Annotated in this window: 62 protein-coding genes and 4 pseudogenes (2 of these 66 only partly in view); 40 read left to right on the top strand and 26 right to left on the bottom strand. The window is 73.3% G+C overall.

What is annotated here, in order from left to right; translation table 11 throughout:
* Together ACIQBJ_RS14395 and ACIQBJ_RS14390 are read left to right on the top strand one after the other, a co-directional pair.
* Positions 1-72 carry the 3' portion of a hypothetical protein gene (locus ACIQBJ_RS14395; protein WP_400708680.1) on the top strand. The gene continues 255 nt to the left of window position 1, outside the view, so the window shows 72 of its 327 coding nt (coding positions 256-327); its start codon lies beyond the left edge, outside the window; it ends in the stop codon at positions 70-72.
* Positions 35-565 (top strand): hypothetical protein, encoded by a 531-nt coding sequence (locus ACIQBJ_RS14390; RefSeq protein WP_400708678.1) that lies wholly within the window; start codon positions 35-37, stop codon positions 563-565. The genes ACIQBJ_RS14395 and ACIQBJ_RS14390 overlap by 38 nt, the downstream gene beginning before the upstream one ends.
* Positions 566-571: 6 nt before the next feature.
* Here the strand turns inward: ACIQBJ_RS14390 and ACIQBJ_RS14385 are convergent, their stop codons facing one another.
* Positions 572-1,036, bottom strand: a complete 465-nt coding sequence (locus tag ACIQBJ_RS14385; RefSeq protein ID WP_400708676.1) for a hypothetical protein — start codon at positions 1,034-1,036, stop codon at positions 572-574.
* Positions 1,037-1,164: 128 nt separating this feature from the next.
* Positions 1,165-1,770, bottom strand: coding sequence for a TetR/AcrR family transcriptional regulator (locus ACIQBJ_RS14380; RefSeq protein WP_400708674.1), 606 nt, complete (start codon positions 1,768-1,770; stop codon positions 1,165-1,167).
* 368 nt (positions 1,771-2,138) lie between these two features.
* Between ACIQBJ_RS14380 and ACIQBJ_RS14375 the strand changes: the two genes are divergently transcribed.
* Together ACIQBJ_RS14375 and ACIQBJ_RS14370 are read left to right on the top strand one after the other, a co-directional pair.
* Positions 2,139-2,573 (top strand): hypothetical protein, encoded by a 435-nt coding sequence (locus ACIQBJ_RS14375; RefSeq protein WP_400708672.1) that lies wholly within the window; start codon positions 2,139-2,141, stop codon positions 2,571-2,573.
* A gap of 167 nt (positions 2,574-2,740) precedes the next feature.
* Positions 2,741-3,691: a beta-ketoacyl-ACP synthase III gene (locus ACIQBJ_RS14370; RefSeq protein WP_400708670.1), complete on the top strand. Its 951-nt coding sequence runs from the start codon at positions 2,741-2,743 to the stop codon at positions 3,689-3,691.
* A 54-nt stretch (positions 3,692-3,745) separates the two neighbouring features.
* Here ACIQBJ_RS14370 and ACIQBJ_RS14365 read toward each other — a convergent pair whose 3' ends face one another.
* Positions 3,746-4,099 (bottom strand): hypothetical protein, encoded by a 354-nt coding sequence (locus ACIQBJ_RS14365; RefSeq protein ID WP_400708668.1) that lies wholly within the window; start codon positions 4,097-4,099, stop codon positions 3,746-3,748.
* Between the two features lie 238 nt (positions 4,100-4,337).
* On the opposite strand from ACIQBJ_RS14365, the gene ACIQBJ_RS14360 reads away from it, so the two are divergent.
* Positions 4,338-6,830, top strand: coding sequence for a DEAD/DEAH box helicase (locus ACIQBJ_RS14360; protein ID WP_400709758.1), 2,493 nt, complete (start codon positions 4,338-4,340; stop codon positions 6,828-6,830).
* Between the two features lie 7 nt (positions 6,831-6,837).
* Here the strand turns inward: ACIQBJ_RS14360 and cpt are convergent, their stop codons facing one another.
* From cpt to ACIQBJ_RS14340, 4 genes and pseudogenes are all read right to left on the bottom strand, one after another.
* Positions 6,838-7,377, bottom strand: a complete 540-nt coding sequence (gene cpt, locus ACIQBJ_RS14355; protein WP_400708666.1) for a chloramphenicol phosphotransferase CPT — start codon at positions 7,375-7,377, stop codon at positions 6,838-6,840.
* Positions 7,378-7,424: 47 nt separating this feature from the next.
* Positions 7,425-8,593: pseudogene (locus ACIQBJ_RS14350) on the bottom strand (UDP-N-acetylglucosamine--N-acetylmuramyl-(pentapeptide) pyrophosphoryl-undecaprenol N-acetylglucosamine transferase).
* A gap of 49 nt (positions 8,594-8,642) precedes the next feature.
* The gene (locus ACIQBJ_RS14345) at positions 8,643-9,317 is read right to left on the bottom strand and encodes a hypothetical protein (RefSeq protein ID WP_400708664.1); all 675 of its coding nucleotides are present in this window, start codon (positions 9,315-9,317) and stop codon (positions 8,643-8,645) included.
* Between the two features lie 35 nt (positions 9,318-9,352).
* On the bottom strand, positions 9,353-10,018 hold the full coding sequence (locus ACIQBJ_RS14340; RefSeq protein ID WP_400708662.1) for a TetR-like C-terminal domain-containing protein: 666 nt from the start codon (positions 10,016-10,018) through the stop codon (positions 9,353-9,355).
* A gap of 307 nt (positions 10,019-10,325) precedes the next feature.
* Here ACIQBJ_RS14340 and ACIQBJ_RS14335 point away from each other — a divergent pair.
* The 10 genes and pseudogenes from ACIQBJ_RS14335 (at position 10,326) to ACIQBJ_RS14290 (ending at position 20,461) form a co-directional block, all read left to right on the top strand.
* Positions 10,326-11,328, top strand: a pseudogene (locus ACIQBJ_RS14335) (zinc-binding dehydrogenase).
* Positions 11,329-11,453: 125 nt separating this feature from the next.
* The gene (locus ACIQBJ_RS14330; RefSeq protein WP_400708660.1) at positions 11,454-11,894 is read left to right on the top strand and encodes a carboxymuconolactone decarboxylase family protein; all 441 of its coding nucleotides are present in this window, start codon (positions 11,454-11,456) and stop codon (positions 11,892-11,894) included.
* Between the two features lie 3 nt (positions 11,895-11,897).
* On the top strand, positions 11,898-12,677 hold the full coding sequence (locus tag ACIQBJ_RS14325; protein WP_400708658.1) for a helix-turn-helix domain-containing protein: 780 nt from the start codon (positions 11,898-11,900) through the stop codon (positions 12,675-12,677).
* A 109-nt stretch (positions 12,678-12,786) separates the two neighbouring features.
* On the top strand, positions 12,787-13,080 hold the full coding sequence (locus ACIQBJ_RS14320) for a putative quinol monooxygenase (protein WP_400708656.1): 294 nt from the start codon (positions 12,787-12,789) through the stop codon (positions 13,078-13,080).
* Between the two features lie 312 nt (positions 13,081-13,392).
* Entirely contained in the window at positions 13,393-13,617 is a 225-nt protein-coding gene (locus ACIQBJ_RS14315; protein ID WP_400708654.1) for a hypothetical protein, read from the top strand.
* 82 nt (positions 13,618-13,699) lie between these two features.
* On the top strand, positions 13,700-14,221 hold the full coding sequence (locus ACIQBJ_RS14310) for a GNAT family N-acetyltransferase (protein WP_400708652.1): 522 nt from the start codon (positions 13,700-13,702) through the stop codon (positions 14,219-14,221).
* A 296-nt stretch (positions 14,222-14,517) separates the two neighbouring features.
* Positions 14,518-15,345: a hypothetical protein gene (locus ACIQBJ_RS14305; RefSeq protein WP_400708650.1), complete on the top strand. Its 828-nt coding sequence runs from the start codon at positions 14,518-14,520 to the stop codon at positions 15,343-15,345.
* 62 nt (positions 15,346-15,407) lie between these two features.
* A complete protein-coding gene (locus ACIQBJ_RS14300; RefSeq protein ID WP_400708648.1) occupies positions 15,408-16,376 on the top strand; it encodes a phosphotransferase in 969 nt (322 codons plus the stop codon).
* Between the two features lie 164 nt (positions 16,377-16,540).
* Positions 16,541-19,465, top strand: coding sequence for a discoidin domain-containing protein (locus tag ACIQBJ_RS14295; RefSeq protein ID WP_400708646.1), 2,925 nt, complete (start codon positions 16,541-16,543; stop codon positions 19,463-19,465).
* 192 nt (positions 19,466-19,657) lie between these two features.
* Positions 19,658-20,461, top strand: a complete 804-nt coding sequence (locus ACIQBJ_RS14290) for a maleylpyruvate isomerase family mycothiol-dependent enzyme (RefSeq protein ID WP_400708644.1) — start codon at positions 19,658-19,660, stop codon at positions 20,459-20,461.
* Between the two features lie 82 nt (positions 20,462-20,543).
* Here the strand turns inward: ACIQBJ_RS14290 and ACIQBJ_RS14285 are convergent, their stop codons facing one another.
* Complete coding sequence (locus ACIQBJ_RS14285) at positions 20,544-21,104, bottom strand: hypothetical protein (RefSeq protein ID WP_400708642.1); 561 nt, start codon at positions 21,102-21,104, stop codon at positions 20,544-20,546.
* 100 nt (positions 21,105-21,204) lie between these two features.
* Between ACIQBJ_RS14285 and ACIQBJ_RS14280 the strand changes: the two genes are divergently transcribed.
* Together ACIQBJ_RS14280 and ACIQBJ_RS14275 are read left to right on the top strand one after the other, a co-directional pair.
* A complete protein-coding gene (locus ACIQBJ_RS14280; RefSeq protein WP_400708640.1) occupies positions 21,205-21,588 on the top strand; it encodes a VOC family protein in 384 nt (127 codons plus the stop codon).
* A gap of 127 nt (positions 21,589-21,715) precedes the next feature.
* Positions 21,716-23,593 (top strand): acyl-CoA dehydrogenase, encoded by a 1,878-nt coding sequence (locus ACIQBJ_RS14275; RefSeq protein WP_400708638.1) that lies wholly within the window; start codon positions 21,716-21,718, stop codon positions 23,591-23,593.
* Positions 23,594-23,605: 12 nt separating this feature from the next.
* On the opposite strand, the gene ACIQBJ_RS14270 is transcribed toward ACIQBJ_RS14275, so the two are convergent.
* A complete protein-coding gene (locus ACIQBJ_RS14270; protein ID WP_400708636.1) occupies positions 23,606-23,995 on the bottom strand; it encodes an ArsR/SmtB family transcription factor in 390 nt (129 codons plus the stop codon).
* Between the two features lie 105 nt (positions 23,996-24,100).
* Between ACIQBJ_RS14270 and ACIQBJ_RS14265 the strand changes: the two genes are divergently transcribed.
* The 4 genes from ACIQBJ_RS14265 (at position 24,101) to ACIQBJ_RS14250 (ending at position 28,722) form a co-directional block, all read left to right on the top strand.
* A complete protein-coding gene (locus ACIQBJ_RS14265; RefSeq protein WP_400708634.1) occupies positions 24,101-26,176 on the top strand; it encodes a heavy metal translocating P-type ATPase in 2,076 nt (691 codons plus the stop codon).
* A gap of 169 nt (positions 26,177-26,345) precedes the next feature.
* On the top strand, positions 26,346-26,762 hold the full coding sequence (locus tag ACIQBJ_RS14260) for a (2Fe-2S) ferredoxin domain-containing protein (protein WP_400708632.1): 417 nt from the start codon (positions 26,346-26,348) through the stop codon (positions 26,760-26,762).
* A gap of 113 nt (positions 26,763-26,875) precedes the next feature.
* Positions 26,876-27,364: an RrF2 family transcriptional regulator gene (locus tag ACIQBJ_RS14255; protein WP_400708630.1), complete on the top strand. Its 489-nt coding sequence runs from the start codon at positions 26,876-26,878 to the stop codon at positions 27,362-27,364.
* Between the two features lie 104 nt (positions 27,365-27,468).
* Positions 27,469-28,722 carry an MFS transporter gene (locus tag ACIQBJ_RS14250; protein ID WP_400708628.1) on the top strand — a complete coding sequence of 418 codons (1,254 nt, stop codon included), beginning with the start codon at positions 27,469-27,471 and terminating at the stop codon, positions 28,720-28,722.
* Here the strand turns inward: ACIQBJ_RS14250 and ACIQBJ_RS14245 are convergent.
* From ACIQBJ_RS14245 to ACIQBJ_RS14235, 3 genes are all read right to left on the bottom strand, one after another.
* Complete coding sequence (locus tag ACIQBJ_RS14245) at positions 28,709-29,437, bottom strand: hypothetical protein (protein WP_400708626.1); 729 nt, start codon at positions 29,435-29,437, stop codon at positions 28,709-28,711. The two genes, ACIQBJ_RS14250 and ACIQBJ_RS14245, sit on opposite strands and share 14 nt — an antisense overlap.
* A 325-nt stretch (positions 29,438-29,762) precedes the next feature.
* Positions 29,763-29,960, bottom strand: coding sequence for a hypothetical protein (locus tag ACIQBJ_RS14240; protein WP_400708624.1), 198 nt, complete (start codon positions 29,958-29,960; stop codon positions 29,763-29,765).
* Entirely contained in the window at positions 29,932-30,243 is a 312-nt protein-coding gene (locus tag ACIQBJ_RS14235; RefSeq protein ID WP_400708622.1) for a hypothetical protein, read from the bottom strand. The genes ACIQBJ_RS14240 and ACIQBJ_RS14235 overlap by 29 nt, the downstream gene beginning before the upstream one ends.
* A gap of 196 nt (positions 30,244-30,439) precedes the next feature.
* Here ACIQBJ_RS14235 and ACIQBJ_RS14230 point away from each other — a divergent pair, with 196 nt between their 5' ends.
* Positions 30,440-30,694, top strand: coding sequence for a hypothetical protein (locus ACIQBJ_RS14230; RefSeq protein WP_400708620.1), 255 nt, complete (start codon positions 30,440-30,442; stop codon positions 30,692-30,694).
* Positions 30,695-30,701: 7 nt separating this feature from the next.
* On the opposite strand, the gene ACIQBJ_RS14225 is transcribed toward ACIQBJ_RS14230, so the two are convergent.
* Together ACIQBJ_RS14225 and ACIQBJ_RS14220 are read right to left on the bottom strand one after the other, a co-directional pair.
* Positions 30,702-30,881, bottom strand: a complete 180-nt coding sequence (locus ACIQBJ_RS14225; RefSeq protein WP_400708618.1) for a hypothetical protein — start codon at positions 30,879-30,881, stop codon at positions 30,702-30,704.
* Positions 30,878-31,189 (bottom strand): hypothetical protein, encoded by a 312-nt coding sequence (locus ACIQBJ_RS14220; RefSeq protein ID WP_400708616.1) that lies wholly within the window; start codon positions 31,187-31,189, stop codon positions 30,878-30,880. Before ACIQBJ_RS14220 ends, ACIQBJ_RS14225 begins: the two co-directional genes overlap by 4 nt.
* A gap of 142 nt (positions 31,190-31,331) precedes the next feature.
* Here ACIQBJ_RS14220 and ACIQBJ_RS14215 point away from each other — a divergent pair, with 142 nt between their 5' ends.
* The 6 genes from ACIQBJ_RS14215 to ACIQBJ_RS14190 all read left to right on the top strand — a co-directional run bounded on the left by ACIQBJ_RS14215 (position 31,332) and on the right by ACIQBJ_RS14190 (position 35,245).
* Complete coding sequence (locus tag ACIQBJ_RS14215) at positions 31,332-31,559, top strand: hypothetical protein (RefSeq protein WP_400708614.1); 228 nt, start codon at positions 31,332-31,334, stop codon at positions 31,557-31,559.
* A complete protein-coding gene (locus tag ACIQBJ_RS14210; protein WP_400708612.1) occupies positions 31,537-32,055 on the top strand; it encodes a DUF6879 family protein in 519 nt (172 codons plus the stop codon). The genes ACIQBJ_RS14215 and ACIQBJ_RS14210 overlap by 23 nt, the downstream gene beginning before the upstream one ends.
* Before the next feature lie 4 nt (positions 32,056-32,059).
* Complete coding sequence (locus ACIQBJ_RS14205; protein WP_400708610.1) at positions 32,060-32,914, top strand: helix-turn-helix domain-containing protein; 855 nt, start codon at positions 32,060-32,062, stop codon at positions 32,912-32,914.
* 100 nt (positions 32,915-33,014) lie between these two features.
* Positions 33,015-33,236: a hypothetical protein gene (locus ACIQBJ_RS14200; RefSeq protein ID WP_400708608.1), complete on the top strand. Its 222-nt coding sequence runs from the start codon at positions 33,015-33,017 to the stop codon at positions 33,234-33,236.
* Between the two features lie 250 nt (positions 33,237-33,486).
* A complete protein-coding gene (locus ACIQBJ_RS14195; protein WP_400708606.1) occupies positions 33,487-34,461 on the top strand; it encodes a TauD/TfdA family dioxygenase in 975 nt (324 codons plus the stop codon).
* Positions 34,462-34,519: 58 nt separating this feature from the next.
* Complete coding sequence (locus tag ACIQBJ_RS14190) at positions 34,520-35,245, top strand: alpha/beta hydrolase (protein WP_400708604.1); 726 nt, start codon at positions 34,520-34,522, stop codon at positions 35,243-35,245.
* Between the two features lie 26 nt (positions 35,246-35,271).
* Here ACIQBJ_RS14190 and ACIQBJ_RS14185 read toward each other — a convergent pair whose 3' ends face one another.
* From ACIQBJ_RS14185 to ACIQBJ_RS14175, 3 genes are all read right to left on the bottom strand, one after another.
* A complete protein-coding gene (locus tag ACIQBJ_RS14185; RefSeq protein WP_400708602.1) occupies positions 35,272-35,412 on the bottom strand; it encodes a hypothetical protein in 141 nt (46 codons plus the stop codon).
* Entirely contained in the window at positions 35,412-35,801 is a 390-nt protein-coding gene (locus ACIQBJ_RS14180) for an AAA family ATPase (protein WP_400708600.1), read from the bottom strand. Before ACIQBJ_RS14180 ends, ACIQBJ_RS14185 begins: the two co-directional genes overlap by 1 nt.
* A gap of 196 nt (positions 35,802-35,997) precedes the next feature.
* A complete protein-coding gene (locus ACIQBJ_RS14175) occupies positions 35,998-36,378 on the bottom strand; it encodes a hypothetical protein (RefSeq protein WP_400708598.1) in 381 nt (126 codons plus the stop codon).
* A gap of 48 nt (positions 36,379-36,426) precedes the next feature.
* On the opposite strand from ACIQBJ_RS14175, the gene ACIQBJ_RS14170 reads away from it, so the two are divergent.
* Together ACIQBJ_RS14170 and ACIQBJ_RS14165 are read left to right on the top strand one after the other, a co-directional pair.
* The gene (locus ACIQBJ_RS14170; RefSeq protein WP_400708596.1) at positions 36,427-36,579 is read left to right on the top strand and encodes a hypothetical protein; all 153 of its coding nucleotides are present in this window, start codon (positions 36,427-36,429) and stop codon (positions 36,577-36,579) included.
* A gap of 147 nt (positions 36,580-36,726) precedes the next feature.
* Positions 36,727-37,326, top strand: a pseudogene (locus tag ACIQBJ_RS14165) (transposase family protein); the annotation flags it as partial.
* A 70-nt stretch (positions 37,327-37,396) separates the two neighbouring features.
* Here the strand turns inward: ACIQBJ_RS14165 and ACIQBJ_RS14160 are convergent.
* The 3 genes from ACIQBJ_RS14160 to ACIQBJ_RS14150 all read right to left on the bottom strand — a co-directional run bounded on the left by ACIQBJ_RS14160 (position 37,397) and on the right by ACIQBJ_RS14150 (position 39,765).
* A complete protein-coding gene (locus ACIQBJ_RS14160; protein ID WP_400708594.1) occupies positions 37,397-38,320 on the bottom strand; it encodes a hypothetical protein in 924 nt (307 codons plus the stop codon).
* Positions 38,321-38,410: 90 nt separating this feature from the next.
* Positions 38,411-39,007 (bottom strand): GNAT family N-acetyltransferase, encoded by a 597-nt coding sequence (locus tag ACIQBJ_RS14155; RefSeq protein ID WP_400708592.1) that lies wholly within the window; start codon positions 39,005-39,007, stop codon positions 38,411-38,413.
* A complete protein-coding gene (locus ACIQBJ_RS14150; protein WP_400708590.1) occupies positions 39,004-39,765 on the bottom strand; it encodes a GntR family transcriptional regulator in 762 nt (253 codons plus the stop codon). Before ACIQBJ_RS14150 ends, ACIQBJ_RS14155 begins: the two co-directional genes overlap by 4 nt.
* Here ACIQBJ_RS14150 and ACIQBJ_RS14145 point away from each other — a divergent pair.
* Positions 39,749-39,919: pseudogene (locus tag ACIQBJ_RS14145) on the top strand (transposase); the annotation flags it as partial. The gene ACIQBJ_RS14150 and the pseudogene ACIQBJ_RS14145 sit on opposite strands and share 17 nt — an antisense overlap.
* Positions 39,920-40,530: 611 nt before the next feature.
* Here ACIQBJ_RS14145 and ACIQBJ_RS14140 read toward each other — a convergent pair.
* The 4 genes from ACIQBJ_RS14140 to ACIQBJ_RS14125 all read right to left on the bottom strand — a co-directional run bounded on the left by ACIQBJ_RS14140 (position 40,531) and on the right by ACIQBJ_RS14125 (position 43,378).
* Entirely contained in the window at positions 40,531-40,824 is a 294-nt protein-coding gene (locus ACIQBJ_RS14140) for an HNH endonuclease (protein ID WP_400709755.1), read from the bottom strand.
* Positions 40,825-41,258: 434 nt separating this feature from the next.
* The gene (locus tag ACIQBJ_RS14135) at positions 41,259-41,753 is read right to left on the bottom strand and encodes a hypothetical protein (RefSeq protein WP_400708588.1); all 495 of its coding nucleotides are present in this window, start codon (positions 41,751-41,753) and stop codon (positions 41,259-41,261) included.
* A 10-nt stretch (positions 41,754-41,763) separates the two neighbouring features.
* Positions 41,764-42,186 carry a hypothetical protein gene (locus tag ACIQBJ_RS14130; RefSeq protein ID WP_400708586.1) on the bottom strand — a complete coding sequence of 141 codons (423 nt, stop codon included), beginning with the start codon at positions 42,184-42,186 and terminating at the stop codon, positions 41,764-41,766.
* 301 nt (positions 42,187-42,487) lie between these two features.
* Positions 42,488-43,378, bottom strand: coding sequence for a hypothetical protein (locus ACIQBJ_RS14125; RefSeq protein ID WP_400708584.1), 891 nt, complete (start codon positions 43,376-43,378; stop codon positions 42,488-42,490).
* Between the two features lie 409 nt (positions 43,379-43,787).
* Between ACIQBJ_RS14125 and bioB the strand changes: the two genes are divergently transcribed.
* Genes bioB through bioD form a run of 3 tightly spaced genes read left to right on the top strand, consistent with a single transcriptional unit; the run spans position 43,788 to position 47,196 of the window.
* Positions 43,788-45,062 (top strand): biotin synthase BioB, encoded by a 1,275-nt coding sequence (bioB, locus tag ACIQBJ_RS14120; RefSeq protein ID WP_400708582.1) that lies wholly within the window; start codon positions 43,788-43,790, stop codon positions 45,060-45,062.
* A gap of 8 nt (positions 45,063-45,070) precedes the next feature.
* Positions 45,071-46,405, top strand: coding sequence for an adenosylmethionine--8-amino-7-oxononanoate transaminase (locus ACIQBJ_RS14115; RefSeq protein ID WP_400708580.1), 1,335 nt, complete (start codon positions 45,071-45,073; stop codon positions 46,403-46,405).
* Between the two features lie 56 nt (positions 46,406-46,461).
* Positions 46,462-47,196 carry a dethiobiotin synthase gene (gene bioD / locus ACIQBJ_RS14110; RefSeq protein ID WP_400708578.1) on the top strand — a complete coding sequence of 245 codons (735 nt, stop codon included), beginning with the start codon at positions 46,462-46,464 and terminating at the stop codon, positions 47,194-47,196.
* A 38-nt stretch (positions 47,197-47,234) separates the two neighbouring features.
* Here bioD and ACIQBJ_RS14105 read toward each other — a convergent pair whose 3' ends face one another.
* Entirely contained in the window at positions 47,235-47,684 is a 450-nt protein-coding gene (locus ACIQBJ_RS14105; protein WP_400709752.1) for a DUF2199 domain-containing protein, read from the bottom strand.
* Between the two features lie 188 nt (positions 47,685-47,872).
* Here ACIQBJ_RS14105 and ACIQBJ_RS14100 point away from each other — a divergent pair, with 188 nt between their 5' ends.
* Both ACIQBJ_RS14100 and ACIQBJ_RS14095 read left to right on the top strand, forming a co-directional pair.
* Positions 47,873-48,778: an alpha/beta fold hydrolase gene (locus ACIQBJ_RS14100; RefSeq protein ID WP_400708576.1), complete on the top strand. Its 906-nt coding sequence runs from the start codon at positions 47,873-47,875 to the stop codon at positions 48,776-48,778.
* 107 nt (positions 48,779-48,885) lie between these two features.
* The gene (locus ACIQBJ_RS14095; RefSeq protein ID WP_400708574.1) at positions 48,886-49,785 is read left to right on the top strand and encodes a hypothetical protein; all 900 of its coding nucleotides are present in this window, start codon (positions 48,886-48,888) and stop codon (positions 49,783-49,785) included.
* Positions 49,786-49,792: 7 nt separating this feature from the next.
* Here ACIQBJ_RS14095 and ACIQBJ_RS14090 read toward each other — a convergent pair whose 3' ends face one another.
* Positions 49,793-50,233, bottom strand: a complete 441-nt coding sequence (locus tag ACIQBJ_RS14090; RefSeq protein ID WP_400708572.1) for a DUF6210 family protein — start codon at positions 50,231-50,233, stop codon at positions 49,793-49,795.
* Positions 50,234-50,549: 316 nt separating this feature from the next.
* On the opposite strand from ACIQBJ_RS14090, the gene ACIQBJ_RS14085 reads away from it, so the two are divergent.
* The 4 genes in view from ACIQBJ_RS14085 to fxsT are tightly spaced (each overlapping or abutting the next) and all read left to right on the top strand, a layout consistent with a single transcriptional unit that may run on beyond the window.
* Positions 50,550-51,881 carry a hypothetical protein gene (locus ACIQBJ_RS14085; RefSeq protein ID WP_400708570.1) on the top strand — a complete coding sequence of 444 codons (1,332 nt, stop codon included), beginning with the start codon at positions 50,550-50,552 and terminating at the stop codon, positions 51,879-51,881.
* The gene (locus tag ACIQBJ_RS14080) at positions 51,866-52,210 is read left to right on the top strand and encodes a hypothetical protein (RefSeq protein ID WP_400708568.1); all 345 of its coding nucleotides are present in this window, start codon (positions 51,866-51,868) and stop codon (positions 52,208-52,210) included. Before ACIQBJ_RS14085 ends, ACIQBJ_RS14080 begins: the two co-directional genes overlap by 16 nt.
* The gene (locus ACIQBJ_RS14075) at positions 52,207-53,163 is read left to right on the top strand and encodes an AAA family ATPase (RefSeq protein WP_400708566.1); all 957 of its coding nucleotides are present in this window, start codon (positions 52,207-52,209) and stop codon (positions 53,161-53,163) included. The genes ACIQBJ_RS14080 and ACIQBJ_RS14075 overlap by 4 nt, the downstream gene beginning before the upstream one ends.
* Positions 53,156-53,300, top strand: the 5' portion of a protein-coding gene (gene fxsT, locus ACIQBJ_RS14070) for an FxSxx-COOH system tetratricopeptide repeat protein (RefSeq protein WP_400708564.1). 4,199 nt of this gene lie beyond the right edge of the window; the window shows 145 of its 4,344 coding nt (coding positions 1-145); it begins with the start codon at positions 53,156-53,158; its stop codon lies beyond the right edge, outside the window. Before ACIQBJ_RS14075 ends, fxsT begins: the two co-directional genes overlap by 8 nt.

Here is a 53,300-nt window from a genome sequence, read left to right as displayed (position 1 = left end):
GTCCAGTTCTTCTTCCGGGAGTTGAGGCAGCGTCGTGAGCAGCTCCTCCAGCACCAGGTACGCGAGCACTGAGCTGCGGCTGCGCACCGTCGGCGGAGCGGTGGCCGTCCAGGTGTGGCCGCTGCTCGCGCTGGCGGGCCTGCTGCTGGGCGCCGCCCTGCTCTGGCGGGTCCGCTCCGGGGACGGCGTGCCCGCCGCGATGGCCTGGCTGCTGCTGGCCAAACCGGCCGCGCTGGGCCTGGTCGCGCCGTTCGTCCTGCACGAGTGCGCGCACGCGCTGGTGCTGAAGCGGGTCCGCACCGTCACCCACCTCATCCTGGAGCGGACCGCCTGGCGGACCTCGCTGGTGCCCGAGGGCATCCTGACGCCCCGTCAGTCCGCGGCCGTGGCCCTGGCCGGACCGCTCTCCTGCGCCGCCGTCGGCGCGGTGCTGCACCTGACCGCCCTGGACCGGCCGCTGTCCTGGTGGTACCTGGCCCACCTGGTCCTGCTGCTGCCCCCGTTCGGCGACGGCCGGGCCCTGTGGCAGGCGCTGCGCGCGCCGCTGATCCCGCCGCCCTGCTGATTCCGGTCACCCCCACGGCGGCTCGGCAGCCCGCCGGTACCACCAGGGCTCCCCCGGTCGGCCCGCGAACGGGTCGGGGAGCGTGCGGCGGCGGAACTCGGCGTCCAACGGGCGGACCAGCCGGGCGAGTTCGGCCCGGGAGCGCGGGGGCAGCCGGGCCAGCACCTCGTGCAGCGCGTCCCGGGAGTGGCGGACGTCGTCGACGGCGTTGCAGCCCGGGCAGGACCCGCACCAGGATTCGCGCGGGTACAGCGGGCGGTCGCCGAACCGCCGGACGAACGCGCGGTAGCGGTCGAGCGCGGCCGCCGTCGACCCGGCCGTCACGGCGAAGCCGGGGTGCTCCCGCTCGACGCGGTGCACGTCCAGGCTCGCGGCGGCGGACAGGCCGCGGATGCGCGTCGGCGGCGTACGGGACCAGCGGGGCGGGGCGGGCGTCCGGGCGCGCAGGGCGCGCGGTCGGTTACGCGGCACGGGCCTTTCGGCAGTCGGTCATGCCCCGCATCCTGCCACCCGGGCGCGGCACCGTCACCGGGATTTCCCGGACCGGGACGGGCGGTCCGGACCGGCCCCCGGGGGTCGGAGCGGGCGGGTCGGGCCGGTCAGGCGGCGAGGACGCGGTGCAGGGCGCGGCGGGTGCGGGTGGCCGCGAGCGGGTCGCGGAGCAGTTGCAGGGCCTGGTTGAGGGCCAGGTAGATGCCGGTGAGCTCGTGGACGATCTGCTCGGGGTCGGTGTCGGCGGGCAGTTCCCCGGCGTCGACGGCGAGCCGGACCTCGCCGGCCAGGCGGCGGCGCCAGAGCAACAGCAGCCGGGCCAGGTTGCGGCGGACCGGCCCGTCGTGGGCGTCGAACTCGACGGCCGCGGTGGTGAACAGGCAGCCGCCGGGGAAGGTCTCGCGGGCGTGCTCCAGGTAGGAGATCCAGCTCTCGCAGACCGCGCGCAGGCGGCTCAGCCCGGGTTCGGCGTCGGCCGCCGGGGCCCAGACCAGGGCGGTGAAGACGGCGGAGGCCCGTTCCAGGGTGGCGAGTTGCAGCGCCTCCTTGGTGCCGAAGTGGCCGAGCACCCCGGCCTTGCTCAGCCCGAGGTCGGTGGCGAGCCGCCCGATGGTGAGCCCTTCGAGGCCGTCCACGGAGGCCAGCGCGACGCTCCGCTCGATGATCCGGGCCTTGGTCCGGCGGGCCTCGACGGCGGTGTTGCGCGGGCTCATCGGTCCTCCTCCGCGATCCGTCCCGGCCGGGTCCGCCCTGCGCGCCCCGGTCCGCGCATCCTACGGCGTGCCCGCCCCGCCCGGCCGGACCCCGCCCCCCGGGTGGGGCGGGGGCCACGCTCGCCCGACGGAACCGGACGAGGCCCTGGAGCCGCTGCGCCGGGCGGCTCCGGACGGTCCGTCAGGTGCGACCGGCGCCGAACGGGGTCCGGTGGCCGGACCCCAACCGGGGGCGTCCCGCCGACGCCGGGAGCCTTGTGCGCCGGGGCACGGGTCGGCCCCGTCCCGGGTGGATGCGAGCGCTCCGCCGCAGGGTCGGCCCGAAATCCGCAGGCGCTGCCACCAGGTCCTCTGTCATCCTCGGGCGCGTGCCAGCTCGTCATCGCCGCCTGCCGCAGCACCTGTCGTGGCCTCTCACGCCCACGGACATCGGCTCCGGTCTCGAAGAGGCGCCCTCCGATGCGCTCCAGTTCGACTTCGGCAGCGTCCGCACGTCGGACGGGACCCTCCTCACCGCCGACTGGCGGCCGCCGCTCCCCTCGAACTACGGCAGCGGCCTGCATCCCCGCTGGTGGTCGAGCGTCCACGTCTTCGTCACCCCCGTCCCGAGCGGCGAGCGGGCGGACGCCCGTCGGCTCCTGCGCGAGCAGGCGCTCCCCGAGCTGCGGCGGTGGATCGACGGTGCCCGCACCGGGTCCGAGGCGTGGGCGCTGAGCAGGCACAGCGTCTCCTGGCAGCTCGTCGGCGGGTCCCTGCGCATCAGTCACGACGAGCAGCCGTACCGGCCGGTGACGGCTGTGTGAGACGGGCCCGCGCCGGTCGGAGTCCGGCGGGACACGGGTCGGTCGGAGCGACGGCCGAGGGGCGTCCGTTCCGCGGTCCGGCGTTTAGCTTCCGATCGGTCGGATGCTATGTTCCAGGCCGTTGCCCCGGCATCGGCCGGTGGCCGCTGTCGAGGAAGGGAACCGCCATGTCCGGAGTCCGTATCGCAGCCCTGGGCCACCATCAGCCGGAGCGGGTGCTGACCAATGACGAGCTGGCGGCCATGGTGGACACCGACGACGAGTGGATCCGGCGCCGGACCGGGATCGTCACGCGGCGGATCGCGGGGGCGGACGAGTCGGTGACCGACCTGGCCGCCGCGGCGGCGGCGAAGGCGCTGGCCGCGTCGGGCCTGGACCCGGCGGACATCGGGCAGGTGACGGTGGCGACCTGCAGCGCCGTCGACCGGTGCCCGTCGATCGCGGCGCAGGTCGCGGGCCGGCTGGGCATTCCGGGCGCGGTGGCGTTCGACCTGAACAACGGCTGCGCGGGCTTCTGCACCTCGCTCTCGGTGGCCGGCCACTCGCTGCTGGCGGGCGCCGCCAAGCACGCGCTGGTGATCGGCGCGGAGAAGATGTCGGACCTGGTCGACTGGACGGACCGGCGCAGCTGCATCCTGCTGGGCGACGGCGCGGGCGCGGCGGTGCTGTCGGCGACCGACGGGGCGGACAGCGCGATCGGCCCGGTGGTGTGGGGGTCGGACCCGTCGCGGGCGAGCGCGGTGCGGCTGCTGGACCAGTGGCACCCGCAGTTCGAGCAGGACGGCCAGGCGGTGTTCCGCTGGGCGACCACCGAGCTGCCCGCGCTGGCCGAACAGGCGTGCCGGGCGGCCGGGTTGAGCCCGGCGGAGCTGGACGGGGTGGTGACGCACCAGGCGAACCTGCGGATCATCGAGTCGCTGGTGCAGAAGCTCGGGCTGCGCGAGGACGCGGTGATCGCCCGGGACGTGGTGGACTCCGGCAACACCTCGGCGGCCTCGGTGCCGCTGGCGCTGGCGAAGCTGGTGGAGCGCGGCGACCTGCGCCCGGGCGCCCGGGTGCTGCTGTTCGCGTTCGGCGGCGGCCTGTCCTGGGCCGGCCAGGTCGTCACCTGCCCCTGAGACGCGCCGTCCGGGTGGGGACGGACCGGGTCCGCCCCCACCGGTGAGGGTGCGTCAGCAGGTGCAGCTGATGGTGAGCGCGATGCTCGCGGGCGGCGGCGGCGAGTCGTTGTAGGGGGCGATCCAGGCCGCGTAGCCCTGGCCGCCGTCGATCACGGTGAGGCGCCAGCGCTGGTCGGGGCCGAGCGGGGAGCCGTCGCCGTTGGTGACGTGCGGGTCGGCGGGCTTGAGGCCCTGCGGGCAGAGCGCCTCGACGCCGCCGGGGGAGCCGACGGCGGTGACGGTCTCGGGGTCGAGGGCGGCCGCGGGGCCGGCGGCGGCACCCAGCAGGGTCGCGGCGAGCAGGCCGAGGCCGGCGACGCGCTTGCGCGTGAAGGGCGTCAAGGACGTGAAGGGCGTGCGGGACATGCGGGACATCGGGGGTCGGCGTCCTTCCCTGGTCGCGCCCCCGACGCTTCGGGGGCGCGACCGGCATCCTCCCCCTCACGCAGCGTCACACTCCGTTCACTCCGGAGAACCACCCGTTCGGGCTCCGGGCGGCGCGGGCGGCCGCCCCGGCGGACCGCCGGGCGGACCGTGCGGGCCCGAGCTTTGCCCGCGGTGTTCCCGGAAGGGCAAGATAGGGCGGGTGACCCTCCTGGACCTGATGCCGAAGCCCGCCACCCCCGACTCGCTGTTCGAGACCTTCGCCGAGTGGGCGTCGGACCGCGGGATCACGCTGTACCCGGCCCAGGAGGAGGCGCTGATCGAGCTGGTCTCCGGGAACAACGTGATCCTGGCGACCCCGACCGGCTCGGGCAAGTCGCTGGTGGCGATGGGCGCGCACTTCGCGGCGCTGGCCGAGGGCAAGCGGACGTTCTACACCGCGCCGATCAAGGCGCTGGTGTCGGAGAAGTTCTTCGACCTGTGCAAGGTCTTCGGCACCGAGCAGGTCGGCATGATGACCGGCGACGCCTCGGTGAACCCGACCGCGCCGATCATCTGCTGCACCGCCGAGGTGCTGGCGCAGATCGCCCTGCACGACGGCCCGCGGGCCGACATCGGCCAGGTCGTGATGGACGAGTTCCACTTCTACGCGGAGCCGGACCGCGGCTGGGCCTGGCAGATCCCGATCCTGGAGCTGCCGCAGGTGCAGTTCCTGCTGATGTCGGCGACGCTCGGCGACGTCCGCCGCTTCGAGGAGGACCTGACCCGCCGCACCGGCCGCCCGACCACCGTGGTGCGGTCGGCGACCCGTCCGGTGCCGCTGTTCTACGAGTACCGCCGCACCACCCTGCACGACACGCTGGAGGAGCTGCTGAACACCGGTCAGGCGCCGGTGTACGTGGTCCACTTCACGCAGAAGGAGGCGGTGGAGCGGGCGCAGTCCCTGATGAGCATCAACATGTGCTCGAAGCAGGAGAAGGACGCCATCGCCGACCTGATCGGCGGTTTCCGCTTCACCACCAAGTTCGGCCGCAACCTGTCCCGGTACGTGCGGCACGGCATCGGCGTGCACCACGCGGGCATGCTGCCCAAGTACCGTCGCCTGGTGGAGCGGCTGGCGCAGGCCGGCCTGCTGAAGGTGATCTGCGGCACCGACACGCTCGGCGTGGGCGTCAACGTGCCGATCCGCACGGTGCTGTTCACGGCGCTGTCGAAGTACGACGGGCAGCGGGTGCGGATCCTGCGGGCCCGCGAGTTCCACCAGATCGCCGGGCGGGCGGGCCGGGCCGGGTTCGACACCGTCGGCCAGGTGGTGGCGCAGGCGCCGGAGCACGTGGTGGAGAACGACAAGGCGCTGGCCAAGGCCGGGGACGACCCGAAGAAGCGCAAGAAGGTGGTCCGCAAGAAGGCCCCGGACGGGTTCGTGTCCTGGACGGAGGAGACCTTCGAGCGCCTGATCGCGGCCGACCCGGAGCCGCTGGTGTCCCGGTTCAAGGTCAGCCACGCGATGCTGCTGTCGGTGATCGGCCGCCCGGGCGACCCGTTCGAGGCGATGCGCCACCTGCTCACCGACAACCACGAGGACCGGGCCGCGCAGCGCCGGCACATCCGCTCGGCGATCGCGATCTACCGCTCGCTGCTGGAGGGCGGCGTGGTCGAGCGGCTGGACGAGCCGGACGCCGAGGGCCGCACCGTCCGGCTGACCCTGGACCTGCAGGAGAACTTCGCGCTGAACCAGCCGCTGTCCACCTTCGCGCTGGCGGCCTTCGACCTGCTGGACCCGGAGTCGCCCTCGTACGCGCTGGACGTGGTCTCGGTGGTCGAGGCGACCCTCGACGACCCGCGGCAGATCCTGGCCTCGCAGGAGAACAAGGCGCGCGGCGAGGCGATCGGCGAGATGAAGCGCGACGGCGTCGAGTACGAGGAGCGGATGAACCGGCTCCAGGAGATCACGTACCCGAAGCCGCTGGAGGAGCAGCTCGGCCACGCCTACGAGGTGTACCGCCGGGCGCACCCGTGGATCGGCGACCACCCGCTGCGTCCGAAGTCGGTGGTGCGGGACCTGTACGAGCGGGCGATGACGTTCACCGACTACGTGGGCTTCTACGACCTGGCGCGGACCGAGGGCATCGTGCTGCGCTATCTGGCGGGCGCGTTCAAGGCGCTGGAGCAGACCGTTCCGGACGACCTCAAGACCGACGACCTGAAGGACGTCATCGCCTGGCTGGGCGAGCTGGTCCGGCAGGTCGACTCCTCGCTGCTGGACGAGTGGGAGGCGCTGGCCAACCCGACCGGTCCGGAGACGGCGGAGGTCCGGCTGGACGACAAGCCGGCGCCGGTCACGGCCAACGCCCGGGCGTTCCGGGTGCTGGTCCGCAACGAGCTGTTCCGCCGGGTCGAGCTGTGCGCGCTGGAGCACTACGACGCGCTCGCCGAGCTGGACGGCGAGGACGGCTGGAACGCGGACCGCTGGGCGGACGCGATGGACGGGTACTGGGAGGAGTACGACGACCTGTCGACCGGCCCGAACGCGCGCGGCCCGAAGATGCTGCTGATCGAGGAGGTCGAGGACGAGGGCCTGTGGCGGGTCCGGCAGATCTTCGACGACCCGAACGGCGACCACGACTGGGGGATCTCGGCCGAGGTCGACCTGTACGGCTCCGACGAGGAGGGCCGGGCGGTCGTCAAGGTGACCTCGGTGGGCGCGCACTGACGGCCCGTCAGCCGCCCGGCCGCTGTTCCAGCCGGGCGGCGATCGTGCGGGCGCAGTCGGCGGCGGAGGCCGAGGCGGTGTCCACCGTGAGGTCGTAGTCGACCCCGGTGTGCACGCGTTCGGCCTGGTCGGCGGCCATTCCGGCGGTCCGGTCGGGGCGGTCGACCTCGCGGGCGGCGGCGACGGCGGCCGGGCAGCGGACGCCGACCCAGAGCACGTCGAGGCCGTGCAGGGCTTCGCGCCAACGCGCCTGGGAGGCCGGGCCGGAGAGGAACACGTCGTCGACCACCACCCGGGCCCCGGCCCGGGCGGTGGCGGCGACGCCCGCCATCCAGGCGCCCTCCAGGGCCCGGAACCCGGCGCCGACGCCCACCGTCCCGTCCGCCGCGCCGAGTTCGATGCCCGCCCCGCCGCGGAGCAGCCGTCCGGGCATCGCCGCGATCAGGTCGTCGATCCCGAACACCAGCCAGGGGTCCGCCAGTTGCTCCTGCAGTTCGCGGGCCAGGCTGCTCTTGCCGCTGCTGGAGCCGCCGTTCAGCACGATCACCCGGGCCGTCGCTCCCCCGCGCCCGCGGTCCGTTCCGGCGGCGGCGCTCACCGCTGCCCGACCACCGACAGCAGCACGTCCACCAACTGCCGTGCCGCGTCCGGGCGTCCGTGCTCGCGGGAGCGGGCCGCCATCGCCGCGCGGCGTTCCGGGTCCTCCAGCAGGGGGGCCAGGGCCGACCGCAGGTGGTCGGGGGCGACCTGGCCGAGCAGGGCGGTCGCGGCGCCGGACTGCTGGAGGTGGGTCGCGTTGTGGACCTGCTCGTCGCCGGCCGAGGTGGCGAGCGGGACGAAGACGGCGGCCTTGCCGAGCGCGGTGAGTTCGGCGAGGGTGCCGGCACCGCTGCGGCTGACCACCACGTCGGCGAGGGCCAGCACGTCGGGCAGTTCGGCGCCCAGGTAGCCCGTCGGCAGGTAGCGGGCGGCCGCCCCCGGCGGCAGGGCGGCCGCGGCGGCGCGGGCGGCCTCCTCGTTCGCGGGGCCGCACTGGTGGACGACGTTGGCGCGCTCCAGCAGCCACGGCAGGATGCCGGTGACCAGGGTGTTGATCTGCACCGAGCCCTGGGCGCCGCCGGTGACGTAGACCGTCGGCAGCGCGCGGTCGAAGCCGTACAGGTCGAGCGCCGCGACGGCCTTCTCGGCCTGCCCGGCGAGCACCGCGGGCCGGACCGGGTTGCCCGTCACCGCTGCGGTGCGGCGGGCGGAGCCGGGCAGCAGCGGCAGCGTGGACGGGGAGGAGACGGCGACCCGGGTGGCGGCCCGGGCCAGCACCTTGTTGGCCAGGCCGAGCCGCACCGTCTGCTCGTGCACCACGAGCGGCACCCGGAGCGAGCGGGCGGCGAGGCCGACCGGCACCGCGACGTACCCGCCGGTGGCGAGCACCGCGTCGGGGCGGAACTCCGCGATCAGCCGGCGGGCCTGGACGGCGCCGAGCGGCACCCGGGCCATGTCCTTGAGGTTCGTCGGGGAGAGCAGCTTCAGCGGGTTCGAGGAGCGCCGGAGCTTGCCGGTGGCGACGGGCGCGAACCGGATGCCCTCGGCGGGGGCGACCCTGGCCTCCAGCCCGGCCGCGGTGCCCACCCAGAGCACCTCCGCCGTCCGCCCCTGCCCGGCCAGCCGCTCCTGGAGGGCCCGCACCGCCGTCAGCGCCGGGTAGGTGTGCCGCCCGTCCCGCCGCCGGTGACCACCAGCCGTACCGGCCCGCCGTGTTCCGCCATGTCCTCGCCGTCCTCCCGCGCCGGGCCACCCGCCTGACGCCCCCTCACCCTACGGCGCTCCGGCACCCGCCCGGCGCACGCCGCGCACCCACGGCCGGGGGCCGTGCAGCCGGACGACGTACCGGTGGTGGGCCCGGCCCTCGGGCGAGGTGGCGGGGACGGCGGCGAGGCCGTCGGGGAAGAGCACCCCGCCCGCGTACGGCAGGGTGCTCGTCCCGAAGCGGTTGCCGTGCAGCCGACCGGTCGTCAGCCGTCCCCGGTCGGTCCGGAACCGGACCTCGCGCCGGTTGCCGAACAGCAGGACGCTCTCCCGGAGGTCGCCCGCGTCGGTGTGCACCTCGAAGTCCCAGTCGCCCGCGGCGCCGCCGGGCCGCCCGCGCAGGCGGCGCAGGAACCGGGGCAGGTCGACCGGGGCGCCGAACGGGATCACCGCGTCGGCGTAGGGCTCCCCGGCGACGAAGCAGATCCTGAACTCCAGCCCGTACAGCCGCCCTCGGACCTTCCGCCGGCTGTAGAGCGAGAAGGCGTCCGCGTCGTCGTAGCGGGCCCGGTCCCCGGCCCGGACGTGCCGGGCGAGGTACTCGAACGACAGCGCCTCCGGGTGCGCCGGCAGCCCCGGCATCCGTTCGACCGACCCGTGCCACAGGTAACGGCACATCAGCTCGACGGGATGCGTCTCCCGCACCTCCGGCGCGAAGAACCCGTCGGAGAAACTGTCCCGCACGATTCCCTCCTCCCTCCCGGTGTCCTGATGGTGCGTCAGCCGCCGGAGCGGGCGCCGGAGCGGGGCGGGGCCGGGGTGCCGGGCGCGGGGTGGGGGGCGAGGCCGCGGACGGCGAGGTCGACCAGGGCGTCGACGTAGGCGGGGGTGACGGGTTCGCCGAGCAGGAGGTGGCGGGCCAGGAGGGGGCTCATCAGGGCCTCGACGGCGGCGCGGAGGTCGGCGCCGGGGCGGATCTCGCCGCGGGCGGCGGCCCGGTGCAGGAGCTGTTCGGCGCGGGCCAGCCGGTCGGCCCAGTAGGCGTCGCGGTTGCTGCGGGTGTCGGCGTTCGGCGGGGCGATGCTCAGGTGGAGCAGCGCGGGGCCCTCGGGGGTGGCGAGGAACGCGGCGAGGGCGGTGAGGAGTTGGCGCAGGTCGCCGCGGAGGCTGCCGGTGTCGGGCAGCGGGACGGCCTGGTCGGTGTAGTCGGCGAGGGCTTCGCGCAGCAGGTCCTCGCGGGTGCCCCAGTTCCGGTAGACGGAGGTCTCGTGCACGCCCGCCGCGGCGGCGACGGCCGCCACGGTGGCGGCCTCCAGTCCGCCTTCGGCGAGCAGGTGCACGGCGGCGTCGAGCACGGCCCGCCGCATCGCGGCGCCGCGCCGCCGCAGCGGGGTCACCTTCGCGCCGATGGCCGGCTCCGGACAGATGCCGTCCCCTGTCTTCATTCCCGTCTCCCCGTCGGTCGTGGTCGTGGTCGTCGGTCGTGGTCGTCGGTCGTGGTCGTGGTCGTCGGTCGTGGTCGTCGGTCGTGGTCGCCCCGTCGGGCCGCCGCGCGCCGGGCGGGACGGCGGGCCCTCCCGAGCAGAGTAACGCAGGCAACCTTGCGTTGCCTCGGGGCGCGGCGTACGCTCGACAACGCAAGTCAGCTTGCGATAGCCCGGCCGGGGCCGACCGCCCCGGGACGGGGCCTCGCAAGGGCAACCAGGCCGCCGACGGTCCGCCGACGGCCGGAGAGGATCGACCACGGCCGTGATGCGCGCCGTCCGCCTGCACCTGCCCACCCGCACGCTGAGCGTGGAGGAGGTGGAGCGTCCGGTGCCCGGCCCCGGCCAGGTGCTGGTGAAGGTCGAGGCGGCCGGGGTCTGCCTGTCCGACGCGCACCTGATCGACGGCACGCTGACGCCGCTGCACCTGCCGGGCGAGAGCGTCACGCTCGGCCACGAGGTCGCGGGCACCGTCGCCGGGTCGGGCCCGGAGGCGGGGAGTTGGCGGCCCGGCGACCGGGTGGTGCTGCAGGCCGGCGAGCAGCGCGACGGGATCACCTGGACCCGCGGCGTGGACTACGACGGCGGCTGGGCCGAGTACGCGCTGGCCCGCGCCGACACGCTGGTCCGGCTGCCCGACGCGATCCCGTTCGACCAGGGCGCGATCGTCCCGGACGCGGTCTCCACCCCGTGGGGCGCCGTCACCACCACCGGCCGGGTCCGCCCCGGCGAGCCGGTCGGCGTCTGGGGCATCGGCGGCCTCGGCGCGCACGGCGTACAGCTGGCTGCGGACGATCGGCGCCAACCCGGTGGTCGCCGTCGACCCCTCCCCCGCCGCCCGCGAGCGCGCCCTCGCCTTCGGCGCCGACCTCGCGCTGGACCCCGCCGACCCCGAACTGGCCGCCCGGATCGGCGCCGCGACCGGCGGCGCGGGCCTGGCCGCCGCCTTCGACTTCGCCGGCGTCCCGGCCGTCCGCGAACAGGCCCTCACCGTGCTGGGCGCGCACGGCCGCCTGGTCCTGGTGGGCCTGACCGACCAGCCGCTGACGGTCCGCGACAGCGTCCGCTTCTCCTACCTGCAGCAGCAGATCCTCGGCCACTACGGCTCCGAGGAGAGCGCCGTCCCGCAGCTGCTCGCCCTGGCCGCCGGCGGCCGCCTCGACTTCTCCCGCTCCATCACCGAGGTCCTCCCGCTGGAACGGGCCGCCGAGGCCGTCGAACGCCTGCACAGCAAGCAGGGCGACCCGATCCGCCTCGTCCTGCGGCCCTGACGCCCCGTCACCGCGCCGGGCCCGCCCCCTCACCCGGGGGGCGGGCCCGGTTTGCGTTGGAGCACACTCCAACCCGTACGTTTCCGGTGTCCCCGCAGCGCGCCACCGCACCCGAGGAGAGCACCATGACCAGCGGCCCCGACAGCACGGACCGGGCCACCACCCGGCAGCAGCGGTTCGAGCACGGGAGGGAGGTGCTCGGCCGGATCGACGGCGGCGCGGGCGAGCAGGTGATCGCCTCGCTCGCCGACGTCTCGCCCGAACTGGCCCACCAGGTCGTCGCCTGGGGCTTCGGGGAGATCTACTCGCGGCCGGAACTCGCCCCGCGCGACCGGCAGTTGGTCACCCTCGGGATGCTCACCGCGCTCGGCGGCTGCGAACCGCAGCTGCGGTTCCACGTCAACGCCGCGCTGAACGTCGGCCTGACCCCGCAGCAGATCGTCGAGGCGCTGCTCCACTCGGCCGGCTACTGCGGCTTCCCGCGCGCCCTGAACGCCACCCTCGCCGCCAAGCAGGTCTTCGCCGAACGCGGCCTGCTCCCGCTCACCGAGGACCGGCGGGCCTGAGCCGTGCGGATCGTCCACCGCCGCCCCGCCCCGGCGCTCGCCCGCCACGTCGACCGGTACTGGCACGCCACCGCGCCGCCCGGGCCGCTGCCCGCGCTGCTCCCTGGCACCGGCGCCGAGCTCTGGCTGCACCGCGGCGCGCCGCCGCACCGGGACGGGGCGGCCGGGCCGCTGCCGCGCGCGCACCTGGTCTGCCTGCGCGCCGGGAGCTGGCGGCTGACCGCCGTCGAACCGCTGGACGTGCTGGTGGTCCGACTGCGGGCCGGGGCGCTCGCCGCCCTGCTCGGCCCGCGGGTCGACCGGCTGTCCGACACCGTGACGGACCTGGCCGAACTCTGGGGGACGGCCGGGCGGCGGCTCGGCCTGGCCCGCGAAGTCCCGGACGTCGAGCGGCACTTGGCGGCCCTGCTGACCCCCGTTCCGGAGCGGTTCCGGACGGCCGAGGCCGCCGTCCGGCTGATCCGCCGCGACCCCGGGGCCGCCCGGATCACCGAACTCGCCGCCCGGCTCGGCACCACCGCCCGCACCCTGCAGCGCACCGTCCCGGCCGTGGCGGGCTCCGGCCCCAAACAGGTGCAGCGCCTCGCCCGGTTCCAGCAGCTCGCCAGGTCCGCGCTGCTCTCCCCCGGCCGCCCCGACCATCTGCGGCACGCCCTCGCCGCCGGCTTCTACGACCAGAGCCACGCCGCCCGCGAGTTCCGCCGCCTCACCGGGGCCACCCCCGGCGCCCGGCTGGCCCCGGGCACCGCGCACTTCTACTTCCCCCCGCTGCCCCGGGGCTGACCCCGGGGCGGGGCCGCCGGGCGCGGTGTCGCTTTCCTCCTATCGGCGGGGCGTCCGGTGCGGCCAGGCTGGCGGCCGACAGCGCGACCCACCACCCGAGGAGCAGCCCGTGTCCAGTCTCGTCGTCGCCGTCCTGCGGGCCCGGCCCGAGCAGGCCGACCCGCTGGAGGCCGAACTGCGCGCGCTCGCCGCCCGGACCGCCGAGGAGCCCGGGGCGCTCGGCTACACGGTGGCCCGTGAGGGCGAGCGCTTCCTGGTGCTGGAGGAGTACCGCGACGACGCCGCCCGCGAGGCGCACTTCGCCGCGCCCTACGTCCGGGCGCTGCTCGCCCGCTTCCCCGCACTCCTCGCCGGGGAGGCGCAGGTGGAGACCGGCGCCCGGCTGACGGCGTTCCGCCGCTGAGGCCGCGCCCCGCTCAAACACTTGGTCTGGACCATTGGCCGGAACGGGGCGGCGCGACGCGCTCCGGCCCCCCGCCGCCTCCGCCGCCCCGGCCACCCCGGCCGCCCCCGGACCTCCCGGCGGAACGACCCTTCGCAGGCGGAGGGAGGCCCCGGGCGCCCCGGTGGCCGCTTCCGGCCCACCCGTCGCCTTCCGGCCGCATTGGTCTCGACCATTGCCAGGTGACGGCCCGGTGAAAGAAGCTCCTCCCCGGGCACCGGATCATCACGACCGGAGGCCCTTCCCCCGGACGAGGAAGGCAGTAACCCACCCATGCGCAAAGCGATTTCGGCCCTCGGCCTGACCGGACTGCTCACGGCCGCCGCCCTGCTGGCGGCGCCCTCCGCCCAGGCGTTCGGCTACGTCTACGTCGGCATGTACCCGAGCGGCGCCGCCTGCGAGGCCGCCGGCCAGGGCTACGTGAACCGCGGCCAGGCCGTCGCCTACTTCTGCGACGTCGCCCCGAACACCGCCCGCCTCTCCATCGTCCCGTCCTGACCCCGCCGCACTCCCCCGCACCCCCGCCGCCGGACGACCGGCAGCGGGGGTGCGCCCTGGTCCGGTGTGGTTGGCTGCCCGGATGAGCGAACCCCGCACCACCGCCGTCCTGCGTCCGCGCGAACCGGGCGACCTGCCCGGATGCGTGGCGGCACTGCGCGCCGTGCACGCGGCCGACGGCTACCCGCGCAACTGGCCCGCCGATCCGGCGGGTTGGCTGGCGCCGGCGGACCAGCTCACGGCCCTGGTCGCGGTGCTCGACGGGGAGGCGGTCGGGCATGTGGCCCTCACCCGCGGGACGGGCCGGGACGTCGCCGCCGCGCGGTGGGCGGAGTCGGCGGGACGGGACGCGACGGAGGCCGCCGAGGTCGGGCGGCTGTTCGTCGCCCCGGCGGCACGCGGCCGCGGCCTGGGCGCGCGCCTGCTGGCCGCCGCCGGGACGGCAGCGCACGCACACGGACTCCACCCCGTGCTGTGCGTCCAGGACGGCGACCGGGCAGCCCTCGCCCTCTACCGGCGGTCCGGCTGGACCGACACCGGAACCCTCCGGGACACCTGGCCGGACGGCCCCGTCACCCTCCGCTGCTTCGCCGGACCCTCCTGATCGGCCGCCCCGGTCCTCCCCTTCCCCCTTCCCCCTCTCCCCTCTCGCCGCGGTCCCTCCCGGCCTCTCCGCCCCTCCCCGCCCGGCTTTTCCGGTCCCGGCCTCCCCGAGCTGCTTCTCTCCCGGCCCCCTCCCGCCCCGGCCTCCCCCGTCCTGCTCGTTGCTCACTCGGCCCACCGCCCCGATCCCTCTCCCGACCTGCCCCTTTCCCCGCTCCACCGCTGCCCCGGTCCGGGGCGGGCCGCCCCGAGGACGGTGGCGCCGGGGCGACAGGGGTGGCCGCTACAGTGCGGGCCATGGTTCACAACTCCTCCGGGCCCCGGGATCATTGGGCCCCCTGCGCACCCGACCAGGCACCCGATCCGGCCTGGGACCGCGAGCTGGCCGAGGCGTTCGGCGCCCTGCTCGGCCGACCGCTCGACGCGTACGACGGGGACGCGGTGTACGCCGCCAGCGTGAACGGCAACTACCTGCAGGAGCTGGGCCTGCACCGGGACCCGGTCTGGATGCGGCCGGCCGTGCTGAGCGGGGCGGAGCCGCTGGCCTGGGAGGCGTACGTGTTCGACGCGGACCCGAAGTCGCCGGTGTTCGACGCGAGCCGGTCGATCTTCGAGTTCTGGGCGGGGGCGACCGAGGCCCGGGCCGCACTGCCCGCCGGGTTCCTGGCGGACGTGGACGCGGCCTGCTTCCGGGACGGCCTGATCCGGGGCGCGGAGCTGGCGCCGCTGGTCGAGCGGCACGGGGTGGACCTGGGCGACCCGGCGGTCCTGGACAGCTGGCAGCTGTACTTCCCGTGCCTGCGCTCCGACGGCACCCTGCTGGACGCGCTGTGCACGGCGACCGCGACCGGGCGCCGCCCGACCGACCTGCTGTCCTTCGAGGTCGAGCCGGACGAGGAGTGGGTGGAGGCGCTGGAGGGCATCGGGAACGTCGAACTGCGCGAGCACCTGGCCTACTTCTGCACGGACGGCGACGAGGGCCTGATGCCGGACTTCGACGAGGAGCCGCCCGGCTCGGTGCTGATCGAGGAGGGCTGCCGCGCGGTGATCGGCTGGCAGGACGGGCACGGCCAGATCGACCTGGTGGTGCTCCGGTTGAGCGACGAGGCGGCCGGCCGCCGCTGAACTCCCTCGGGGCGGCGGGCAAATCGTTCGCGCCCGCCGCCCGGGCACCGGATGATCACGGCATGACGACACTGCACGAGAACGAAGTCCCGGTCGACGAGGCCGCATTGCGGCGCCTGCTGCGGGCCCAGCGGCCGGAGTGGGCCGAACTGCCGCTCGCCCCGGCCGGATCGGGCACCGACAATCGGATGTTCCGGCTCGGGGCGGAGCTGCTGGTGCGGCTGCCGCGCACGGCGGAGAACGCGGAGGCGGTCCGCAAGGAGCAGACCTGGCTGCCCCGGCTCGGCCCGGCGCTGCCGTTCGCGGTGCCGGAGCCGGTGCACGAGGGCGTGCCGGACGAGGCGTTCCCGCTGGCCTGGTCGGTGTACCGGTGGATCGAGGGCGGGACGCCGGGGCCGGGGTCGGTGCGCGACTGGGCCGCGTTCGGGGCCGAACTGGCGGCGGCGGTGCGCGCGCTGCACGCGCTGCCGCTGCCCGCCGAGGACGAGCGGGCGGGCCTGTCCTGGTACCGGGGCGGCGAGTTGGCGCCCTGCGACGACTGGGTGGGACGCGAGTTCGCGGCCGTCCGGGCCGCGGAGCGCGGTGCCGCGCCGGGCCGGGACCGGGGCCGTGACCTGGACCTGGACCTGGACCGGCTGCACGGCTGGTGGCGGGAGGCGCTGCGGCTGCCCGCGCCGACCGGGCCGCCGGTGTGGCTGCACGGCGACCTGAAGCCGAGCAACCTGCTGGTCCGGGACGGCGCGCTGCACGCGGTGATCGATTTCGGCGGCCTGTCGATCGGCTTCCCGGACGCCGAGCACGCCCCGGTCTGGGACCTGCCCGCCCCGGCCCGGCGGGCGTACTGGGCGGCGGCGGAGCCCGCGGAGGAGACCCGGCTGCGGGCCCGGGCCTGGGCGATCGCGGTGGGGGTGGCGGGGCTGTCGTACTACCGGGAGCGCGACCCGGTGTTCGCCGCGGAGTGCCGGACCCGGTTGCTGGCGGTGCTGGCGGACGGGGAGGAGGGCGTCCCGACGCACACCCCCACGCACTGACATGACCACGGCGAGTAGCTTTTCATCATCGTCACACATCTGATCTTGCGTCAATCTGTATCTTTTTTGCGTTCCCCCGTGGACTTCGTGCCGCACCGCGCCTACGCTCGGCACGCCCGGCCACCACCCGGGCCTTTCTCCCCCGCAGGAAGACACGGTCCCCCATGCAGAATCCCCCCACCCGCGCCCGGCGGGTCGTCGCCTCGTTGGCGGCCCTCGCCACGGGCGCAGCAGGTCTGTTGGCGGTGGCGTTCGTCAACGCCGGTCCGGCCCACGCCGCAGCGGTTCCCGCGCTCTCCCCCCTGGGCGTGCCGAACCGCGGGGCAAGCGTCCCGTTCGTCGAGCAGGAGGCCGAGTACGCGGCCACCAACGGCACCGTGGTCGGCCCGGACCGGCTGTACGGCCACCTGGCCTCGGAGGCGTCCGGCCGACAGGCCGTGACGCTCAACTCGGCCGGTCAGTACGTGGAGTTCACGCTCACCGCGCCCGCCAACTCGATCGACTTCCGGTACAGCCTGCCGGACACCCCGGACGGCAAGGGCCGCGACGCCTCGATGGACCTGCTGGTCGACGGGCAGAAGCTGAAGAGCGTCGACGTGACCTCCAAGTACAGCTGGTACTACGGCGGTTACCCGTTCAACAACAACCCGGGCGACTCCAACCCGCACCACTTCTTCGACGAGACCCGCACCCTGCTGGGCTCCACCTACCCGATCGGGACGAAGATCCGGCTGCAGGTGTCGTCCACCGCGCAGTCCCCCAGCTTCACCGTCGACCTGGCGGACTTCGAGAAGGTCGCCGACCCGATCGCCAAGCCCGCGGGCGCGATCGACGTGGTGGCGGACTTCGGCGCCGACCCCACCGGCGCCACCGACTCCACCGCGAAGTTCCAGGCCGCGGTCAACGCCGGTGCGGCGCAGGGCCGGACGGTCTACATCCCGCAGGGCAACTTCACGCTGTACGACCACGTGGTGGTCGACAAGGTGACGCTGGCCGGCGCGGGCCCCTGGTACAGCGTGCTGGGCGGCCGTGACCCGATCAACCGCAACCGGGCGGCGGGCATCTACGGCAAGTACGTCGCGGGCGGCGGCTACGGCGGCGCGATCCGGCCGCAGGAGGCGGGCGGCCCGAGCCAGAACGTCACGCTGAAGGACTTCGCCATCATCGGCGACGTGCGCGAGCGGGTCGACGACGACCAGGTGAACGCCTTGGGCGGCGCGATGTCCAACTCCACGGTCGACAACCTGTGGATCCAGCACACCAAGGTCGGCGCCTGGATGGACGGTCCGATGGACCACTTCACCATCAGGAACAGCCGCATCCTGGACCAGACCGCCGACGGCGTGAACTTCCACACCGGCGTGACCAATTCGACCGTCACCAACACCTTCCTGCGCAACACCGGTGACGACGGCCTGGCGTCCTGGCCGGAGCGGGTGGCGAACGTCAACGACAGCTTCACCCACAACACGGTGGTGCTGCCGATCCTCGCCAACAACATCGTCACGTACGGCGGCAAGGACTTCACCATCGCGGACAACGTGATGGCGGACACCATCACCAACGGCGGCGGCCTGCACATCGCCAACCGCTACCCGGGTGTCACCTCCGGCAACGGCACCGCCGTCGCGGGGACGATCACCGCGGCCCGCAACACCCTGATCCGGACCGGGAACAGCGACTACAACTGGCAGTTCGGCGTCGGCGCGATCTGGTTCGACGGCCTGAACGAGCCGATCAACGGCGCGACCATCAACGTCACCGACACCGACATCCTGGACAGCTCCTACGAGGCGATCCAGACCATCGAGGGCGGCGTCACCGGCGTCAACCTGACCAACGTGAACATCGACGGCGCGGGCACCTACGCGATCCAGGCGCAGGCCAACGCGCAGATGAAGTTCACCAACGTCAAGGCCAAGAACATCGCGCAGGCCGCGACGCCGATCCACAACTGCGTGGGAACCGGCTTCCAGATCACCGACGGCGGCGGCAACTCCGGCCTGACCGGCTCGACCTGCACCGGCCAGTGGCCGGCCCCGGTCTGGACGTACAACGGCGTTCCGGTGGGCGGCGGTTCGACCTCCTCGCCGTCCCCGTCGCCGTCCGCCTCCGTCCCGGGTTCGCCCTCCCCGTCGCCGTCCACCTCGACCGGCCCGACCTGCCCGAGCGGCAGCGGGAACCTGGCGCAGGGCCGCCCGGCGACCGCCTCCGGCACCAACGCGGGCCTCGGCGCGGGCAACGCGGTCGACGGTGACGCCAACTCGTACTGGGAGAGCGCCAACAACGCCTTCCCACAGTGGCTCCAGGTCGACCTCGGCTGCTCGCAGAGCCTGACCAGGGCCGTCCTCAAGCTGCCCCCGGCCAGCGCCTGGGCCGCCCGGACCCAGACCCTGACCGTGCAGGGCTCCACCGACGGCACCACCTTCAGCACCCTGGTCGGCTCCACCGGGTACACCTTCGACCCGGCCACCGGCAACACCGTGACCGTCAACCTCCCCGCCACACCCACCCGCTACGTCCGACTGACCTTCACCGGCAACACCGGCTGGCCCGCCGGACAGCTCTCCGAACTCCAGGCGTTCGGCGGCGGCGCCACCTCCTCGCCGTCCTCGTCACCGTCCTCGTCGCCGTCGCCGTCCACCTCGACCGGCCCGGCCTGCCCGAGCACCGGGAACCTGGCGCAGGGCAAGTCGGCGACCGCCTCCGGCACCAGCCAGAGCTACGGTCCCGGCAACGCGGTCGACGGTGACGCCAACTCGTACTGGGAGAGCGCCAACAACGCCTTCCCGCAGTGGCTCCAGGTCGACCTCGGCTGCTCGCAGAGCCTGACCAGGGCCGTCCTCAAGCTCCCGCCGGCCAGCGCCTGGGCCGCCCGGACCCAGACCCTGACCGTGCAGGGCTCCACCGACGGCACCACCTTCAGCACCCTGGTCGGCTCCACCGGGTACACCTTCGACCCGGCCACCGGCAACACCGTGACCGTCAACCTCCCCGCCACACCCACCCGCTACGTCCGACTGACCTTCACCGGCAACACCGGCTGGCCCGCCGGACAGCTCTCCGAACTCCAGGCCTACGCTTCCTGACCCGTACCGTCCCGGGGCCCGGCACCTGACAGGCCGGGCCCCGGGACTCCGGCGTTCCCGGACCGGCCACCGGACCGGCCACCGGGACGGGTGCGGGACGGGTACGGGGGCGCGGGGCGCGGAATTTGTCGGACTGTGTCCACCGGTGTGGCTTTCGCCGTGATTGACCGGTCCGCGTGATAGGCAGGCGGCATGGTCTCCACCCCCGCCTTCCCCGAACTGCTGCGCCTGGTCGAGGACCGCTCGGCGGCCCTGCGCACCGCCGTCGCCACCGCCCCCGACCTGCGGGCCCGCGTCCCCGCCTGCCCCGACTGGGCGCTGTCCGACCTGCTGGAGCACGTCACCACGGTGCAGCGGTTCTGGACGGCGGCGGCCGCGACGGGCGAGGGCTTCACCCCCGTCACGCCCGAACCGGACGGCGCGCTGGCGCCCGCCGCCGCGCTGGCCCGCTCGGAGGAGGTCACCGGCGGGCTGCTGAAGGCCCTCGACGAGGCCGGGCCGGACGCGCCCTGCTGGACGTGGTGGCCCGGCACCGGGGCGCCCGGCACCGTCGCCGCGGTCGCCCGCCACCAGGTGCAGGAGGCCGCCGTGCACGCCCACGACGCCCAGCAGGCCGCCGGCTCCCCGCGGCCGGTGCCGGAGTCGGTGGCCGTGGACGGCGTCGACGAATTCCTCACCCTGTCCTGGGGCACCGCCGACCCGTGGCCGCACCCGCCGCTCGCCGTCCGGCTCCGCAGCACCGAAGGACCGTCCTGGCAGGTCGAGTTGGGGCCCGACGGACCACGGCGGGTCCCGGTCGGCACCACCGCGCTGCCGGGCGACACCGGCACGCTCCCCGGCGACACCGACGCACTCCCGCCCGGCATGCTCGAACTCTCCGGCCCGGCGGGCGAGTTGCTGCTCGTCCTGCACCGCCGGCGCCGCCCCGGCGGCCTGCGCACGACCGGCGACCCGACCGCACTGGAGCGACTGATCGCCTGGCCGCGCCTCGGCTGACACAACGTCAGCTCTTGTCCCGGGAAAGGGACTCGGCCGACTTCTCCCGAACGGTCGTGCCGCCCTGCGGAACAGTGCCGCGTCAGCGCTTCCTGCGGCGCGGGGCCCTGGCCGCGTTCTCCCGGGCGGCCGTCGCCGTCGCCGAGGTCAGCACCAGGAAGCTGCCCGCCGTGCAGAACAGCGCCGAAGCGCCCAGGAACAGGCGCTGCTGCGCGCCGCGCATCCGGTCGTACCGGTCCCGGTCGATCGCCACCCGCACGGTCCGCCCGGGGTGGTCGGCGGTGTCGCGCTGCAGGTAGTAGTAGCCGTCCCGGTCCGACCGGGCGTCCTGCGCGCCGCCGCCGGTGGTGAGGCCGAGCCCGATCAGCAGCACCGCGCCGGCGTACCCGGCCAGCAGCCCGCGCGGCAGCAGCCGCAGGTAGGCCAGCAGGTCCCAGCCGGCGCCCCGGCGCAGCAGCGGCACCCGCACATTGCGGACCAGCGCCCACCCGAACACCGGGAAGGTCGCCAGTACCAGCGGCGCCCACAGCCAGATCGGCAGCGGCGTCCGGAACGCCACCGCCAGGCCCAGCAGATCGATCCCGCACAGCGCCCAGGCCAGCACGAAGTGCACCCGGTGGCCGCCCCGCAGTTCCCCCAGCACGTGTCCCCCCGCTCCCCCGGTCCTCGACCGGCCGCCGCGCAGCGTAGCGCACCGCCCGGGCTTCCGGCCCGCCGATTACCGGCGGCGTACACTCCCCCTCATGGCGTGCCGCATCAGCGAGTTGGTCCTGGACTGCGTCGACCCGGAGCGGCTGGCCGCGTTCTGGTCGGAGGTGCTCGGCTACGTCGAGCTCGACCGGGAGCCGGACGGCAGCATCGAGATCGGGCCGCCCGGCGCGAGCTTCGGCGGCCCGCAGCCGACACTGGTGTTCGGGCCGTCCGCCGACCCGCGCCCGGTGAAGCTGCGCCTGCACCTGGACGTCAACCCGACCGACCGCGACGCGGACGCCGAGTTGGAGCGGCTGCTCGCCCTGGGCGCCCGCCCGGTGGACGTCGGGCAGAGCGGTGCGGAGCCCTGGCACGTGCTGCAGGACCCGGAGGGCAACGAGTTCTGCCTGCTGCGGACCAGGATCGCCCCGGCCTGACGCCCCCGCCGGCGCGCCCCCGCCCGGGCGCCCCGACGCCCCGGCCACGGGCGGGCCCGGTGCCGCCGGACGTTACCGGGCCGTAGGATCCGCCCGACGGCTTCCCTCGTCCGAACGGTGCGTGCCCATGACCTCGCTGCTGCTGTCCCGCCGTGATCTGGACTTCCTGCTGCACGACTGGCTGGACGCCGGTGCGCTGACCGCCCGGGAGCGGTTCGCCGCGCACGACCGGGAGACCTTCGACGCCGTGCTGGACCTGGCGCAGGAGATCGCGGAGCGGCACTTCGCCCCGCACAACCGGTCGGCGGACGAGCACGAGCCGCGCTTCGACGGCGAGCGGGTGCACCTGGTGCCCGAAGTGGCGGCGGCGCTGGAGGTGTTCGCGGCCTCCGGCCTGATGTCGGCGGCGATGGACCACGACCTGGGCGGCCAGCAGCTGCCGGTGCTGGTGGCGAACGCCTGCATGGCCTGGTTCCACGCCGCGAACGTGGGCACCGCCGCGTACCCGTTCCTGACCATGGCCAACGCCAACCTGCTCGCGGTGTACGGCACTCCGGACCAGCGGGAGCGTTTCGTCCGGCCGCTCGCGGCGGGCCGGTTCTTCGGCACCATGTGCCTCTCCGAGCCGCAGGCGGGCTCCTCGCTGGCGGACGTCCGGACCAGGGCCGAGCCGCAGCCGGACGGCCGGTACCGGCTGTTCGGCACCAAGATGTGGATCTCGGGCGGGGACCACGAGTTGGGCGAGAACATCGTCCACCTGGTGCTGGCCCGCACCCCGGGCGCGCCCGCCGGGGTCAAGGGCCTGTCGCTGTTCGCGGTGCCCAAGTACCTGGTGGGGGCGGACGGTTCGCTCGGCGCGCGGAACGACGTGGTGCTCGCGGGCCTGAACCACAAGATGGGCTACCGGGGGACGGTCAACACCGTGCTCAACTTCGGCGAGGGCCGGCACCTGCCGGACGGGGAGCCGGGCGCGGTCGGCGAGCTGGTGGGCGGGCTGCACCGCGGCCTGGCCTGCATGTTCCACATGATGAACGAGGCCCGGACGGGCGTCGGCCTGGGCGCGACCGCCCTCGGCTGCACCGGCTACCTGCACGCCCTGGAGTACGCGCGCTCCCGCCCGCAGGGCCGCCCGCTCACTGGCCGGGACGCCGCCGCGCCGCAGGTGCCGATCATCGAGCACCCGGACGTCCGGCGGATGCTGCTGGCCCAGAAGGCGTACGTGGAGGGCGCGTTGGCGCTCAGCCTGTACTGCAGCCGGCTGATCGACGAGCAGCGCACCGCGCCGGAGCCGGCCGACCGGGCCGCGGCCGGGCGGCTGCTGGAGGTGCTGACGCCGATCGCCAAGAGCTGGCCCGCGCAGTGGTGCCTGGCGGCGAACGACCTGGCGATCCAGGTCCACGGCGGGTACGGCTACACCCGGGACTACCCGGTCGAGCAGTTCTACCGCGACAACCGGCTGAACGCGATCCACGAGGGCACCCACGGCATCCAGGCCCTCGACCTGCTCGGCCGCAAGGCCGTCCAGGACGGCGGCGCGGGCCTGCGCGCGCTGCTCGCCGCGTTCGCCGCCACCACGGCCCGGGCCCGCGAACTCGGCGGCGGCGCGGCGGACTTCCCGGCGGACCCCACAGGGGACTTCCCGGCGGACCTCGCAACGGACTTCCCGGCGAACCTCGCGGCGGAGGCGGGCGGATTCGCGGACGCGCTGGACGCCGCCGCAGTCCGGATCGGCCGGACCACCGCCGCGCTGTGGGCCGCGGGCGACCCGGAGGTCGCGCTGCCGAACGCCTCGGTCTACCTGGAGGCGGTCGGCCACGTCGTGCTGGCCTGGATCTGGCTGGAGCAGTACCTCGCGCTGGGCGCCGCCGACACCCCGTTCCACCAGGGCAAGCGGCAGGCCGCCCGCTACTTCTTCCGGGTCGAACTGCCGCGCACCGGGCCGCAGTTCGACCTGCTCGACGGCCTGGACCGGACGGCCGCCGAGACCGACCCCGACTGGTTCTGACCCGCTCGCCGGTCAGGGTCCGACGAGGTCCGGGGTGTCCTCCTCGCCGGGCCCGGCGGCGTCGCTGAGACCCAGCCGCAGGTGCTCGGTGTGGTAGACGGCCTGGTCGAGCAGCGCGGCGACATGGTTGTCGTACAGCTCGTAGACCACCGAGCGGCCGTTGCGGCGGCCGACCACCAGGCCGAGGTGGCGCAGCACGCGCAGCTGGTGCGAGCAGGCGGACTGCTCCAGCCCGGCGGCGCGGGCGAGTTCGGTGGCGGGGCAGGGACCTTCGCGCAGCCGGGAGAGGATCAGCAGCCGGGAGGGCGTGGCGAGGGCCTGGAGCGTGGTGGCGACCCTGGCCGCGCTGTCCGCGTCCAGGGGTGTGCGCGGGACGGCGTTGGCGGCGGCTCCATGACCCATGCGGGCCATCCTACATTCCATGCATGAATAGACCTTCATATGTTCAGGTATGGTGGGCGAGCAGCTCCCTCCGCCTGTCCGCCTGCCCCCAGGGACCGCTCCGCCATGCCCAGCACCGTGCCCCCCGCCCCCGCGCGACCGCACCCGCCCGCCGACCCGACCGCCCGGCCCACCACCGGCGCCGCCACGACCACCGCGTCCACGGCCGCCGCCACGCCCGACACGGTGCCGCGCCGGCGCACCCGGCTGCTCGCGCTGCCCGAGGCCCGCTGGGCCGCCGTCGCGCTGCTCGCCTTCGCCCTCGCCCTGCCGCTGCACCTGACCGGCGCCCCGGCCTGGATCTGGGGCCCGCTGTACGCCTGCGCCTACGCGGCCGGCGGCTCGGAGCCCGCCCTGGCCGGGCTGCGGGCGCTGCGGGAGCGGACCCTGGACGTCGACCTGCTGATGGTGGCCGCCGGACTCGGCGCGGCCGCGATCGGTCAGGTGCTGGACGGGGCGCTGCTGATCGTGATCTTCGCGGTCTCCGGCGCGCTGGAGGCGCTCGCCACCGCCCGCACCGCCGACTCGGTGCGCGGCCTGCTCGACCTGGCGCCCGCCACCGCCGCCCGGCTGTTCCCCGACGGCTCCGAACAGGACGTCCCGGTCGAGGAGTTGGCGGTCGGTGACACCGTCCTGGTGCGGCCCGGCGAGCGGATCGGCGCGGACGGGCGGGTGCTCGACGGCGTGAGTGAGGTCGACCAGGCCACCATCACCGGCGAGCCGCTGCCCGTCCCGAAGGCCGCCGGGGACGAGGTGTTCGCGGGCACCCTGAACGGCACCGGCGCGCTGCGCGTGCGGGTGGAGCGGGACGCCGCCGGATCGGTGGTCGCCCGGATCGTGGCGATGGTCGAGGAGGCCGCGGAGACCAAGGCCCCCACCCAGCTGTTCATCGAGAAGGTCGAGCAGCGCTACTCGCTCGGCATGGTCACGGCCGCGCTCGCCGTGTTCGCCGTCCCGCTGGCGTTCGGCTCGGCGTTCACCGACGCACTGCTGCGGGCGATGACCTTCCTGATCGTGGCCTCGCCCTGCGCGCTGGTGCTGGCCACCATGCCGCCGCTGCTGTCGGCGATCGCCAACGCCGGACGGCACGGCGTGCTGGTGAAGTCCGCGGCGGCGCTGGAGCGGCTGGGCCGCACCGGCGTGGTCGCCCTCGACAAGACCGGCACCCTCACCGAGGGCGCCCCCCGCCTGTCCGCCGTCCACCCGCTGCCCGGCTCCGGCCTGACGCCGGACGGGCTGCTCGCCCTGGCCGCGGCCGCCGAGCGCCCCAGCGAGCACCCGCTGGCCCGTGCCGTGCTGCGCGCCGCCCGCGAACGCGCCCTCCCGCTCGCCCCCGCCACCGACTTCACCGCCACCCCGGGCACCGGCGTCCGCGCCACCGTCGACGGCCGGGTCGTCGGCGTCACTTCCCCGACCGGCGCGACAGGCGGTGGTGGCGCGGCGGGTGGTGGCGCGGGCGCCGACGAGCTGGTCCGGGCCGCCGAGCGGGGCGGCCGGACGGCCGTGCTGGTGGCGGTCGACGGGGTCGTGGCGGGGGTGCTGGAGTTCGCCGACCGGCTGCGGCCGGACGCCGCCGGGGCCGTCGCCGCGCTGCGCGGGCTGACCGGGGCCGAGCCGGTGCTGCTGACCGGCGACAACCCGGGGGCCGCCGCGCGGGTCGCCGCCGAGGCCGGGGTCACGGACGTCCGCGCCGGGCTGCTGCCGCAGGACAAGGTCGCGGCCGTCCGGGAGTTGGCGGCGTCCGGGCGGGCGGTGCTGATGGTCGGCGACGGTGTCAACGACGCCCCGGCGCTGGCCGCCGCGCACGCGGGCGCGGCGATGGGCCGGGCCGGTTCGGACCTGGCGGTGGAGACCGCCGACGCGGTGGTCGTCCGCGACGAGCTGACCGCGCTGCCCGCCGTGGTCGCGCTGGCCCGCCGGGCCCGCCGGCTGGTGGTGCAGAACCTGGTGGTCGCGGCCGCGTTCGTCACCGCCCTGACCGCCTGGGACCTGTTCGGCACCCTGCCGCTGCCGCTCGGCGTGCTCGGCCACGAGGGCTCGACCGTGCTGGTCGGGCTGAACGGGCTGCGGCTGCTCCGCGAGTCCGCCTGGCGGCGGGCCGCCCGGTCCGGCACCGGGTCCGGCACCGGGGCTCGGGGATGACCCGGGGTGCGGGCCGGACCGACCGGCATGGCACCGTTGCACCCTGACAGCACATCGGCCGGACCGGCAGCGCGGTGGGAGCCGCGAGGACAGGAGCGCACCACGTGAGGACCGGAGCGGCGACGCGAGGCGACGGAGTCGGGCCCGGCACGGCCGCCGGAGCCGGGCGGTGAGCCGGCGGACCCGCCGGGAGGCGGCGGCCGTTCCGGCCCAGGGGGCGGCCGCGCGCTGCACGGTGACGGTCTGTCGGGGCTGCTGCTGCGGCACCGCGAAGATCCCCGGCATCGACCACGCCGCCCAGCTCGCCGACCTGCGCACCGCGCTCGCCGACCGCGCCACCGTGCGCCCCGTCCCCTGCCTGGACGCCTGCGAGCACGGCAACGTGATGGTGGTCCAGCCCTCCGCCGAGGGCCGCCGGGCGGGCGGCCGCCCGGTCTGGCTCGGCCTGGTCAACGACCGCGACGCCGCCGCCGACATCATCGCCTGGGTCGACGCGGGCGGCCCCGGCCTGGTCGAGGTCCCGCCGATCCTCGACCTGTACGTGTTCTCCCCGTCCCGGCGGGTCCGCGAACAGCTCGACGGCTGAGTCCGCCCCCGCCCGGGCCGGTGCGATGCGGTGCGCTGCGGACGGGGCCGGCTCGGCGGGATCGGCGCGGCGGGGCTGGCGCGGCGGGGTTCGGGATAGCTAGCATCCGGAATATGCGGACGAGCGAAGGCGTCGAGTGGGGCCTGCACTGCTGCCTCACCCTGGTCTGGGTGGGCGGGACGGAGCCGGTCCCCTCGGCGCGGCTGGCAGCGCTGTTCGAACTGTCGCCGACGTACCTCAACAAGGTGCTCCAACGCCTGGTCCGGGCCGGGCTGTTGACGTCCGTCTCCGGCCCGCGCGGGGGCGTCCGGCTGGCCCGGGCCCCCGAGCGGATCACCGTGATGGACGTGGTGGCGGCCGTCGAGGGCCCCGACCCGCTGTTCTCCTGCGCCGAGATCCGGCAGCGGGGCGCCTCCGCCGAGGGGGCCGCCGCCCACGAGTTCGCCCGCCCCTGCGGCATCGCCACCGCGATGCGCCGGGCCGAGCTCGCCTGGCGGCGCGAACTCGCCCGCCAGACCGTCGCCGAACTCGCCGCCGCCACCCCGACCGCCTCCGTCACCCGTCTCCGCGCCGCCCACGCCCGCCTCGCGGGCACCGCCTGACCGCCCGCCGCCCTGCCCGGCGGCTCCCCTCCTCGTCCCCTCGCCCTATTCAGGACATTTTCCATCCCGAATAGGGCGCCCACCGTTCCGGAGGACCACCCGCCATGGCCCGCACCCTGCCCGCACCTCCCCCGCCCGTCGCCCCCGCCGACCGCGGGTTGCGCGCCGCCGCCGTACTCGCGCTCGGCACCTTCGCCGTCGGCACCGACGCCTTCGTGACAGCGGGGTTCCTGCCCGCCGTCGCCGGGTCGCTGCACGTGTCGACCGCCGCGGCCGGCCAGTCCGTGAGCCTGTTCGCGGCCGGGTACGCGCTCGCCTCCCCGCTGCTGGCCGTCGCCACCGCCCGGGTGCCCCGGCGCGCCCTGCTGGTGGCGGCGCTGCTGGTGCTGGCCGTCGCCAACGCGCTGACGGCGCTCGCCCCGACGTACCCGGCACTGCTCGCCGCCCGCCTGCTCGCCGCGCTCGGGGCGGCGGCGTTCACCCCCGGCGCGGGGGCGGCGGCGGCCGCCCTGGTACCGGCCGAGCTGCGCGGACGGGCCCTCGCGCTGGTGATCGGCGGGCTGACGGCCGCGACCGCGCTCGGCGTGCCGCTCGGCCGGGTGGCCGCCGTGGGCCTCGGCTGGCGGTCCGCGCTCGGCGCGGTGGCCGTGCTCGCCGTGCTCTGCGCCGTGGCCGTGCGGCTGGCGCTGCCCCGGCTGCCCGGCACGCCGCCCGTCCCGCTGCGGGCCCGGCTGGCGGTGCTGCGGCGTCCCGGGGTGCGGCGAGTGCTGCCGCTGACGGTGCTCGGGATGGTGGCCTGCTACGTCCCGTACGCGTACAGCGTGCCGGTGCTGGCGGCGGTCGGCGTCACCGGCCGGACGGCCGCGGTGGCGGCGCTGGCGGTCTACGGGGCGGGCGCGGTGGCGGGCAACGCGCTGGCCGGGCGGTGGACCGACCGGGTCGGGCCGGTCCGGGTCCTGGCGACCGGGTACGGGGTGATGGCGGCGGTGTTCGTCCTCCTGGCCGCCCTGGCCGCCCCGGCCGTCCGGGCGGGAGCGGCACCGTTCGGGGCGGCGGCGGTGCTTCCGGCACTGCCGGTGCTCGGCTGGGGTGCGAGCAGCTGGTGCCAGACGCCGCCCCAGCAGCACCGGCTGCTGGCGCTCGCCCCGGAGCAGGGCGCGCTGCTGGTCTCGCTGAACGCCTCGGCGATCTACCTGGGCATCGGCGCCGGGACGGTGCTGGGCGGTTTCGCGCTGCCGTTCGGCGCCCCGGCGGTGTTCGCCCTCGCGGCGGTGCTGGCACTGGCCGCGACCGGCTGGCTGCGCCGCACGGCCCGCGCGGGGAGCACGCCGGAGGGCCCGGGCGCTACATCCACATGAACGGCTGGCCGGCCAGCGCGGCGGCGCAGTGGCTGCTGGCCGCGAGGACCTCGTCCGGGGCGTCGCCGACCCGCTGGTCGGCGTAGCGGGAGACGGTCAGGGTGAGGTAGTGGCCGACCAGTTCGACCCGGGTCGAGGCCATCGGCCTGACGTTCGCGGCGGGGGCCAACAGCCCGTCGGGGTAGGTGAATTCGAAGTCGGCGGCGCGGTCGCGGACGGTCTGCACGGCCTTCTCGGCGGTGACCGGGTCGGCGAACCGGAAGACCGTGACGCTGGTGATCACGGGCTGGTCGGTGCGGGTGAGCGCGACGGCGAGCCAGCCCTGGCAGCCGAGTTCCTCCAGGGCGTCGCGGGTCTTGTCGATCTGCACGGCGAGGCAGTCCGTGCCGTCCCGGGCGGCGGTGCGGCGGGCCCGGTAGGCGTCGAACTCGTAGGAGCGCTGGGCGGGGAAGTACCGTTCCACGGCGAAGGACTGAGACTCCGTCAGGGGCGCCACGGGCTGGCCCGCGACCGCCGCCGCGACCGTCCCGTTGCCGCTGGGGGCCAGGCCGGACGCCGCACCGTTGCGGTGCGGGGTGGCCACCACCCAGACCCCGCCGGCGGCCAGGGCCGCGACCACTCCCCACATCGCCACCTGCCGCCGCCGCTCGCCGACGACCCGGTGACCGGTCGGCGGGCGCGGGTCGCCTGCGGCTGGGTCCTCCTCGATGGTCATGGCGCAAATTCTAAGCAGCTGATCGTACTGCCCTGTCGTCGGGTCGGACGTGCAAGGACCGCCCGCCCCCACCTCCCCCTCCGGCCGACCGCCCCCGACCCGCCCCGGCAGGGTGCGCGCCCGGTGGCAACACCCCACGACAACGCCCCGGGGCCGCCCCGCCCGGAGCAGTCAAAAGCCGCAGGCCCGGTGCCGCCGTACTGATAGGGCTTGCCGACCCGCGCCCGCCGCCGGGGGCCGGCCGCGACCGGTGAGGGCGCCTTCGCGGGCGGGCGCGCGACCGGCGGCGCGTTGGTCGTCGCGGGTGTGACGCCGGCGCTCGGCTTCACCGTCCGGACCGCCGACGGCCTGGTGCTGGTGTCCGTCGGCTTCGACGCCGGAGGTGTCGTGGCCGTGCATCCGCAGGTACGCGAGCGTGTCGTGCCACGACGGGTTCTGGAACTGGATGGAGTCCGCCGGCCGACAGCCCGTCCGATCTGTGGTTGATCGACCAGTCACCGCCGGACTCGCACTGCGCGATCATGTCCCAGTCCGACACCGACACCGCCGAGCGACCGGTTGTTGACGAGGGCCTGGCCGCCGCCGATGATCAGCGAAGTGATGCGGTTCAGGCCGGCCGTGGTCAACAGGTTGCCCTCGGCCTCGGCGACACTGTCGCGCTTCAGGCCGTACCGGGCTTCGAGCATCCGCAGATCAGGGCCGGTCGGCTCGTGGCCGATGTCCTTGGTGATCTCGGCGACCGTCTCCGGGCCGTACTTGAGCACTCGCGCCCGGGGCTGCCACTTGATGCCGTCGATGCCGCTCATCGGGTGTCCTTTCGTTGAGGGCGGCGGCCTCACTCGGGCACGCCAAAACACCCGCCGGTCCCAGAGGACGGCGGGGAGTTTCTTCAACTCCGCTGACACGGAGATGAGATGGGTTCTCGACACCCCTCGTGTGTCGATCACGGCTGCCGGGAAGGTAGGAGCCGAGCGTGACAAGCGCCATACCCAAGGAGCCACCGTGGGGACAATACGCAAGATCATCGAAGAGGTCGTCACTGTCGTGACGACTGCAACCGTCACCGATGGTGACGAGAATGCCGGGCGGGTCTTCGGCAAAGCCGCTGGATCGGCGTTCGACCCGGAGCGGATCAAGAAGACCGCAGACCGGATGATGGGCGAGCCCGGGCGAGGCGAAACCACCGAGCAGTACATCGAGCGACGCGACGAGAAGATCGAGATGATGATCGACGTCAGGGGCGCCCACTGGCACTGAGCAGGTGTCAGTCACCCAGGAGCTGGTCGGCGATGTCGTCGGCCGGCTCCTGCATGTCGTCGGCGGTCGGTTCCTCGCCGTCCTCCCAGCGGAACACCGGGATCCGCCGGCCGCACACACCGGCCGAGCAGGTGCACGGCGGGTACAGCACCGCGAGCACCGCTGCCCGGACGTCGTCGCGGTTCACCGGTCGATGACCCGGACCGTGATCGACCGGTCGTCGGTACGGCCGGCCGACGTGGTGATGCGGTTCGTGATCAGGTAGGGCTGGCTCGGGGAGCCGCCCGACCACCACACCGTGGCCGTGGTCGTGGTGTTCGACGCTCCCGGCACGGTCCCTCCGCCCGGCAGCGGCACCCTCGCCGGGACGGTGATCCCGGCCGAGGTGATGAACGTCGACGTCGCGATCGTCTCGCCGCTGGCGAGCCAGTCCGACCAGTCCCAGATCCAGTCCAGTATCGCGTCGGGGTCCTTCAGGTTCTGGTTCGTCGCCACGGCGCTGCCTCTCCGTCGGGCGGTGTGACGATGTATCAAATCGCACACACATGAGCAAGTTCGAGAAAGCTGGGCGCACCCTGCCGACGGATGGGGGCAAGCTCTAGCACAACGATCGTCCGCACCACCGAGGAGGGACAACATGGCACTGAGGAAGCTGGGCCAAGACCCCAACAGCCCCGAAGGAAAGAGTCCGACCGTCTACCTGGACGAGGAGACCGGCAACTACGTGTTGCAGGGCTGGAAGGTGCTGGACCCGGAAAAGCTGGCCCAGATGGACATCCCCGACCACGAAACCGTGATCGAGTTCCCGCAGCGCATGATGCAGTTCTTCCCGGAGGTGAAGGGTGCCGGCAGTACCGACGCTTGAGGAACTGCTCGGGTCGGCCAAGCACTCTGCCGTCCATCTGGAGCTTCGGGACGGCTACATGCGCGACGACCCGATGTTCCTCGACTGGCAGGCCGGCTCGCGGTACGACCAGGACGACAAGGCATCCTGGTGGAGTCCCTGGCTCGACCTGGTCGCCGCGGCCACCGATCGGGGTGTCCGCGTCCGGCGCGCCAGGGTCGTTTCGGAACCCCTCTCGGAGTACACACGCTTCGAGCACGACGTGACGTTCCGCAACACCGGCTCCGGGGAGGACGTCCGCTGGCTCCCGCGTCACCGGGCAACCGGCTTGGCGCTGCCGCCGAACGACTTCTGGCTGATCGACGACACCTTCCTGCTCGTGCATCACTTCAGCGGCGACGGCGACTTCGTCGATGACGAGATCGTGGTAGACACCGGCGTAGTCGAACTCTGCCGTTCGGCGTTCGACGCGGTATGGCAACTCGCCATCCCGCACGCGGAGTACAAGCCGAGCTGAGACCGTGTCTGCATCATCTTCGTCGAGTGTCCAAGAAGCACGCCGCGCGCTCGGCCAGCGCCTGCGCGACATCCGGCAGGACGCCGGACTGAGCGCACGTGAGCTGGCCGACCGCGCCGGCTGGCACGAATCCAAGTGCTCCAAGCTTCAGAGCGGGCGAACTACCCCCACGGACACCGATCTCCGAACCTGGACAACCATCTGCGGCGTACCCAAGCTGGCCGGCGATCTGATCGCTGCCCTTCGTGGCATCGAAGGCGCCTACGTGGAGTGGCGGCGACTCGAACGCTCCGGCCTGAAGCAGTCTCAACAAGCGGTGCGTCCGCTGTTCGAGCGCACCCGGCGCTTCCGGATGTACCAGTCATGGGTGATCCCGGGGTTGCTTCAGACCGCCGAATACACCCGCGCGGTCCTGAACACCGTCTTCGCCCTCCGGGGGAGCGGCCATGACGACGTTGACGAAGCTGTTGCTGTTCGCATGGAACGGCAGAGAGTTCTTCGTTCGGGCGATCACCGGTTCGCGTTCCTGATCGAGGAGTGGGTGCTCCGGACGGTCATCGGGGATGCCGAAACCCTCGCTGCGCAACTCGGCCACATCATCGCCGTGTCGGCGCTTCCCTCCGTCAGCGTCGGCATCATCCCGATGGGGACCGTGAGGGGCGCGGGATGGCCGACGGAGAGCTTCACGATCTATGACGACGTTCAGGTGAACGTCGAACTCGTCGCCGCACACCTGACGGCCACTCAACCCGGAGAGATCGCCGAGTACGGCCAAGCCTTCTCGGCACTGGCCAGCATTGCCGTTCACGGCGCAGAGGCTCGCGCCCTGATTACCTCAGCAATCAACTCGCTCGGGTGACCCTGAAGCAAGTTCGAGCAAGTTCCTGGAGGCCCACCCCGGCCCGCTCCTAACGTCGTATCACGAAGAAAGACGAGACGGACGAACGGGAGCACCCCCGATGGCAGCCACGACGCCGGCCCCCCACTACCCGACCCCGCAGGCTCGCCTCGTGATCAGGACGTACGACGTCGACCCGGCAGACGGCACCCGGACCTTCCGGTCGGTCACGACGTCCGACGAGCCGAGCGACGGCACCTACCACCACACGTCCACCCTGACGTGGCCGGAGTGCCGGTGCCCCATGCACGGCGGCCGCAGCCGGCAGGGCGACGTGGCCTGACGCTCCGTGGACTCCTTCGCCACCAGCGCCTTCGGCATCGGCGGCTGGTTCAACGGCGCCCGCGCCGCGCGCAACGAGATCGCCGCCGTCCGGCGAGTACCGCGCTGGGCGCAACACCCCTCCCTTGACCCCCGACGGGCCGCACGCGCCGCCGGGTCTGCACAACTCCCGCCCCGGTGACGCGACTTCGGACGGACGCGGACGACCGGGGCGGGGCCAGCACCATCGCGAACAAGAAAGGTGACGCAGAATGACCACGGTCCTGCACCTGGACGTCGAAAAGCACCGCCCGGCACTTCGCGAACTGCTCGACCGCATCACCGCGGACCCGAAGCTCCTCGACCCCCGGGTCTTCCTGGAGCAGGCCGCCATCCTGGCTGCCGGCCTCCCCGACGAGATCCGCGCAACGTTCTACGGCTTCCGCCGCCACGAGTCCCACTCGGCGCTGCACGTGACCGGCAGCCCCGTCCTCACCACCGACCCCGGCCCCACCCCGACCGGCTACGTCGAGGAACAGGACGACTTCCGGCTGAACGACGCCCAACTCCTCCACGGCCTGTACGCCGTCCTGCTGGGCGAGCCGATCGGATACGTCTCGCAGCGCAAGGGAGCCTGCTACAACACCATCGCCCCGATGCCCGAACTGGCCGCGGTGGCGAACTCCAGCTCCGGCCACCTGCACGACTTCGGGTTCCACATCGAGGACGCCTTCCACCCGACCCGGCCCGACTACCTCGGACTGGCGTGCATCCGCAACGACGAGCGCGCCGGCACCACCATCGCCGACGTCGACGGCCTCGACCAAGCCCTCACCGCCGACGAGATCGCCTTCCTCTTCGAGAAGCGGTTCCCGATCAGCCACAACCCGATCCACTACACCAGCGGCGTCGTCGACGAGGAACGACAGCCCGTCCTGTTCGGACACCCGGAACGCCCGTACGTCCGGGTGAACTTCGCGGCCCTCGACTGGGCGGGCCTGCGAACGGTGGAGCGGGACGTCCTGCTCCGACTCCAGGAGCACTTCGAGAAGACCAAGAAGACGCTCGTCCTGGGCGCCGGCGAGTTCGTCTACGTCAACAACTACACGACCGCCCACGCCCGGGACGCCTACGAGGCGCTGCCCCCCGGCCGCTCCCGCTGGCTGTCGCGCCTGTGCGTGATGACCGACCTCCGGAAGTCCTCGCACCGCCGTGACACCATCGAATCCAGGGCGATCCTCGCCTGACACCCCCGGCCCATGGGCCCCCCGCGGTGGCGGCGGGCCCCTTCCGATGGAGCATCAAGTGCAACTGAGCGACTGCACGTTCACCGTCGACGGCGAGGTGCTGCAAGCCACCGAAGCCCTGCCCGACGCGCCCGAACGCCCCGAGACGGTGATCATCATGCACGGCGCCGGCAACGGCAGCCGGGCCCGGAACCTGCCGCTCGTCGAAGACTTCGCCCGGGCCGGCCACCGCGCCCTCGCCTTCGACTTCTCCGGCCACGGCGACAGCACCGGCACCCTCGGCGCGCTCAGCCTGGAGCGCCGCTTCGTCCAGGCCCACCACGTCGTCCGGGAGTTCGCGGACACCGGGCCGGTTGTTCTGGTCGGCTTCTCGATGAGCGGCCACACCATCGCGGACCTGGTCGGAGCCCTCCGCGAACAGGTGTCGACGGTCGTGCTCGCCGCGCCCGCCGCCTACGCGCCCGAGGCGTGGAAGCTGCCCTTCGACAGCGGCTTCACCGACATCCTGCGCCACCCGAACAGCTGGCAGCGCAGCAACGCCTACGGCCTCCTCGCCGACTTCCCCGGACGCGCCGTGCTGGTCGTCCCGGAGCGGGACGAGGTGATCCCGCCCGGCGTGACCTTCCGCATCGAGAACGCCCTGCGGCAGCGCACCGACTTCACCCGCCTCACCTTCCCCGGCTCCACCCACAAGCTCGGTCTGTGGCTGGCCGAACACCCCGAGGACCGGGCCCACCTCATCCGCACCGTCCTGGCCGGCCTCCCCAGCGCCACGGGCCGCTAACCGCACCGCGCCGATTGAGCACCTGGTTACCGCCAGGCCCTCGACCGGCGCGCCGACATCGCCGCCGCCCCCTCGAACGCCGCGAGATCCTGCAACGACTCCGTCTCGTACCAGCGCTCGGCAACCTCCACGGCCTCCGCCAGCCGCTCGGCACGGCAGCGCTTCATCACCGTCCGCCGCCCGGGGTCGACCACCACGAACCGCGCACCCCCCCCGCCCGGTAGTCCAGGATCGCCTCGCTGCTCGGCACCGAGTGGATCAACCACACGTCGCACTGGGCGACGACCCGCAGCGCCGACCGCACCGCGGCGTCCCGCGCGCGCAGCGCCACGTTCCGCAGGTGCCAGCCGTGATCATGCGAGGGTGCGCCCGGCGGCGCGAGCGCCACCGCCAACCGGTCGAAGTCGATCACGATGTCGCCCGGGGCGGCGTGCTGCTCGATGTACGTCGACTTCCCCGCGGCCGGCGGCCCCACCACCACGACCAGCACCGGCCGCCCCCAGCAATGAATAAACCGCCGTCGAGGCGATGCATAAAAAATCCGGTGATCATGCATGCGGAAATATGCATCGCTGACGGCCTGTCAGAATACAGCCCAGCAACCGCAAGGCTGACGAATGCCCCCGGCCCCAGTGGCCCAATGGGTCACAAAACCTCAGTTCAGCGGCATGATCGGTACACATGCCCCGGCATTTCGAGATTAGAGAGATGGGTTCGACTGCCGGGTCCGACCCGTGGATCCTGCAGCCCCGCTAAAGCTTGTCCCGCATCTGAGTGGTGGGGAGCGCGGCGGCCAGATGCAGACGTTGGACGCCACCTCGTGTCAGCGGCATCCCGCTGCTGGTCACGAGATCATGAGCGGCAGGGCCGATCCTCATGCCGGACGTTCGTCGGCCCTGCGCGTTCTCGACGACGGCTGGCCTGGTCGCCGCTCGCAGGGCTTTCCAGGCAAGGCCCGTCTCCTCGGTCAGGAGTTGGTGTCTCTCAGGCCCAACCTCCTGCTCGATCCAGCGCACCGCGAGACGGCCGGCTTCGAAGACCTCGCCCTCGCCGTCCTGTAGGCGGCGTGAGCAAAGGAACTGCATGACGGCCGAGTGTCCGATGTCGGATCTGGAGGCGACGGCGTCGTCCACCAGGACGTCCTCAGGCGCCCGGGCCCCAGCTGGCAGAAGCAGAAACGCTTGCCGACCACCGCAGCTCAGGGCCTCCCCGAGGTGGCGATGCAGATGCACCTGGTGAAGGCCCTTCGGGCCGGGATGGCTGCACAGCCAGCCGGAGCGCGGCAGGGCTTCGCCGATGCGCTGCCCGATGAGTCGCTCATCTTGGGGCAGTGACCAGACATCGGTCGTCTTTGTTCGGGAGCCAGGAGAAGCCACGCGCGCAGCATGGCAGAGAAGGAGGACATCCCCACCGGGGCGTCCTGGTCCCGGCCCCCTGCCTCAGGCCGGGAGGCCTCCGCTGGCTGATGCGAAGATCACGGGATGCCTCGCGTGATCACCGCCTCGGAAGTCTCATGGATACTCCCGTTCACCGGGCTGACTCCGCGGGAATTCCGCACGTTGATCGTGGCGCTGCGACGCGAGGGCGCCGATGGAGTACGTCCAGGACGCCCTTGGGGGCTGTCGCTTGAGAACCGCGTTTTACTGGTGGCTGCCTACTGGCGGACGAACCTGACGCTGCGACAGCATGCACCGCTCTTCGGTGTGTCCGAGTCGGCCGCCGACCGCATGCTGCAGCACATAGGCCCGCTACTCGCGCTCAAGCCCCGCAGTCGGTTCCGCCCGGGCACCGTGCTGATCGTGGACGGCACGCTGGTGCCCACCCGGGACCGCTCCATCGCCGCACAGTCGAAGAACTATCGCTACTCGACCAACCACCAGGTCGTCGTCGACGCTGATACCCGCCTGGTCGTCGTCGTGGGCCGCCCACTCCCAGGCAACCGCAATGACTGCAAGGCGTGGACCGAGTCGGGTGCCGCCGCCGTGGTCGGCAAGACGACCACCATCGCTGACGGCGGCTACCCGGGCACCGGACTTGTCATCCCGCACCGCCGCCCGGCCGGCGGCGACCTGTGCGACTGGGTTTGAACTGTCACCATGAAGCGAGAGGACCAGCGCCCCTGAGCAGGCATCAAGCCGTGGATACCTGTCATCACTGGTCGCCTCCCGTCGGCTCCGGACGGCCCACAGACGGCCCAGCAGTCCCCTCGGATGTGAATGCCTCCAGAACCTCCCGACAGTAGGACGCAAGGCGCTCAAGAGTGGGCACTAGCGGCAGAAGCCCAGGGAGGCCGAAATAAATTCGGGCAAATCCCGTAAAACCGATCAGCTCGACAGTCCCCCATAGCGGCGCTTTGATCCTGGCCACCTCCGCACCAACCGCGAGACGGTGATCCGCACGGGTCGCGTCGATCACCTCGGCATCCGGGTCGGGATCATTGACCCACTCGGGAAGGAAGACATGCTCCCCGTCTACGACCTGAATCCATGGCGGCAAAGTGAGTCGAGTCGGAATTGAACCAAAGCCATTAACCGTTGGAATTATGTCGACAATATTTTGATGCTTATCCGCATTGGACAAATCCACCAGTTGATCAATTTGGTGAACATACTCACCAGACCAACTGTCGCTGCGCCCGTTTACGCCTTTGCACGGCTGGAACTCGTGAACCCGGTCCCAAATTTCACTCCCCAGAAATCCGGGATTCCCACAGGGACGGCCATCCGCCCTACAAAAGCGGAACTTGATCGGATTGGGATTTCGGGGAACGCCTCGCAGGCACGCCAACTGCCACATGAGGTGGTCCATCGACGTACGGAGGTTATTAATCACATCTCCGGAGTAGAGGCTGACCTGCTCAAGGGTTTCTTGCGCATCAGGAACTTGCGAGATGCGAAGAATGTGAAATCCTGTAGCAGAATCAAAGTGGGCAGCCATCGGCACAGACTCGGAAAGAATCTTGCTTTGCGCGTCGACGTAATCAGCCAGTACTTCGAGCTGCTTGCAGGCATGCCGATATTTGGCCCACGCGGACCTCAGGTCAACCGTAGACATCGATCCGGCCTCACAATCCACGTTAGCGAGATCCTAGAGAGTACCGGCGAGCCCGGCCGCTGGCGAGAGGTTTTGCGAACCATTACGCGCGTCCCAGCTTGATGAGCACGTTCAGATGTTCCAGGTGCGCTCGGACCGCAGGGCCTGAGGCTTAGTGCGGCTGATAACCGTGTTCGCTTCCGGACGGCTCGCAGACAGCCCGACCCAACCGCCGGCCTTCCGCTCGAATAGCGCTCCTGACTGCCTGTGCGGCAGATCGACAATCCGAACCAAAGCGAACCCCTGGCCCAGGTAGTACTGGTGGAGCGCGGGGTTCGTCTTCCACGCGTCGAGCCGAAGCCGCGACTTGCCCAAGGCCACCGCGCGGTCGGCCGCCCAGTCGAGCATCCGGGCCCCCACGGCCAGCCCAGCCATGTCCCGAGCGATCGCCATCCGGTGCACATAGAGCGCCGTCGAGGGCTCGTCGCCCGGCTGCCAGAACTCGGGATCTGCCTGCTCATCCACGGTTACCGTGCCCACCGCCTGATCATCGAGCCAGGCGAGGAAGCACTCATCCCGACTCATCGAGTCGAGCAGCCGTTCACGGCGAGGCGGGAACTGCCACTGATCACTTCCCCGAGAGGCCAGCCAGGCAGTGGCACCGGCCAACAGCCCTTCAACTAGGGCGAGTTCATCCGTCCGAGCTGCGCGCATTTCCAGGGCAGTCACTCTGCACCATCCTGCGGCTCCCAGCGGCGCTCGTACGAAATGACGTGCCGGTCACCGGGCAGCACTGTCACAGCAACGCGCACCGGCCTGCTCTCGGCGGTATAGCCAGTGCAGACGTGATAGGCGACCGGCGTCCCCGGGCCCAGGTCAAGCCGGTGCACCTCGTCCGGGGTGGGCATCCGAACGTAGACCTCATCGAGCGCCGTCACCTGCTGGTAGCCCAGTTCGGCGAGCACCACGTTGGCACCGCGCGAGATGTCCTCGGGGCGCATGATCTCGGATTCACGGACGATGTCGAGCGGGAAGTAGCTGTCGTTCAGGTTGAACGGCTCGCCGTCCAGCCACCGAATCCGGTGCCGCACCGCCGCGAGTTGCCCCGGTTCGAGTTGGAGTCGCTTCGCAATGTCCGGCGCAGGCTCCACGATGGCCACCTCGATGAGCTGCCGAGGCTCCCGGCCGTCGGCTGAGTGCTCCGTGACAAAGGCGTCCATCTCGGCCGAATACGGCCGCTTCTGGAACTCGGCCTGAGGCCGGAACACCATCGGCCGGCGCTCCCGCACGAAGTAGCCGCGGGGGCGCCGGGGCACCACAAGCCCAGCGTTGACCAACTCGCCAAGCGCCTGCCGAACTGTGCCACGGCCGACGCCGTACTGCTCCGTGAGGTCCGCCTCGGTTGGCAGCTGCGCGCCCGCAGGGAGCGTTCCGTCTGCCATCTGCTGCCGCAGGGCTTCGGAGATCTGCTGGAAGAAGGAGCACAATCACTCACACAAGCAGGTACGCGCCCGCGTCGAGCATGTCTTCGCGCGCATGAAGACCTGGAAGATCCTCCGCGACTGCCGCCTCAAAGGCGACGGCGTCCATACCGCCATGCTCGGCATCGCCCGTCTCCACAACCTGCTCCGGGCCGAGTAAGCCTCATCCAACCAACCCGGCGCCCAGCCGGTCGCCGGGCAACAAGATCGGTTACGGGACAGCCTTTAGCCCCCTGCCCCCACATTCCGATCACTACACAATCATGCGCATTGCCATCCATCGGCATGCACACGAAGGGAATCCTCCGCTTCGGCAGTAACCAGGACCCGCCGGAGCAGCAGCGAGTCCTCCTCGACAACCGGCAGCCAGCAACCGGCGGTGCGGCGCGCCGCTCGGCCTCGGCTCGGTCGGCCGATGGGCTGGCGATGGTCGAGGGTCGGCTGCTGCCGATCGGGACGGCTGTGGGCTGGGGTGGGCCGGGCGCTCGGGCTCCGGCCGGGTGGAGGGTCGGCGCCGACGGACGGGGCGGTCGGGTCTGGTGGCCGGCGGCGGCCGTTCGGCCGCGTCGCCGGTGGTGCCGGATTCCGGCATTGGGCCAGGAAGGCTCGGATATCCGATTTCTCGAATTCACCCTTGCCGCGACCGTTCATCGCGTTGCCCGATGCGCGGTTACCGCGCTTCGGGTAGGTGGGGCGGTTGGCGCGGTTGTTGGCTCGGCGCTCGGCCGGGTGGCAGCGCCGTTGACGGCCGGTCGCCGTGGTGCGGCCCGGTCACCGCCAGCGGCGGGAGGCCGGGGGTGGGGTACCGATGCCCGGGGTGCCGTTGGTCATGGCCGCTCCGCCTCGGCTGTTGCAACTGCGGTGCGTGGGGAGGAGGTTCGACAGGTCGTGGCTGCCGCCGTGGGCGAGGGGCACGATGTGGTCTGCCGTCCAGGCCATGCGGTCGTTGTGGTGGAGGGCCTGGACGATGGGCTCCGAGCAGCGCCAGCAGAGCGGCGATGCTTCATGTCGGAGGAGTTGGCAGCTGCGTTGGCAGGCGCTGCTGCGACCCTTGCTGGACAACACCGCCTCCGCCGGGTGGGTGCCGACCGGGCTGTCGAGCTCCGGGTCCGGCTTCGGGGCCCTGCGAGGCCGGGCTGTTTCGGGTATGCAGAAAGCCCCGGCCGCTGTTGCCAGCAGGCCGGGGCCAGGTTGCTTGCGCTTGGGACTCGCCGTTTTTGGGGTCGCCAAAAACGCCAGATGCAGCACACACCCTATTCGTGTGCGATGTCAACACTTCCCCGATATTTCTTCGACGGAGGCTTGAGGTGCGGCGAATTCGGATGACATTGGGGTAGTTCGTCGAGATCCCAGCGGGCCGCATTCGGCGTGCTGCCGTCATGCCGGGCGATCCGGCCCTCGCGCGCCCACCGGTACAGCACGTGCCAGGGGCGGCCGGTCCACAGCTCGGCGACCTCGGTATCAACGAGACGCAACGGCATCGCCTCCGGACGTGACGGTCAGTTCGTAGCTCGCCGAATCTCTTTTGTAAAATTTGCATTAGCAGATTCAACGGATTTTAGAGAGTCGGCAACGATTTCTCTCATCCTTTCGGATGGCTTGAATTCCGTCTCATTGCCGATCTCCACACAGATGCCGGCAAGGGCGAGGCGGGCAACAATAAATGCTCCCCTGACCTGCTCTGGGGCAAACAACTCGAACTCATCCCCCAGAAAGACCAAGTCGCCCATTGCCTTTAAAGCCCGATCCTTCAAGTGCCTTAGAGAGGCTTCCGATTCCATATAAAAAGCTTGTCTTAGCGCGGCTTCGACATTTGCGAATGAGCGATAAGCGGTCCGATAGACCTCGCGCATCTCGTGCCTAGGTAGGGGCGATGAGCCTCCAATGTGCACGCCGCCATTCACCGTCCCAGCCTGGAGTGCAGCCTCGACGGCACCGCCGATCTCGTTGTTCGTCGATTCCACAGCCCACCCCAGACCCTGACGCTCGCTCAACTCCCCTAGCTTACGGCGCGGTTCGGTCGCCCTTCGGCAGGTCGGCCCACTGCCACCACGGGTACGTGGTCGTGCAGGGCCGGGTGTCGGGGGTGCCGGCGCAGCGGACGACGGTGCCGGAGTCGATGCTGCGGTCGACGGTCAGGGCGCCGCCGCAGCCGCACAGCATGTCGGCGAACTGCTGCTGGTCGCGTTCGTAGCCGAGCAGGATGCGGGCTCGGCGGACGATCCGTTGGAGCGCTCCGACGAGGTGCTGGACGTAGCCCTCGTCGATCAGCGGCGCGGCGTTGGCCGCGGCCGCCAACTGCGACACCAGGACTTCGCGGAAGGCTCCGGGGAAACGGCAGGTGAGACCGTGGTCGTTGACGATGCCGGAGGCGATGACGCCGAGCTGGTGCAGCAGCTCGGCGGGCTGTTGGAGGTTGCCGGGCATCCGGGAGGCGGGCTTCGCGCGGCACCGGTGCCGCCGGTGTTGGTGTCGGTGCTGCGGGCCGGGGCATCGTAGGCGGCCGCGGCGAGCTGGTCGACCAGGAGTTGCTGGCGGCGGCTCTCCGCGCGCTGCTCGACAGTCTCCGGGCAGTCGCAGCGGTAGTGGCGGCGGCTCGCCATGGACAGCGCCGCTCGGTGGAGGTCGCACTCGGTGTCGTGCTGCCGGGCGGTGACGGCGAACTTCACCCGCTCGGTCCAGCCGTCGACGAGCTGCGCGACGAGGTCGGCCAGGCGCTCGGCGAGCGTCATCGGTGGCTCCATTCGGTTTCGGCGGCGAGCTGGTCGCGGCAGTGCTGCGGGATGTGGTGGCCGGCGGCCTGGTGCTCGGCGATGAACGGCGGTGGCACCATCAGGCCCGTCGTCTCCCGCGTCGTCACCGTCCGAGAGGGCTGGTCGAGCGGCGACGGCGTGTCGTTCCACGTGCCCCCGGCCGGGACCAGCAGCCCCGTCTCGTTCCGTGCGGTGCACGTCCGCATCGGCCGGTCCACAGGAAACGGCTGCTTGCCGTCCCGGCCCTCGACCGGCACCAGCGAATGCCCGTACCGCGCGTAGCCGGTGATGATCCGCCGTATCGTCTTGTCGGCCGGCGGCCGGGCCCGGTCGCCGATCCGCTGGACCGGCAGCGACCAGTCGATGATCTCGCCGGCGGGGCGGACGGCCGGCTCGACGACCGCCTTGCAGCGGCCGCACCGGTACACGTACTGGGCCCGGTACTTGCCCGCCGACCGGCCGGGCTTCCACGCCTGGTACGACTCCTGCCCCCTCTCGCAGGACGGGCACCAGGCGTCGACGGGCGTCCACCGCTCGGTGTCCGGGCACGGGGTGCCCTTCGGGTGGAACAGGCAGAACCAGCGGTCACGCCACTGCGCCGCCGCCGGACCCGGCCGACCGGCGAACGCGGCGTTCCAGAACACCTCGTGCAGGCAGTACCCGGTGTCCTCCATCGCCAGCCGCCAGCCCCGGAAGCCCGCCCACTTGCGGACCTCGACGACGTTCTCGACGAACCCGAACCGGTACCGGTGGTACTCGGTGAACCGCTGGACGTCCCACATCGTCGCCCGGGACCGCTCGGCGTCGATGTCCCCGGCCATGGCGGCGGCCTGGTGCTCGCGCAGGTGGGCGATGGCGACGCCCACAGCATGTCGGTGGTCGGGTGGCGGCCGGGGTCGACCTGCGACAGGTCCGCGCAGCCGTGGTCCGCGCCGGGATGGTTCTCGTTGCGGACGTCCACGGCCGGCGGCCAGTGGTTCGCCGCCGTCCGGACGGTCATGCCGGGCAACAGCGAAGCTCCGTACGACAAGCTTCCGCCGCCGCAGAACAGGTCGGTCAGAGTGAGCACGAGCAGTCCTTCGGAGCGGCTTGCCGTGAGGCTGCCGCTACGTTGTGTGAGGAATGTCTCCGAGGACTGCGGGTCCGTGCTACGTCCTGCCGGTCCGAAAAACCGCAGGTCAGGTCAGAACTTGTGACAACCCGCACACTCCGCTTGCGATCTTCTGGTGTGTTGCCTCTGGCGAACATCGAGGCCGCCCGGGCAGGATCGGGGCCATGGACCTCCTCGACATCCTCACCGACAAGGGCCTTCGCCGGGAACTGCCCACCCGCGAGGAGGCGCTGGCCGTACTGGCCACCACCGACGACCAATTGCTGGACGTGGTCGCCGCCGCGGGCCGGGTCCGCCGCCAGTGGTTCGGCCGCCGGGTGAAGCTCAACTACCTGGTGAACCTGAAGAGCGGGCTGTGCCCGGAGGACTGCTCGTACTGTTCGCAGCGCCTCGGTTCGAAGGCGGAGATCCTCAAGTACACCTGGCTGAAGCCGGACCAGGCCGCCGAGGCCGCCGCCGCGGGTGTCGCGGGCGGCGCCAAGCGGGTCTGCCTGGTGGCGAGCGGGCGCGGCCCGACGGACCGGGACATCGACCGGGTCGCGGACACCATCGCGGCGATCAAGGACGCGGACGAGAGCGTCGAGGTGTGCGCCTGCCTCGGCCTGCTCTCGGACAACCAGGCGGAGCGCCTGAAGGCGGCCGGCGCGGACGCCTATAACCACAACCTGAACACCTCCGAGTCCACCTACGGCGAGATCACCACCACCCACACCTACGCGGACCGGGTGGACACCGTGACCAAGGCGCACGGCGCGGGCCTGTCGGCCTGCTCGGGCCTGATCGCGGGCATGGGCGAGAGCGACGCCGACCTGGTCGACGTGGTGTTCGCGCTGCGCGAGCTGGACCCGGACTCGGTGCCGGTCAACTTCCTGATCCCGTTCGAGGGCACCCCGCTGGCGGAGGAGTGGAACCTCACCCCGCAGCGCTGCCTGCGCATCCTGGCGATGGTCCGGTTCGTCTGCCCCGACATCGAGGTGCGGATCGCCGGCGGCCGCGAGGTGCACCTGCGCTCGATGCAGCCGCTGGGCCTGCACATCGCCAACTCGATCTTCCTGGGCGACTACCTGACCAGCGAGGGCCAGGCCGGGCAGGCCGACCTCGACATGATCAAGGACGCGGGCTTCGAGGTCGAGGGGGCCGACCAGACCACGCTCCCCCGCCACCGCGCCCACGCGGGCGGCGGCTGCGGCTCCGCGGCGGCCTCGCCCTGCGGCGGCCACCAGGACACCTCCGACGCGTCCGGCGAGGGCGCCGCGTGCGGCACCGGCGGCTGCGGCCCGTACGGCGGCCACGCCGAGGCCCCGGCGGCCGACGCGGCGGCGGAGCCGGTGACGGTCCCGGCGACGGTTCCGGCAGCGGGGGCGGACGACGAGGCGCGCACCGACCTGGTGCGGGTGCGCCGTCGCGGCGCGGGCACCGAACTGGCCCCGAACGCCTGATGGAACCGATGGACACCGCCCACCCGGCCGGACGCCCGACCGACCTCCTGCTCGACCTGGACCGGGCGCACGTCTGGCACCCGTACGGTCCGATGCCGGGCACGGTGCGGCCGCTGCTGGTGGAGTCGGCCGCGGGCGTGCGCCTGCGGCTGGCCGAACCGGTCGGCGGGCACCGGGAGTTGATCGACGGCATGTCCTCCTGGTGGGCGGCGGTCCACGGCTACCGGCACCCCGAGCTGGACGCCGCCGTGCGCGGGCAGCTCGACTCGATGAGCCACGTCATGTTCGGCGGCCTGACGCACCGTCCGGCCGTCGAACTGGCGGCCCGGCTGGTCGAGTTGACGCCCGGGCCGCTGCAGCACGTGTTCCTCGCCGACTCCGGTTCGGTGGCGGTCGAGGTCGCCCTCAAGATGTGCCTGCAGTACTGGCAGTCGGTCGGGCGGCCGGAGAAGCACCGGGTGCTGACCTGGCGCGGCGGCTACCACGGCGACACCTTCCACCCCATGTCGGTGTGCGACCCCGAGGGCGGGATGCACCACCTGTGGGGCGGGGTGCTGCCGCGCCAGCTGTTCGCCGCCGAGCCGCCCGCCGGGTACGACGCGCCCGCCGCCCCGGAGTACGTCGCGCAGCTGGCCGACCTGATCGAGCGGCACGCGGGCGAACTGGCCGCCGTGATCGTCGAACCGGTGGTGCAGGGCGCCGGCGGAATGCGCTTTCACACCCCCGATTATCTGACCGCGCTGCGCGAGTTGTGCGACCGGCACGACGTCCTGCTGGTCTTCGACGAGATCGCCACCGGCTTCGGCCGCACCGGCGAACTCTTCGCCGCCGACCACGCGGGCGTCTCCCCCGACGTGATGTGCCTCGGCAAGGCGCTCACCGGCGGGTACCTCACCATGGCCGCGACGCTGTGCACCACCCGGATCGCCGAGGGCATCTCGCGCGGCGAGGTCCCGGTGCTGGCGCACGGCCCGACCTTCATGGGCAACCCGCTGGCCGCCGCCGTCGCCAACGCCTCGATCGACCTGCTGCTGCGGCAGGACTGGCGCACCGAGGTCAAGCGGATCGAGTCGGCGCTGCACAGCGCGCTCGCCCCCTGCGTCGGCCGGCCCGGCGTCGCGGACGTCCGGGTGCTCGGCGCGATCGGCGTCGTGCAGCTGGACGCGCCGGTCGACATGGCCGCCGCGACCGCCGCCGCGACCGAACAGGGCGTCTGGCTGCGGCCGTTCCGCGACCTGATCTACACCATGCCGCCCTACATCAGCACCGACGAGGAGGTGGCCGCGATCGGCCGGGCCGTCACCGCGGCGGCCGACGCCTCCACCGCGGCGGCCCGCCGCTGAGCCGGCCCCGTCCTGCCCTCGCCCGTCACCACCGTCCAGCATCCCGGGGAAGCACCATGACCGTCCTGTTCGTCACCGGCACCGGCACCGAGGTCGGCAAGACCGTCACCACCGCGGCCCTCGCCGCGCTGTGCATCGCGCCGGTGGCGGTGCTGAAGCCCGGCCAGACCGGGCTGCGGGCGGACGAGCCCGGGGACGTCGCCGAGGTGGCGCGGCTGGCGGGGCCGCTGGTGCGGCCGGTCGAACTGGTCCGCTACCCGGAGCCGCTGGCCCCCGACACGGCCGCCCGCCGGGCCGGACTGCCGACCCTCGCGCCCGAGGACGTCGCCAAGGCCGCCGCCGACCTCGCCGCCGAGCACCCCACCGTGCTGGTCGAGGGCGCCGGCGGGCTGCTGGTGCGCTACGACGAGCAGGGCCGGACCCTCGCCGACATGGCCGCCGCCTGCCAGGACCTCGGCCTGCCCGTCGCCTTCCTGCTGGTCGCCACAGCCGGGCTCGGCACCCTCAACGCGACCGCGCTGACCGCCGAGGCGCTGCGCCACCGCGGCCTCCCGCTGCGCGGCGTGGTGATCGGCAGCTGGCCCGAGGCCCCCGACCTCGCCACCCGCTGCAACCTCACCGACCTCCCCACCGCCGCGGACGCCCCCCTGCTCGGCGCCCTCCCCGCCGGCGCGGCCACCCTCCCCCCGCCCGCCTTCCGCACCCTGGCCGCGGCCTCCCTCGCCCCCTGCCTCGGCGGCACCTGGGACGCGACTGCCTTCACCGCCGAACACCGCCCGCCCACCCTCTGACCCCCACCCTCCGGCACTCCCCCCTCCGACCCCCGCCGTCAGGGCAGTCGGCGCACCGCCGCCGCGATCTCGTGCACCCGGTCGCGCGTGATGCCGGTGCGCTGCTCGACGGCGAGCGGGTGGTCGGTGGGCTCCAGTTCGACGTAGGGGCGCTCGCCGACCGGGCGGGTGTGCACCCGTGTCCTGAGGTTCACGGTGTCGGGCGAGTAGATCGGCAGTTCGGTGGAGAGCCAGCCGAAGTACGGCGGTTCGCCCTCCCGGCCCGGGGTCTCCCAGCGTTCGAGCGCCCGGCCGAAGTTGTCCCGGCTGAGGGAGACCCACACGCCCCAGGAGAAGACCTCCGCGCTGCCGAGCACCGGGATCTCGATCAGCCCCTTCACGAAGAAGTGCTGGCCCTTGATGATGCACTGGTCGCTGGAGAGCATGCTGCCCGCGTCCCCCTCGAAGGCCGGGCCCCACACGTAGGGGGCCGCCGCCGAGTAGTGCATGGGGACTTCTGCGTGGTGCCCGCCGCAGCAGGAGCAGGTGAAACCGTGATCGTCCAACATGCCGGGATCCTAGCCCCCGGCCACGACGGAACCCCGGCGGCAATTCACCATTATACCGTCGAATTGACGGGCAGTCACGCCCGTCGGGGCGATGGAAAAGCGGGCGGCAATTCGCTATTTTGGCGGCCATGACCACACCTGCCGAATTAATCGTCGAATCCGGCGAGTTGCGCCTGTGGAGCGAACGGACCGGCGCCCCGACCGACCCGGCGGTGCTGCTGGTGATGGGCACCGCCGCACCGGGCGTCGGCTGGCCGGACGAACTCGTGGACGCACTGGTCGCCGGTGGCCGCCAGGTCATCCGCTACGACCACCGGGACACCGGTCGGTCGAGCCGGGTGGACTTCGCCGCCCGCCCCTACGCCCTGGCGGACATGGCGGCCGACGCGGCGGCGGTGCTGGACGGCCACGGGGTGGCCGCCGCGCACGTCGTCGGCGCGTCCCTGGGCGGCGCGGTCGGCCAGTGGCTGGCCGTGCACCGCCCCGCCCGGGTACGGACCCTGACCGCGCTGATGACCGGGCCGATGGGCCACAGCCCGGGCCCGGCGTGGGCGCGCGCCCTGGCCGGCCGGGCCCCCGACCCGGGCGACCTGCCGCCGCCCTCGGCACGCTTCCTGGCCCATCTCGCCCACCGCGCCGCCCTCCCGCAGGGAACACCCGACGAGCGCCTCGCGGCGCACCTGGAGACCTGGCGCGTCCTCAACGGCGAGGTCCTCCCGTTCGACGAACCGGCCGCCCGCCGCTTCGTGCGGGCGTCCTTCGACCCGAATGGCGACCCCGGCGCGGGCCACCACCACGATCTGGCCGCCCGCCGGATGACCGAGGACCGCCTGGCCCCGCTGTCCTCGATCGTGGCGCCGACCCTGGTCCTCCACGGCACCGAGGACCCCCTGCGTCCCCTCCCGCACGGCCGCGCCCTGGCCGGGGAAATCCCGCACGCCCGATTCCGGCCGATCCCGGGAATGGGGCATTCGCTGTTCTCGCCCGGACTCCCCCGGCAGCTCGGCGAAATCATCCGCGAACACATCGCGTAGGGAAGGACCGGGGAGCGGAAAGCGCTTTCCGGCTTCCCGGGAGCATCCGGACTGGGTACGCTGGCGGGCCGCACCCGCCAGGGGTGCCGGGGAAGTCGGGAGAGACCGTGGGTGACGACCGTGCCGCCGTCCTGTTCGTCACCGATCTGGCGTACCCGGCGCGCGGGCGCCGGTACGGGGACGAGGACGTCTTCCTGACCTCGCGGCTGCGGGAGGAGTTCGACATGGCGCTGTGCCACCCGTGCGACGCGGCCGCGCTGATGGGCGGCTTCGACGCGGTGGTGGTCCGCAACAGCGGGCCGGTGCTGCACTACCGGGAGCAGTACGAGGAGTTCCGGCGGCAGGCGCTGGCGGGCGACGTCCGGGTCTACAACCCGCTGACGGGGCGCGGCGACATGGCCGGCAAGGGGTACCTGACGGAGCTGACGGCGGCCGGGTTCCCGGTGATCCCGACGGTCGACCGGCCGGCGGACGCGGACCGGCTGCCCGTCGTCGACCGGTACGTGGTGAAGCCGCGGGAGGGCGCGGACTCGATCGGGCTGTCGGTGGTGGGGCGCCCGGAGCTGGCGGGGCTGTCCTGGGCGGGCCTGCTGGTGCAGCCGCTGGTCGACTTCCGGTACGAGGTGTCGTTCTACTTCGTCGACGACGCGTTCCAGTACGCGCTGTACGCGCCGGACCCGGAGCGCCGCTGGGAGTTGACGCCGTACCCGGCCACGGCGGAGGACCTGGCGTTCGCCCGGCGGTTCATCGGGTGGAACACCCTCGACCGGGGCATCCAGCGGGTGGACGCCTGCCGGACGGCGGCGGGCGAACTGCTGCTGGTCGAGCTGGAGGACCTGAACCCGTACCTGTCGCTGGACGCCGTGCCGGCCGAGCGGCGGGACGCGTTCGTCGCGGCGACGGTCGCGTCCCTGCACGGGTTCCTCCGCGAGCCGGGGCCGACTCCGGGATCGACTCCGGGACCGATGCCGGGGCCGGCTCCGGCGTCCGCCACGGGCCGGGAGTGACGTTCCGTCAGCCGGCGCGGCACCAGAGCAGCGTGCCGGGGCCGTCGGGCGTGTGCACCGGCACCCACGCCTGGTCGGCCTGGTCGAGCCGGTCCTCGTCCAGGCGCAGCGGGTGCGGGCGTTCGCGGGTGCCGTCGCCGGCCCAGTAGCGGACGTCGCCGACCAGGGCGGCCAGTCGGGCGCGCTCCTGGTCCGTCCAGGGGTGGCCGTGCGTCCCGGTGCCCCGGAAGTCCTGTTCGAACAGGTCGCGCAGGGCGCGGAACGCCCGGTCCCCGAACAGTGGCACCAGGAACCCCTCGACCTCGCCCCGGCGTTCGGCCCCCGCACCGTACTGCTGCCGGTAGACGACCCCGGTCGGGGCCTCGACCGCCGCGTACAACCGGCTGCTGCCCTCGCCCCCGCCGTCGGCGCCGCCGGGGTTCAGGTGGACGAATCGTGGTGTGGTCATGCCCCCAGTCTCCCGGCCCGCCCCCACCGGCTCAACGACCGCGCCCCCGCGCCCCGTCCGCGCGCCCCGCGCTCCGGGGGGGCCGGGGCATTTCGGGGAACGCACGCCGCCGGGCGATCCGGCGCGCTACTTTGCTCGTGCGAAGGTCGGCCGTGATTCCGGCGGTGGTTCCGGCCGCGGTTCCGGTCCCGGCCGCGGTCACGACTGCGGTCACGACTGCGGGCCTCCGGCCGATGGGGGGAGCGTTGGTGACGGGGTGGGGCGGAGCGGGCGGGCACGCGACCGCGCGGACCGTCACGACGGGTGGCCCGCCGCCGTGAGCCTCCTCGGCCGACTGCGCCGCCTGTTCTCCCCCGGCCCGACCGTCCCCGCCGCCGCGTCCGCCGACTCCGGGCCCGCCGAGCCGCCCGGTCCGCCCGATGCGCCGTCCGCCCCGGCCCCGACCCTGGCCGTCGACCCGGCCGGTCGCCGGATCGAGGTGCGGGCCGACGGGACGGCCGTCGGCCACGACATGCTGGGGAACGCCGTCGGCGCGCACAGTTCGGTGACCCATTCGGTGACCAATCAGTTCTTCGGGGTCCAGGCCCCGGTGCCGTCCTCCCGGCGGTCGGCGGAGCGCCGGAGCGTGGCGGGCCCGGTGGGGGTGCGCGAGCTCCGCAGCGCGCTCGGGCGGTGGCGGCCGGGAACCGCCCTGCCGGAGCCGCTGTCCCGGGCCGACCTGGCACGGTGGCGGAAGGAACTGGACCTGGACCTGGGCGGGGCCGGCGGCCCGGCGGACGGCATGCGGTACGCGGTGGAGGCCCTGGAGGAGTGCGTGTCCGCCGCCGACCTGCTCTCCGAGGTGTTCCACCGGGAGCTGACCAGCGAGTTGCTGCACCGGGCCGCGCGGCTGGCGGGCCTGACCGGGCTCGAGTGGGGCCGCGACCCGTTGCAGGACCTGCTGGAGAACGCCGCGTTCGAGGCGCAGCCGCTCACTCCGGCGCCCCCAGCGGTCCTGCTCCCCCGGGTGACCGCCGCCGTGGCGCACTGCGCGGGGTCCGAGGCGGTGGACGACCGGTTGCGGGAGTGGGCGGCGGTGCGCAGCCAGGACGTCCAACTGAACGACGCCCTGAAGGAGTTCGGCCGTCCGGAGCCGGACCTCCGGCTGGTCGTCAGCCTCGCCGACGTCCGGGCCGGTTCGCCGGGCCACGCCGAGTACTGGCTGGTGCGCGGCGACCGGGCGACCGCCGGGGAGCCGCTGCCCGTCACGCACGACCTGCCGAGCGTCGTGGCGGCCGTCGGCGCGGCCCTGCACTGGGCCCGGGACCGGCTGCTGGACGGCGACGCGGCCCTGGGCGGCGAGGCGACCCTGGACCGGATCGACATCGCCGCGCCCGCCAGTCTGCTCGCCCATCTGATGGACCGGCCCTGGCCGTTGGAGGAGAGCAGTGCCGGCGTGTTCCGGCTCGGGGCCCACCACTCCCTGATGATGCGGTGGAGCGGTCGGCTCGGCCCGGACCCGTCGGTGCCGCACGCCACCGACCCGGCCGAGCTGAACGACGCCGCCCGCAAGTCCCTCCGGGAGATGGGGAACCGGTCGAGCCGGTCACCTGGCTCGACCGGGACGCCCTGCGGCCCGAGGCCGAGCAGCGGGTGCGCTCCCGGCTGAGCAGCGGCCGGTTCGGCGCCGCCGCGGGGTTCGGCGCGTCCGCCGACCGGCACCGGGCGCTGCCCCTGCTGCTGCCGTACGTCCCGATCGTGGTCTGGCCCCGGTACCCGGACGTGCCCGCCGACGAGGAGTTCCGGCAGCGGGTGCGCGACCTGTGGCACCGTCAGCCGCACGACTTCGCGGACGCCTACCGGCGGCACGACACCGACCACGGCCCCGCGACGCCGTGCCTGTGCGACCTGCACGCGGTCTCCCACGACGAGACCTGGTTGAGCTTCTGCCGAGTGATCACCACCCGCGCGGTGGCCGCGCCGAAGGAGACGAGATGAGCTGGCAGCCCTACTACCGGGGCGACGGCGTCGCCCGCGACGTCCGGCTCGCGCCGCCCCCGCCGTGGCGGACCTTCCCGCGCGCCGGGCAGCCGCTGCGCTACCAGCCGCCGCCCGGTCTGGCCGACGCCGTCAACGCGGCGCTCCACCTGCGCCGTCCGCTGCTGGTGACCGGCCCGGCCGGTTCGGGGAAGTCCGGGGTGGTCGACCAGGTCGCCCAGGAGCTCGGCCTCGGCGAGGTGCTGCGCTGGCACATCACCTCGCGCAGCACCCGGGCGGACGCGCTCTACCGGTACGACGCGCTCGGCCGCATCCACGCCCAGAACCTCCGCAACGCGCGGAGCGGGGACGGCACCGGGGACGGCGCCGGGTCGGACGACATCGCGCCGTTCCTCCAACTCGGGCCGCTGGGAACGGCGTTGCTGCCCGCCGAAGCCGGCCGGCCGCGGGCCGTGCTGATCGACGAGATCGACAAGAGCGACCTCGACCTCCCCGGCGACCTGCTGGAACTGCTGGAGAGCGGCACGTTCGAGATCCCCGAGCTGGTCCGCTACCGGGAGGACGCGGTCCGGGTCCGCCGCTGGGACGGCGCGGGCACCCACGAGATCGTCCGGGGCCGGGTCACCTGCACCGAGTTCCCGTTCATCGTGCTGACCAGCAACGGCGAGCGCGACTTCCCGCCCGCCTTCCTGCGGCGCTGCATCCGCTTCGAGATGCCCCGTCCGACCCGGGCGGCCCTGGCGGCCGTGGTCGCCGCCCACCTGGAGCGGCCGGTCGGGCCCGCCGAGGCCGAGCTGGTCCGGCACTTCGACGAGCGGCTCGCCCGCGGCGAGTACCTGGCCGTCGACCAACTCCTCAACGCCGTCGCGCTGCTGACGGCGAGCGACGGCCCGGTGGACCGGCAGGCGGAGGAGCTGCGCACCCTGCTGCTGCGGGAACTGGACCGTGACTGACACGCTCGCCCGGCTGCTCGCCGCGGCCCACGCGCTGGACGGCGACGCCTTCGACGCAGAGCTGCTCGCCGACGCGGCCTGGCTGGCCGCCGCCCGGGCCGGGGCGAGCGGCGGGCCGGACGGGACCGTCCCCGGCC

The organism is Kitasatospora sp. NPDC088391 (assembly GCF_044753345.1).
Taxonomy (GTDB): domain Bacteria; phylum Actinomycetota; class Actinomycetes; order Streptomycetales; family Streptomycetaceae; genus Kitasatospora.
The sequence above is the reverse complement of the archived record's forward strand: the minus strand, read 5'-3'. Positions and strand labels throughout refer to the sequence as shown.

Bases quoted from the DNA above. Each gene is read 5' to 3' on its own strand.
- ACIQBJ_RS14380 (WP_400708674.1), bottom strand. From the start codon at position 1,770: ATGAGCCCGCGCAACACCGCCGTCGAGGCCCGCCGGACCAAGGCCCGG.
- ACIQBJ_RS14370 (WP_400708670.1), top strand. From the start codon at position 2,741: ATGTCCGGAGTCCGTATCGCAGCCCTGGGCCACCATCAGCCGGAGCGG.
- ACIQBJ_RS14365 (WP_400708668.1), bottom strand. From the start codon at position 4,099: ATGTCCCGCACGCCCTTCACGTCCTTGACGCCCTTCACGCGCAAGCGC.
- ACIQBJ_RS14360 (WP_400709758.1), top strand. From the start codon at position 4,338: ATGCCGAAGCCCGCCACCCCCGACTCGCTGTTCGAGACCTTCGCCGAG.
- ACIQBJ_RS14340 (WP_400708662.1), bottom strand. From the start codon at position 10,018: ATGAAGACAGGGGACGGCATCTGTCCGGAGCCGGCCATCGGCGCGAAG.
- ACIQBJ_RS14330 (WP_400708660.1), top strand. From the start codon at position 11,454: ATGACCAGCGGCCCCGACAGCACGGACCGGGCCACCACCCGGCAGCAG.
- ACIQBJ_RS14315 (WP_400708654.1), top strand. From the start codon at position 13,393: ATGCGCAAAGCGATTTCGGCCCTCGGCCTGACCGGACTGCTCACGGCC.
- ACIQBJ_RS14310 (WP_400708652.1), top strand. From the start codon at position 13,700: ATGAGCGAACCCCGCACCACCGCCGTCCTGCGTCCGCGCGAACCGGGC.
- ACIQBJ_RS14305 (WP_400708650.1), top strand. From the start codon at position 14,518: ATGGTTCACAACTCCTCCGGGCCCCGGGATCATTGGGCCCCCTGCGCA.
- ACIQBJ_RS14300 (WP_400708648.1), top strand. From the start codon at position 15,408: ATGACGACACTGCACGAGAACGAAGTCCCGGTCGACGAGGCCGCATTG.
- ACIQBJ_RS14295 (WP_400708646.1), top strand. From the start codon at position 16,541: ATGCAGAATCCCCCCACCCGCGCCCGGCGGGTCGTCGCCTCGTTGGCG.
- ACIQBJ_RS14290 (WP_400708644.1), top strand. From the start codon at position 19,658: ATGGTCTCCACCCCCGCCTTCCCCGAACTGCTGCGCCTGGTCGAGGAC.
- ACIQBJ_RS14280 (WP_400708640.1), top strand. From the start codon at position 21,205: ATGGCGTGCCGCATCAGCGAGTTGGTCCTGGACTGCGTCGACCCGGAG.
- ACIQBJ_RS14275 (WP_400708638.1), top strand. From the start codon at position 21,716: ATGACCTCGCTGCTGCTGTCCCGCCGTGATCTGGACTTCCTGCTGCAC.
- ACIQBJ_RS14270 (WP_400708636.1), bottom strand. From the start codon at position 23,995: ATGGGTCATGGAGCCGCCGCCAACGCCGTCCCGCGCACACCCCTGGAC.
- ACIQBJ_RS14265 (WP_400708634.1), top strand. From the start codon at position 24,101: ATGCCCAGCACCGTGCCCCCCGCCCCCGCGCGACCGCACCCGCCCGCC.
- ACIQBJ_RS14255 (WP_400708630.1), top strand. From the start codon at position 26,876: ATGCGGACGAGCGAAGGCGTCGAGTGGGGCCTGCACTGCTGCCTCACC.
- ACIQBJ_RS14250 (WP_400708628.1), top strand. From the start codon at position 27,469: ATGGCCCGCACCCTGCCCGCACCTCCCCCGCCCGTCGCCCCCGCCGAC.
- ACIQBJ_RS14245 (WP_400708626.1), bottom strand. From the start codon at position 29,437: ATGACCATCGAGGAGGACCCAGCCGCAGGCGACCCGCGCCCGCCGACC.
- ACIQBJ_RS14240 (WP_400708624.1), bottom strand. From the start codon at position 29,960: ATGATCGCGCAGTGCGAGTCCGGCGGTGACTGGTCGATCAACCACAGA.
- ACIQBJ_RS14235 (WP_400708622.1), bottom strand. From the start codon at position 30,243: ATGAGCGGCATCGACGGCATCAAGTGGCAGCCCCGGGCGCGAGTGCTC.
- ACIQBJ_RS14215 (WP_400708614.1), top strand. From the start codon at position 31,332: ATGGCACTGAGGAAGCTGGGCCAAGACCCCAACAGCCCCGAAGGAAAG.
- ACIQBJ_RS14200 (WP_400708608.1), top strand. From the start codon at position 33,015: ATGGCAGCCACGACGCCGGCCCCCCACTACCCGACCCCGCAGGCTCGC.
- ACIQBJ_RS14195 (WP_400708606.1), top strand. From the start codon at position 33,487: ATGACCACGGTCCTGCACCTGGACGTCGAAAAGCACCGCCCGGCACTT.
- ACIQBJ_RS14185 (WP_400708602.1), bottom strand. From the start codon at position 35,412: ATGAAGCGCTGCCGTGCCGAGCGGCTGGCGGAGGCCGTGGAGGTTGCC.
- ACIQBJ_RS14180 (WP_400708600.1), bottom strand. From the start codon at position 35,801: ATGCATGATCACCGGATTTTTTATGCATCGCCTCGACGGCGGTTTATT.
- ACIQBJ_RS14130 (WP_400708586.1), bottom strand. From the start codon at position 42,186: ATGCCCGGCAACCTCCAACAGCCCGCCGAGCTGCTGCACCAGCTCGGC.
- bioB (WP_400708582.1), top strand. From the start codon at position 43,788: ATGGACCTCCTCGACATCCTCACCGACAAGGGCCTTCGCCGGGAACTG.
- ACIQBJ_RS14115 (WP_400708580.1), top strand. From the start codon at position 45,071: ATGGACACCGCCCACCCGGCCGGACGCCCGACCGACCTCCTGCTCGAC.
- bioD (WP_400708578.1), top strand. From the start codon at position 46,462: ATGACCGTCCTGTTCGTCACCGGCACCGGCACCGAGGTCGGCAAGACC.
- ACIQBJ_RS14105 (WP_400709752.1), bottom strand. From the start codon at position 47,684: ATGCACTACTCGGCGGCGGCCCCCTACGTGTGGGGCCCGGCCTTCGAG.
- ACIQBJ_RS14100 (WP_400708576.1), top strand. From the start codon at position 47,873: ATGACCACACCTGCCGAATTAATCGTCGAATCCGGCGAGTTGCGCCTG.
- ACIQBJ_RS14090 (WP_400708572.1), bottom strand. From the start codon at position 50,233: ATGACCACACCACGATTCGTCCACCTGAACCCCGGCGGCGCCGACGGC.
- ACIQBJ_RS14075 (WP_400708566.1), top strand. From the start codon at position 52,207: ATGAGCTGGCAGCCCTACTACCGGGGCGACGGCGTCGCCCGCGACGTC.